Here is a 57,671-nt window from a genome sequence, read left to right as displayed (position 1 = left end):
ATTGCTTCGGTATCTCTCGGGGGTCGCGCTACATTCTGGACGGAACACGGCGCCGAGACGTTCGACGTGGAAGATTTTGTGAAGGATGGCATTCTCGAGTTCCGCTATGGCGATGTGTCGCGCATCGATTCCTGGATCAAGGGCGTCACTGGAGAACTTTGGCTTGATACGTGGTATGAGGACTGGTTCAAGTTCCGTGCGCTGGCTGGTTTCGAACGCATCGACGGGCCTTCGGAACGCTTCGAGGTGACTCCGGCGGAATACTTTGTCGCCTTTACCGGGGACTGGCTCATCCGCAAGAGCTTCCGGGTGTCGCATTCGCTTCGCTACAGGAGCGATGCCCAGTGGAACCTGCGCAGCCCCGACCCGCTAGTCGTGAAGGGAGACTGGTATTGGGATGCAACGTTCGAACAGCAGTTTCCGAGGCATGGATTGTACCTGACGGGAACCCTGATACATGTCCTTGCGGACGAGGTAATCCAGGTGCCGAACGGTGATTACGATAGGCTTCGATTTGTTTGTACAGTAAGGAAAACGTTCTAATGTGTTTTCGGACATTAAAAAATCATTGTTCTAAAAAGACGGTTGCCGTGTCGCATCCCATGGTTCGCATGCTTGCTCATCTGATTGCATGCTTTGTGGTTGTATTCGCCCTCTGTTGGTTCGGCTAGCCGAAAGCCTTCCTGAGAGCCTTGAGGCTGAAACTGTTGGCGAGCGCTGCTTGCGCCGTGCTGGCCTCTATCCATTTGAATTCGAGTTTTGGATGTGCCCTGCGCTGTTTGGCGAGATGCCTTGTGGCGTTTGTTGCCGTTGTGCCTAGCCTGATCAGCAGCACGTCGCACTCGATTTTGTGGACTGTGATGCCGTGGCGGAATGAATCGCGGGTTTCGACGGAAGAGATTTCGTCTGCGGCGATGTAATCTTCGGCTTCGGCGGGAATGCCCGCTGTCGCGCCTCGGGGAGATTCGAAATGAGGCAGCGTGAACTGGTTCCTGAAAAATTTCTGCCCGCCGTGGACGGCGAGAATCTTGTGGTCTGCGCTTTCTATGACGAGGACGGTGCCGTGCCAGTCCATTTGCGTGCGCTTTTTGGAAGGCGGATATTCGGCGGTGCGGTTTTCGAGCGCAGCTCGGCAAATGCTTTGGAGGGGGCAAAGGCAGCACTCGGGATTCTTGACCCTGCATACGGTGCGCCCGAGTTCCATGAGCGCCTCGTTGTGCATGTAGGCCTTGGGCGAGTCCGCGATTTCGCGCGCGTAGTTCCAGTAGGTTTCGGAACAGCTTTCGCCTTGACTGTTGCGCGGTTTCTGGGTGGGTGTCTTGTCTGTCGGCAGGAAATCGAGCAGGAATAGCCTTGAAAATATTCGAACAAGGTTCCCGTCGAGAATCGCTTCGCGCTGGTGATAGGCGAGACTCAAGATTGCCCCTGCGGTGTAGGCGCCGATTCCCGGCAGCGCTTCGAGCTCCTTACGGGTGCGCGGCATTTCGCACTTTGCCGCCCCCCGTGTTGGCCGGTTTACGCCGCAAATGGCCTGCGCCGTCTTCAGGATGTTCCTCGCGCGGCTGTAGTAGCCGAGTCCCTGCCAGTAGCGGAAAACTTCGTCTTCGGAAGCTGCCGCGAGCGTCTCGATATCCGGGAAACGCGTCATCCATTTCACGAAATAATCGCGGACCGTCGATACCTGCGTCTGCTGGAGCATGGTTTCGCTGATCCAGACCGCGTAGGGGTCGCGCGGGGCGTCCAGGTCGGCGGGCCTCCACGGCAGCTCTGCCGCATTCTTCTTGAACCATTCACGAAGCCGCTTTAGCGAAACATTATCCATAGCGGCATAAATTTAAGAAAACGGGGGAAGACTTTTGCTCTATAAACCACAACGGCACCCCGCGAGGAGATGCCGTTGTTGGTGTATGGGATGTTTGGTTTACATGTAGTAATGTAGATTCTGAAACGGGACTCGGGTAGTAGTTTGGACGAAATTCCATTGTAAAGGTTTACAACACCTACAACGCGAAATTGCGAAAAAGCATGCAAAAAAGGGCATTTTTTTGAGGGAAATGGGGCGCGAAGGGGGCTTTTTGAATTGTTTGTTGCAAAAGGTTTACAATACGGCGGGGAAATGCGGCGAAATTTCGCTCCTGTGGGGGCGCCTGCGATAAGAAATGTGGTGAGAAAGCAGTGAAAATAGGACTAAATGGCTCGTTTTGGGGCGTTTAGTCCTACCGCGCGCAGAATTGCCGGCTGTTTTGTGGCGCGAACTGCTTCCAGCATAGGACTAAACGGCATGTTTTGCGGTGTTTAGTCCTACCGCGCGCAGAATTGCCGGGGTTATGCGGGGTGCCTGCGACAAGAAATGCTGGCTGAACGCTTTGAAAATAGGACTAAATGGCTCGTTTTGCGGTGCTTAGTCCTACCGCGTGCAGGTTTGCCTGCTGTTTTGTGGCGCGAACCGCCTACAGCATAGGACTAAACGGGTTGTTTTATGGTGCTTAGTCCTACATTTGGCCCGTAAAGAGCCCCTATAAGACTTTGACATGGGATTGCAATTCCTTGGGTGAAATGGTATATTAGAGAGCGAGGTTAATCATGATCACGGTTGACAAAGAAACAAGCAAATTTGAATTTTACAAGGAAAATGAAGATGATAAAATCTGGTGGGTCGATTATTTTGACCAAACAGGTCTTCATGCAGTTTCTTTTGACAAAAAAACGATATTATTCCTTTTTGAAGATTATCCTCATAATTTTTCAAAAGAGCAAAAAGCTTTATTTGATAAAGAAAACCCTTATTGGGCAAATTTTTTCCGCAAAAGGAAATGGCTGTCGCGATGATTATCTTACACTTTTAGTGTTGAAAAAGCCCAATAGCTCCCTAAATTTTGGGGAGTCTTTGTTTTACCTCGGCTCATAAAGAGCCTCTATAAGATCACTTTCTGAATATACCTTTATTTATGCGGAATTAAACACCCGCGCGTCTTATTTTGAAAAAATGATGCTGAAAAATGCGACATTTTTTTTGCTTTTGATGGCGGGAGTTGCCGTTTTTGCGCTATTTGGGGCGTTTTTTTTGCCGAGCGAGGCCCTTGGCACGGGTTTTGCATCTAGAGAGCGGTAAAAATAAAAAGAAGGTTCATTTATGTCCGATTTTAGCAACGATGCAGAAAAAGTTTTGGCGAAGGCGCAGAGCCTGCGTGACCGTTGCTCGCATTCCTACTTGGGTGCGGCGCACTTGGCGGTGGGGCTTGTCGAAGGCCCGGATGCCACCTTGAAGAAACTGTATAAATCCAAAGGCGCGAAGACCAACGAACTCCGCGGCAAGCTGGAACCGTTCGTGCAGAAGATTCCGCGTATGGAAGGCGTGAACCCTGACGTGGAACCCGATAACGACTTGAACCGCATTTTGCGTGCCTCCGTGCAGGCGGCGCGTCAGGTGAACCGTATGGTGACCCCGGGCGATATGCTCGTGGCATTGATGAAGTTCTCAGGCGACCGTGGCCTTGCGAAGGTTTTTGAAGATGCGCTTGGTAGCGTCGAGGTCGTGGAAACTTGGCTGTCGGACCCGTTTGCGGGTGCCGCGAATGCCGAGGAACAGTCTCCGCTGAAACTCTATGGCCGTGAACTCGTAGAAATGGCCGCCGACGGCAAGCTTTCGCCGGTGATTGGCCGTGAAGAGGAAATCCGCCGTGTCATCTTGATTTTGAGCCGTAAGACGAAAAACAACCCGTGCCTGGTTGGTGAACCCGGCGTGGGTAAGACCGCCATTGTGGAAGGGCTCGCCGAGCGTATTTACCGCGGCGACGTGCCTGACGCATTGAAGGGCAAGAAGTTGTTCGCACTGGATTTGTCTGCCTTGATGGCGGGTGCAAAATACCGTGGCGATTTTGAGGAACGTTTGAAAGCCGTGCTGGACGCCCTTGAAGAAGACGGCAACACGCTTTTGTTTATCGACGAAATCCACACCATCGTGGGTGCGGGCAAGACGGAAGGCTCCATGGACTTGGGCAACATGCTGAAGCCGAAGCTGGCCCGTGGCGAACTGCACTGCATCGGTGCCACCACTACGCAGGAATACCGAAAGTACATCGAGAAGGATTCCGCACTGGAACGCCGTTTCCAGCCCGTGCAGGTTGACGAGCCCAGCGAAGAGGAATCGATTTCCATTCTCCGTGGCATCAAGGATGGCTTTGATGCGCACCACGGCGTGCGTCTGCACGACAACGCGCTCGTGGCGGCCGTGAAACTTTCGAACCGCTACATCAGTGACCGTTTCTTGCCGGACAAGGCCATTGACCTGATTGACGAGGCCGCAAGCCTTGTGAAGACGCAGATGGATACCGTGCCCGAAGCCTTGGATACCTTGCAGCGTAAGGAACTCCAAATGAAAATCGAGGAGCAGGCCTTGGCGAAGGAAACCGACGACACCAGCGTAAAACGCCTGAAAGAGTTGCGCGAAGAGTTGGCGACAACGGATGCGGCGGTCAAGCTGATGCAGGACCGCTGGCAGGAGAGGCGCGCGAAAAACGCCGAGTTGCAGGGGCTTAAGAAATCCTTGCAGCAAGCGAAGGACGAGATGGAGCAGGCCGAAGCCCGCTACGACTTGAACCGCGCCGCCGAACTCAAGTACAACAAGATCGTGAACCTCGAAAAGGAAATCGCCGCGAAGACGGAAGAAATCAAGAAGTCCGCCAGCGACGGCGACCTGAGTGAAGAGGTGACCGAAGAAACCATCGCTCTCGTGGTGAGCCGCTGGACCGGAATTCCGGTGACCAAGCTTTGCGAAGGCGAAAAGGCCAAGTTGTTGCACCTGGACGAACGCCTGCATGCCCGCGTGATAGGCCAGGACGAAGCCGTGGAAGCAGTTTCGGAAGCGATTCTGCGTAACCGTAGCGGCTTAAGCCGCGAGAATGCTCCGATTGGAAGCTTCTTGTTCCTGGGCCCCACGGGTGTGGGCAAGACGGAACTGGCGAAGGCGCTTGCCGTGGAACTGTTCGACGACGAGAACGCGCTGGTGCGTATCGACATGAGCGAATACATGGAAAAGCACAGCGTCAGCCGCTTGATCGGTGCGCCTCCGGGATACGTGGGCTACGAAGAAGGCGGCCAGCTGACCGAAGCCGTGCGTACGCATCCGTACTGCGTGATTCTGCTGGACGAAATCGAGAAGGCTCACCCCGACGTGTTCAACACGCTGTTGCAGGTGCTTGACGACGGTCGACTGACCGACGGCAAGGGCCGTACGGTGAACTTCAAGAACACCTTGATTCTCATGACGTCAAACCTGGGTGCTGCTCACTTCCAGAACCGCGCGGGTGATGCAAAGCCCGTGACCTTGAAGGAAATCGAGCCGGAGCTCCGCAGCTTCTTCAGGCCGGAATTCCTGAACAGGCTGGACGAAGTGCTGGTGTTCCAGAGCTTGACGAAGCCGCAGATTCGTGACATCGTAAGGCTCAAATTCAAGGGACTCGCCGAACGCGCCGCCCGTCAGGATTTGCAGCTGACCCTGACCGACGCCGCTCTGGACGCCATCGCCGATGGTGCTTACCAGCCGGAATTCGGCGCGCGGCCGATCCAGCGTTACCTGGAAAGGAACGTGGAACGCCCGCTGAGCCACGCCATTCTCGCCGGTACCGTGAGTGCCGCAAAGCCCGTGGTCATTGACTACGACGGCGAGAAATTCGTAGTCAAGTAAGTCTTCATGATCCCTCCATCCTAAACGAAAAGTCCGCTTTTATAAGCGGGCTTTTTGCTTCTGAAAATCTTGGTTTTTATAGTGCTGCTATCACGTAGAGCGCTATGGTCCCGTTGTCGTTGTTCTTTTCTTGCAAGATTCCGATGTCGAAGTCGAGGCGGAACCGGATGAATCCGAAGGTAAGTTCAAATTTCGGGATAATGTCGACCATGAAGTCGTCGGTCAGGTTGCCGATGCTTCCGGACATGTTGATTTCGATAAAGGTGCGGAAATACTTGTTGAAGTAGAGTGTCGGGGTCATTCCCGCGGCGAACTTGACGTATCCGTTTTCTCCGGTGACACCTTCTAGGACGCCTGCGCGGATTTCGTAGAAGTTGGCAAAATTCTTGGATATGAATTGCTCGTTTCCGTAGGTGAGCACGATGGCCGTGCTGTTGTTTCGGTTGAGCCCGAAGAAACCGTCGAGTTCGAGGAAGTTGTTCTCGTTTATCAGGTATCGCCCGCCAATGTCGAGCGTGACGATGACTTCGTCGAACTTGTCCTTGCTGCGGACATTCAGCTTGCCGCCGATGTTCCATTCCTTGGAGAGTGCCGTGGTCAGGTTTACGGGGAAGAGGATGTTCGAACTGTAGTTGCTCACGGCTCCGACGCCGATTCCCCATCTCGGAGATGGTCTCGTGTCTGGCCCGAGCGTGTAGCGGATATCCCACATGGGATCGACAGCGTAAGCGCTAGTTGCAAGAGCTACGGCGATGAGGGCGAGGAGTCGTTTCATACGCCCTAAATTTAATAATCCTGCGACGATTTTCTATATTTGGGGGCGAATCAAGAGGTAATTATGGTCGAACCGCGTCCAGAACTTTCGAAATTGTCCGATTACGTTCCCGGAAAATCTATCGAGGAAATCCGCGAACGCTACGGATTGAAGCGTATTGTCAAACTTGCGTCCAACGAGAACCCGTTGGGAGCCTCCCCGAAAGCGGTCGAGGCTTTTCATGAGATTGCGGACAGCCTGCACCTCTACCCGCGTGGCGATGCGCCCAAGCTTATCGACGCCATCGCAAAAAAATACGGTGTGAAAACGTCCCAGATTGTCATAGGGAACGGTTCCGACGAGATTATCGACATGGTGGGCAAGGCTTTTATCCGCCAGGGCGACAACTGCGTGGGCATTACGCCGACGTTCTCTGTGTACAAGTTCACGACGCTTTCGAATGGCGCCGACTTTATCGGTGTGGGCGAGGGCGAGGTGCGTACGTCGCTTGACGACCTTGCAAAGAAAATCGACGGCAAGACTCGCGTGGTGTTTATCTGCAACCCGAATAACCCGACGGGTGCGTACTACACGGAAAAAGAAATTTGCGACTTTATGGGCAAGGTGCCGCAGGATGTGCTCGTGTTTTTGGACGAGGCCTACGCCGAATTTGCGACCGCAAGCGATTATCCGAATATGGCCGCCGCCCTTGATAGATTCCCGAACCTGTTTGTCAACCGCACCTTCAGCAAGATCTACGGGCTTGCCGGGCTCCGCGTGGGCTATGCCATGGGAAGTGTCGAGGTTGTCCGCGCCCTCTGGAAAATCAAGCCCCCGTTCGACGTGAACCAGGCGGCGCAGGTGGCGGCGATTGCGGCTCTCGGTGATACCGCGCATGTCGAGGCGACTTGCAAGATGAACGCCGAGGGCGTGGAATTGCTTACCCGCGAATTCGAAGCACTCGGATTCAAGGTCCTCCCGACACAGGCGAACTTCATTTGCGTGCGCATTGGCGAACGCGCGAAGGAACTGGTCGCGTTTTTGGAAAGCAACGGCATGATTATTCGCGGGCTTACGAGCTTCGGCATGCCCGAGCACGTGCGCGTCACGGTTGGAAAACCCGAAGAAAACGCTTTCCTCCTCACGCTCGTGAAAAAATGGTGCGAGGCGTAATATGGTCCGGGAATATAACGACCTGCTGCAGATTGCGCTCAAGACAGCGGAAATGGCCCAGGAGAATATCCTGAAGTATTTCCAGTCCGGCGTTGGAGTCGAGTGGAAAAAGGACAACACGCCGGTGACGGTCGCCGACAAGAGTACGGAAGAACTGGCCCGTGAATTCTGGGCGAAGGAGACTCCTGGCTTTGGCGTGATTGGCGAGGAATACGGAATCGAGAGCCCCGATGCAGAATACCAGTGGGTCATCGACCCGATTGACGGTACGAAAGCATTCGTGCATGGGGTTCCGCTGTTCGGGACGCTCATCGCGCTCTACAAGAAGAATGTCCCGGTGTGTTCGGTTATCCGCATCCCGGCGATGAATACGGCCGTGTGGGCGGTGAACGGCGGTGGCGCCTTCCTGGATGGCCGTCCGGTGCGTGTTTCTGGCGTTTCGCAGTTGAACGAGGCGCTCGTGCTTTCGGGTACGGTGAACACGATGGAATCCCAGGGCTATGGCGAAGGTTTCGCGAAGCTCCGCCGCGGGGCAAGGCTCCACCGCGGGTGGGGCGACTGCTACGGATATTACCTTGTGGCGGCGGGACGTGCCGAAGTGATGGTAGACCCGGTCGTTTCTCTCTGGGATATCGCGCCGTATCCGCTCCTTTTTGCAGAAGCGGGCGGAAAGTTCAGCACCATCGATGGCAAGACGGAACTTTTCGGTGAAGACGGCAAACCTGTGGCCCCGATTTATGAAGGGTTCTCTAGTGTCGCGACGAACGGGGCCCTGCATGGCGTGAGCCTCGACTGCATGAACTCCTAGCATCTTGTTTGCGGATAGTCCGCCTTCATTTCAGCATCGGTTCGACAATTACAGTATCCGCGGAAAACGTCACGAAGACGGTTCCGCTTGTCGCCGTGTTCAGGTAGGGAATGTGCAGGGAGTCGAGCCTTTCGATGACCTGTTTGCTCGGATGCCTGAACCTGTTTTTTCTCCCGCTCGAAATCAGCGCGAGTTGCGGCGCAACGGCGTCCAGGAATGGCGCACTGCTCGAAGTCTTGCTTCCGTGGTGTCCGAGTTTTAGGATGTCGCTTCGGATGTTGGCATCGGATACGAGAATTTCCTTTTCGCCTGCGGCAGTCAGGTCGCCGGTGAGCATCGCCGAGTGCCCGAGCCCGTGCGCCCGAAGCGTGATGCTGCCCTGGTTTGCGTCGCTACATTTGAGTCCTGCTGTCGAATTCGGGTTGGGATGGACCGCCTGGATTTCGAAATGGTGTTCCCTCCATGTGAATCCGCGGCCTATGTCGCGGATGGGAATTTCCCTGTCGGCAGCGGTGGCGATTGTTTTTTGCCAATCTGCCTTCGCTTCCGTGCGCGAACATTCGTTTATCCACAGTTCCTTGACAGGAAAGGTACGCAGGATGCTGGAGGCTCCGCCGAAATGGTCTAGGTCGGGATGCGTGATGACGAGCGCGTCGAGTCTTTGGATTCCCGAGTGACGCAGGAAGGGGACGATGACGTCTTTTCCCATATCCCTCTTGCTTCTGTCTCCAGAATCGACGAGGATGTGCTTGCCGGAAGGCGTCGTGAGCAAAATGCTGTCGCCCTGGCCCACGTCGATAAGCGTGAGGTTCCAGGACGGATGCGAAATCCGCATGTAACCCTGGACGCAGAAGATGGCCGAAAACAGGAGCAGGCACAATAGTCCGAATTTCTTTGCAACCGCATTTTTGCGAATGGCGGGAAGGAGTGCAAAAAGGGCCCCCAGCAGCAGGAGGATGGCCGGGGAAAATGGACCGACGGTGATGGCGGCTCCCGACGAATCCGAAAGCAGGCGAGTGAGGAAACTTGCCATGCGCAAGAAGAATCCGGCTGCAGCGCAAAAGGTGTCGCACAGGGATTCGATTGGCGAAAGTAGCGCGAAAAGTCCGGCCTGCATGCCCCACGAGACGAGCGGTACGATGATGATGTTGCCGAGCCAAGCGAGCGGCGAAAGTGTCTTGAAATGGTGAATCAGGAACGGGGCGGTCGCAAGCGTCGCGCACAGGGTGACGTATGTCGGGGAGAGCACGTAGCCTTCGGTAAGTTTCCAGAGGCTGGATTTGCGGAGGCCTTCGGGGATGCTTTTGAAGGGGTTGCAGCTGTTGCCGAGCAGGATTCCCGCCGTGGCCGTTGCCGAAAGCTGGAATCCGGGGTTCCAGAGTTGCGACGGGTCGGGAAGCAGGATGAACAGTAGCGCGACGCCCAGGCTGTTGAACGTGTTGGCGGGCTTCCCGAACATGGTGCCGAGTTGCGGGATGGCGAACATCAGCACCGCGCGTTTGACGGCGGGGGAACCACCCGTGACAGGGACATAGACGAACAGTAGCGCGATGGCGATGAGGTTCGCCACCTTGTGCGGCAGCCGTGTCGCCTTTAAAAAGACGCTCAGGATGCCGGCGAGTAGCACGACGTGGAATCCGCTAATGGCGAGAACATGGACAAGTCCTGTTCGCTGGAAGTCGTTGCGGATGGCGTCGGGGATTCCGCTTCGGTCTCCGGCGAGGAGTCCGAGCAAAAGTCCGGTTTCGGCGGGGTCGAGGTGAGCTTCGAAACGGCGCTTTATCCATTGGCGGAAGGCGTAGAAGCTGCGTTCGGCGGTCCATTTGCCGCGCCAGGATGTCCAGTGCCTGAACTTGCCGTATGCGGCGAACCCTTGGCTTCTGAGCCATTCGCGGGTGTCGAACGCCCCGGGCACTGTCGGGGGCGTGACGGGGTACCACTGGGCCTCGAAACAGATGCTGTCTCCGGGTTCGGGGAGCGATTCGAACGCTCGTTTTTCGGTAATGCGCAATCGGTAGCCGCTGTCCGCCTTCACGATAAAGGCGGTCCCGCTAGGCCTCGGAAGGAGCGATTCGATGTTGCCGCAAGCTTTGGCCGGAATTTCGCTGGGTTCGTGGCCGGCATGCAGATGTTCGCGGTGGGCTTGCGCGGTATGGCTTACGCAACCGCAGATGAGCGTGAACAGGATGGCGCATTGGACACTCCTGTGGAATGTCCTGGCGACGACGGCTATGGGGATGAGCAGGAACGGCGCATAACCCGGAAAATCGAGGCTTGCGTATACGGCCATCAGGGTGAGTGCGCTGACGAGGGCCGGTTTTCCGGCCAATGGGGCGGCCAGTTCTTGCAGGCTGGCTAAAATAAGTGAAATTTTTCTTGTCTTTATGACCATCTTTTATCTACTTTTGGGTTAAAAGGATGTCTCTATCTATAAAAACGGTTGAAAACGGAAAATGAGCCAAAATCGATGAAAAAAATTTTCAGTTTGATTTTTCTCGTGAATTTGGTGATGTTGCTCGGGTGCTCCGAGGTCGACCCGGGCGAACCTGTCCTGCAACCGTCGTTCATGAGTCCATACGTCCTTTTCCCGAACGATCCTGCCATAAGCGATTCTGTGGCTGCATATCTGACTTCGGGGGCTGTCCTGAGCCTTCATCCGGGAGTCTCGTACACATTGTCTTTTGACAAGGATTCTTCGCTGGATGAAGCTCCTGTCTTGCAGCTTTTCAGGGTGGGGGGGGCGCTGGACGACCAGAGGTATTCCATAAGACATGTGAGGTCCTTGGATGCCGTCGAAAAGGATGGCCGCTACTACTATGATTTTGTCTGCGAGGAGAATGACAGGGCGAGATGGGTGACGACGCTAGCCCTGAATGGCGATTTTTATATGGGCAATGTGAAAAATGTGCGGCTCGACGCCGAAGGCCCGTATTCGAAAAACTTCTCCATAAACCTGATTGTCGTGGGTAAAGTGGTTTTCCCCGATTCCTCCATGACGGTTCAGGCTTTTGCCGATTCGATGCTCAAATCGTTCCGCAAGTTCTTCAAGGGAATCGGTATTGATACTTTGTATGTACGCTACGCCCATGAGCATCCGGATCTTGGAAAAAAATATCCGGCGGACGAACCCTGGCTTGCGGGAAGGTCGTCGGACGACCTGTTTGTTTCGGAACTCGGGGGCTGGCCCGAGAAAGAACTGAAAAAATCCCTGGACCTGGTCCTGGTGCACCGTATCGAGGCCGACCATGTGCTCGGGTACTCCTATTTGTATTCAGGAAACTTTGGCGGAGGAGATGGCAGCACGGTCGTCATTGGCACCCGCGAGAAGACTCCCTACGGAGAATCGGAAGTCACGGTCGGGGAAATCCTTGAAACGGCTGTCCACGAATCGGGACATTTTCTCGGGCTGCGCCACACGACTTCGACTCGCAGCGATATGAGCGAGACGATGGATTACTCGGTGCTTGAAGACGGATTTACGGATACGCCGTTCTGTCGCGACTTGCTTTTGAGCGGGCTTCTCAAGAAGAACTCTGTTGGGCATTCGGATTTTGCCGTGCCCGCCTACCGCTTGGATTTGGCTGCGGCCGCGGATTTCAGCGTGACGGACTGTCCGGACCACCGTAACCTCATGTTCCCCAGCGTGACGGGCGAGGAATTCGAGGGCTTTTCCGAACAGCAACTGGAACATGTCCGCAAGAACCTGACGGTGTTCCCTCATTAGGCCGGTCAGTTTTTTGCTTGCTTTTGTGGTGCTTGTATGGCAGAAAAAAAACAGTTTTCGGAAGATGTGCAGCTGATAGCCTTTGTGCTTCAGCAGGGTGCGGAATGGAATACGCGGGTAATCGAGATTCTGGAAGATGCCTGGGGCCCACTCCGTTACAGGGGCAAGCTCTTTGCATTCGACCAAACGGACTATTATGTGCCCGAAATGGGCGAAAATCTTTACCGTGGCGTGGTCTCGTTTGAAAAGTGCATCCCGCCGGAATCGATTGCCCTCGAAAAGGCCCGCAGCAATGCGCTGGAACTTGCGGCAGACGTCTCCTCGGCGTCTGGGGCGCGGCACGTGAACATCGACATCGGCTACATGGATTTGGACAAGGTCGTGCTCCCCAGCTACAAGCGCGGCCCCTACAAGCTCTATGCGGGGGAGGGGGTGTGGCTCGACATGCTATTGACCTATTCCAAGGGCGTTTTCCATCCGACAGCCTGGGCTTTTGAGGATTTTAGGCGCAATCCCTACCAGCACGACCTCCAGCTTATCCGTGAACGCTGGCGGAAAAGTGTCCGCGGATAACGGCGAATGCCGAAATCCGGTTCTGCATGTGTTTTTGATGCCGGAATCTTATTTTTCTATGTCAACGTATATATATTTGCAATATATGCGAGTATCCAATAGACTTCCCCTCATGTCGGCTGCCTTGTGTGCCGCCTTTTTCTGGGCTTGCAATGACGAGCCTGATCCCAAAACCATGGCAAAGACCGATGCCCCGGCCAAGGTCGAAACCGTGAAGCCGGAACATGCCAAGTTGAAAGCGAAGGTCCGCAAGTCACTGGGCGATGCGAACTTGCAGCGCAAGAGTGAAGGTGACTGGTCGCAACTGCGCATCGGGCAGTCGGTGATCGAGAAGGACCGCATCCGCACGGGAGCCGAATCCGAAGCGGTCTTGTCCGTGAGCGACGGTTCTTCGCTGTGGATTACGGAACTCTCCGAAGTGACGCTCGATGTGGAAATATTCGATTCCCTGAGCCGACAGGTCTCCATTGTAGTCAATAATGGTGGCGTGCACTTTGATGTGCAGAAACAGAAATCTGGAAATACGCTCATGTTCCGCACGGGAACGGCGACTGCAGCCATTCGCGGTACCGCCGGCTTTGTTGGCGGGTACAACGGTCAGATGGTGGCCTCCCTGAAGGAAGGCAAGGTCGATGTTACCGGCGCGAACGGTGCGTCCGAGAACATTGTCGAAAACCAGACCGTGCTTGTGGACCAAAACGGCAGGGTGAAGAAACTGCAGTTGAGAAGTTCCGGTACGAGGGCCCTTTCGACGCAGCTTTCCAACGTGAACATCTTTGGCGACGGGATGATCGATTCCCTCGAACAGACCTTGAACGATTTCGACAAGGATTACTCGAAACGCGCGGACGCCTTTGAGAAGAAACTTCGCTTCCAGGCCTCCCCGCTCTCGCCTCAGGTGTTCTTCCCCAACGTGACCCTGCAGGCCCGCGTTAACCCTGGTGTCGTGGTGACGGTCCTCGGCGAATCGGATACGGTGGGTGCAAACGGCGTCTATCAGCGCACGTTCGAATGGGATGACGATGCTTACGGGACCAAACGCTTCCTTGCGACCTGTAGCGAAGGCGATGTGGAAATCCAGTGCTACATGTGGGTGACGGAGTACGTAGCTCCGGCTCCGGTCGAGGAATCTGCCCCGGCAGAAGAACCCGCTGCCGATACGGCTGCCGCTGAACCCGCTCCGGCTCCGGTGAAGGAACAGCCCAAGGCGGAATCCAAGAAGGAAAAACCGAAGGCGGAATCCAAGAAGGAAAAACCGAAGGCCGAACTCAAGAAGGAAGAACCCAAGGTCGAACCAAAGAAGGAAGAGGCTCCTTCGGGCAGGGACCTCAAGAGCCTTACCTTGAAAATGGGCGCATCCGTCGAACGCAAGCATCTCGACTTGCCGAAGACGGAATACTCTACGGACCTGAAGTTCAGTCTCGGTGGCATCACCCGTTCGGACCTTTCCGAAATCAAGGAAATTGTCGTGACGCGCAAGGGCAAGGTTGTCAAGTCCTTCTCGGGTGCTGAACTCGATGGAATGGAATACGCCGTGCCCGTCACGATCGGTCTCAACAAGATTGCGAAGTTCGACGTGAAGGTTGTCCTCAAGAACGGCAAGAGCATGCGCAAGACCAAGACTTACGAAGTCTACTGCATGCGCGGAAACCACATGGGCAATGCTCGCAACTTCATCCAGTACAAGACTCCGGAAGAAGAATACGAGGCAGCCAAGGCTGGCCTTGAAAACGAATAGTAGGTTTAGGAACCTATAAAGGACAGATTATGAAGAGAAATGAAAATGGTGTGCTCGGTCTCCGTCTGGGCTCTGTTCTTGGTGCCTTTGCGGTTGCCTTTGTGCTGGCGGGTTGCGCATCGAATCCCCCTGCGAAGGATGACGGCTCCGCGGCCGCCTCTGCAAGGAGCAAGGAAAATAGGGCCCAGGGCGAACTCTCTGCGAAAACGGGAGAGGCTCCGGCTGCAAAAACGGCTGACGCTGCTGAGGCTGCCGACGACGATATCAAGGTTTCGACGGTGAGCTTCAAGGTCCGTCCTACGGTTCTTGTCGCTCCGGCGATGGGCGCAAAAATGGCAGGAAGCATTGACGTTATCCGCAAAAATCCGCTTGCGAAGACGGCGATGGAAGTCATCAATACCTATCTCACGAGCCGCGACTATACGGTCATGGGACTCGAAAGCCAGGCCCAGCTCGATGAAGTGGTGCAGCTCCAGTCCGATATTGCTGGCAACAACGAGGACCTTGCCTATGTGGCGGGCCTCTCTGTGGGAGCCGACATCAACATCACTTTTGCGGGTAGCATCCAGGAAGATTACATCGTGATTGACCTGAACGCAAGCGAAGCTTCTACGGCGAACCTCCTTGCTAGCGAATCCATGCGCCTCAAGGATAACGGCGAAAGCCAGCGCGTGCTTGTGCAGAAGGCCGTGCAGAGGGCTATCAAGAAACTCGAAAACAAGGTCCGCGACCGTCTCGCCGAAGAACTCGAGAAAGGTGTGCAGTACAAGGTGGTTGCGCATTTGACCGGGGACTTTACCGACGACCAAGCCGAAGAAATCTCGAACATCGTCTCCATCAAGATGAGGAAGAAATTCAACAAGATGCAGGTGATTTCGATGAGCAGAAACACCTATGACTTGCTAATCTATGTGGATCCGGACAAGTACGAAGATGCGCAGATGGTCTACGGCGAATTTGTCGAAAGCCTTGATGGACTCGCAAAGGTCCGCAAGCAGAACATTACGAAGAAACTGATTATCCTGGAAATCCAGTAATCCGGGAGCGGCATTATGAATAAACTATTTCTCGCCTCGCTGGTTGCTATGACGGCGTTCGCCTCGGCCGAGGTGCTGACATACACGGCGACTTCGAAAAAGTCGCAGAAGGAAGCTGACCAGCTTGCGTTGGAAGGACTTGCAAAGCAGCTGCGGACTAAGGTCTCCAGCGAATTTGAGACTACCGTGAAGGAAGATTCCAAGGGCAAGGTGACATCGACGGCCAAGGGCATGAAGAGCACCTCTACCAGCATGACGCTCAAAGGCGCGAAACTGACCCAGGGACCAAAGTCGAAGGGGGCGTTCCAGTCTACAGCGACCATCGATACCGACCTGATGGCATCGAAGATCCTCATGGACTTGAACTCCATCCGTGCTCAGATGAAGTCCAAGGACTCCATCATCCGCTTCGACATGGTGGACCGCGATTACCGCAAGATGGGCGTCGACATGGTCGCTCTCGAGAAACTTGCCGATTCCTATACCGAGCTCCTGGAAGACTTGAGCTGCGTGCAGAAGATTCCGAAGGAAATGAAGCTCGAGAGCACCCTTGGCGAACTGAAGGAATACCTTATCTCGGGCATGAGTAGCCTGAAGATTGAAACTGACCTCACAAGCGAAGCCCTGATGGTGACCGTGACGGATTTCGCGGGCCCAGTGAAGGGATTCCCCCTTGCATTGACCCAGGATAGCAGGGATATCGCGCACGAGAAAACGAACGATGAAGGCGAGGCCGTGTTCTCGCTTGCCCAAGTGAAGAAACTGCATCCGGCGGGCGAGGTGATGGTGCATGCCGACTTGAATTTCCGCTACGTCCGTGCTGCGGTCCTCCTTTCGCAGACTGTGCGCTACGATTCCGAGAAGGCCGCCTGCACCTACAGGCTAGTTTGCGACGGACCGGTGGAGGCTTGTGGCGCTCTCAAGAGTTTCTTGGCCGATGCGGGAATCACCCTCCTCGACAAGGAGTCGCTCCCGGCGCTCAATGCAAAGCTCCAGTTCACCGATAAGATGAATACGAGCAAGACCCTCTGCACGTCGCGCGGTACCGTGACGCTCGGTGCTTTTGAACAGCAGACGACTGAATCCGTCCAGGGTGTCGGCCGTGACGAGGGCATTGCGCAGGCGACCGCGGTGAAGAAACTCCCGGCGACCAAGCTGAACCAGATGTTCGGCAAGGCCTGTCAGAAAAAGTAGGCGTGAAGGAACGTATAGAGGAAGAGGCTGACGGCTGCGTCGGCTTCTTCTTTTTGTTGAGGTAAAAAAAGGGGGCCCGGCCATGCGGCCGGGTCCTTTTCAAATGCGGATTCCGCTAGGAATTACTGCTTTTCGATTTCGGCATCGAGTTCAGCGTAAGCCTTGGTGGCAGCAGCGCGGATCTTGTTGGCGACAGCGTCGTCATAGGAACCGGCGGCCTGGAGGCTCTTGATGAGTTCTTCGACAAGGTTGGCGTCGAGGGTCATGATGCCGTAGATCTTGAAGTGGCCGTTCTCGTCGGTTTCAACCTGCACGTCGGTGAGGGTAGCACCGCTCATGTGGGTGTTTACGACAGTCTTGGAAGTGCTCTGGAAGTGTTCGGCAACCTGGTCGTTCACGTCTTCCTTGAAGTTCTTGATGAGAGCCTTGGTCTGGGCGTCGATTTCCTTGGCGAGGTCGACACGGGCGTTCTGATCGGCCTTTTCCATGGCAATCTGTTCGTCGGTGGAAACACCGATACCCATACCGGCAGGCACGTGGTCCTTCAGGTATTTCTTCTTGAGCATCTGCATTTCGATGAGCTTGCTGGCAGACTTTTCCTGCGGGGTCGAGCTACAACCGATCATGAGGAATGCTGCGAGTGCGGCAACGATCAACTTCTTCATAGTAAACTCCTTGTTGTTGTTTTTCCCAAAATGGGATGATATGAAGTCTGTAAACAAAAATATCTTAAAGAAACAAGAAAGTCAAGTCAAATTCGGTATTTCTTACAAAAAAGTGATTTAATGTGATTTTTGAGGGACAAGAGGCTTTTTGGCATGGTTTTAGATGTGATAAATTAAACATCCAAGGGCGATTATGGCGGCAGTCCTTGCCCTGAGGCGGGTGTTTCCCAAATTCAGGAGGTGCGTCTTGCCCTGTTGGTAAGATTTGACGGCCCCGATTTCCCGGGGGGAAAATCCGCCTTCGGGACCTATGAGGAGTGTTGTCCTACGGTCTAGGACGGGTGCTTTGCGTTCGCCATCGATGTCGCAGAGGACGAGGTCCCCGCCTTCGCTTTCGAGCCAGCGGTCGAATTCGACTGGACCTTCGATGCGGGTCAGCCATGGTTTTTTCGACTGCTTGAGGCTGACCAGGCTCTTGAGTTCGGCGCGGCGGATTAGCTTGTGCAGGTCGGAGTTCTTCGGCTCCTGCGAAAAGTCGGTGCGCAAGAAATAGATAGTGTCAATTTCTGTTTGTGCCGCGTGAAATACGACTTCTTCTAGCGCGTCGTCCTTGAGGCATGCGATGGCAAGGTTCAACTTGGGACGCTCGACCGATACGGTTTCGAACCTGTCGATGCGGACTTCACAGGCCTTCGGATCGGCCTTGACGATTGTCGCATCGGCAAAATGCCCGAGCCCATCGCAGAGTTCGAGAGTGTCGCCGACGGTGGCGCGGCAAACGCGGACTGCGTGCCCGCTTTCGTTTTCGTCGAGGGTAAATTCGCCCACGTCAATTCGCGGACAGTAGAAACGGCTGTCGGGAGTCTTCATGGCGTAGAATATAAAACTTTTTGCGGGTGTTTGCTACATTTACCGCATCGTGGAACACAAACCGGTAAAGGCAGTCGTATTTGATCTGGATGGCACGCTCTACTTGAGCGGGCGTCCTTACCCAGGTGCTGTCGCGACGGTGAAACGCGTGGCAGCCCGCGTGCCGGTCTATTACCTGAGCAACAACACGAGCAAGTCGCCTGTATTTTACGAGAATCGCCTACATGTGATGGGACTTCCGCTGCGTGACGATTCCATCATCTCTGCGCTCTACCTCTCGCTCGAAGCGATTCACGAAAAGGGCATCAGGAACGTGTTCTTCTTTGCGAATCCCGAAGTGCATGAATGGTTCGCGGCGCAGGATCCGAGCCTGAATCTTTGCCCGTCGGTAAAAGAGACCGAACTCGTGCTCGTCGCCTATCACAACAGTTTTGACTACCGCGAACTCTGCGAACTCAGTTTCCGCGTCCAGCGCGGGATCCCGTTCTGGGTGACGCATACGGATTTCGTGTGCCCCGATGCAAACGGGCCCGTGCCCGATATCGGAAGCTTCATGGCGCTTCTCAAGACGGCCTATGGCGTGGAACCGGAACGCAGTTTCGGAAAGCCGAATCCTGCGATGCTTGCGGGCGTACTCAAAAAATACGAACCCGAAGAGATCCTCTTTGTGGGCGACCGCCTCTATACCGACTTCGAACTTGCGAAGCGCAGCGGATGCAGGTTCGTGCTTCCGCTCTGTGGCGAAACCAAGCGCGAAGATGTAGAAAAACTCGAGACCAAGCCCGAGTTTATAGTTGAAAGCGTCCGCGATATTGACTTCGACGCCTTTTTCGAAGGTCGTGCCTAGACTGGCCTTGGCTAGGTTTTTTTGCGACGGATAAGAACCAGCACCCCGATAGCGACGAGGAACAGCGCCGCGACCGCGCTCACCTTGATGCAGGCGTGCAACGGACGGCTCCGGTATTCCATGCGGACTTCGGATTTGCCCTTCGGAATTTCGACGGCGCGGAGCGTGCCGAAAGCCTTGTAGACTTTTGCGGGCTTGCCGTTCACGGTCGCGTTCCAGTAGGGATGGTAGTTGCCCGCGACAACCATGAATCCTGCACGGTCGCTTTCTACCTCGAATACCTGGGTGTCCATCTTGGGGCTTGCGATAAGCTTCGCGTGCCCGTTCGCGACTCCGCCTTCGCCTTCGTGTTCGGGCTTTTCGGAGAGGATGACCGTTTCGCGGTAGTAGAAGCTGTCATCTTCGGGTTCTGCTGCTGGAGAGACCTCCGCGGCAGCTTCTGCTGTCGTGGAATCGACTGTGGCTGTCGAGTCTGTTGCCTCGGCAGGGGCGCTCTCTTCGGCCTTGGGCTTACGGATGGCTGCTTTTTCGCGCAAGGTCTTGATGGCGCTTGCATCGTCCATCGTCACGGACTGGCCATAGATGTAGGCTTCGCCCATGGCCGTGGAAATCGGCATGTAGGTGGTGCCCTGGCGCGTGTCGAAGACGATTGCTCCCACGTTCATGAGGTCGAGAAACGGGTGTGCTGCATCGGGGTCGTTAATGTTCTGGAGGTAGTTGGCGTTCTGCTGGCCGCCGCGGAATTCGCGGTAGGAGGCAAGCTCGTTGTCGTGGAAGCCGTCGGCGTTACGCAGGTGGTATTGCGGGAATGCGTTTGCACCGAGCGACGGCTGGCGCGATAGCGAAAGCACGCGCGGTGTGTTGAGCGAATCGGCCTTGTAGGGAGCCTTGATGGCGGCGACCACGGCGTTGTTCGGCTGGAGGTACTGAGCCGCGGGAACGTTCTGGATGAAGGCTCCGTTGATGAAGAACAGCTCGATGGCGGCGACGACGGCGAAGATGCACGCCTTCGCGACGGTGGATCCCTTCCAGAAGAAGAGGAAGAGTGCAACGACGATGGTCGCGAGCGCGAGCACGAAGCTCGGGATGATCTTCGCGGCGGTCGCTTGCATGATAATTTCGTTCAGCGGCTTGAAGTAGGGCGCCGTGATCGGGTCTGCGAGCAGGTCCTGTCCGCTCATGAGGAATGCACCGATGGCGGTGAACCCGAGGACGAAACAAGCCTGTGCCACGCGGCTTGTGATGCTACCCTTGTCCTTGAAGGCAGTCTTGTAGGCGTCGATGAAACTTTCGAAGCTGAGCGCCTTGCCCTGGTCGTCTACCTTCATGATTCCGATGCAGACAAGCGCATAGGCGATGCAGGCGACAAGCCCGAACGGTCCGATGAAGAGCGTCCAGTTGTAGCGTGCGATGACGGTGAGCAAAAGCAGGACGACGAACATGGCGGCGCCGTGCTTGAGCGCGCGGAGGTTCCTTGCCGCATCTTCTCCCTTGTCGCTGATGGCGCGGAGCACGGGCCCTGCCATCATCACGAGCAGCAGCGGAAGCCAGAACAGTGCCATGCCGGGCGCGCGGAAGTTCTTGACGCCGGGGAGGATGGCGTACCAGAGCTTGAACAGCGGGGAGTGCGCTCCCATGCCGTAGCTGAGGGCGACGACCATGCCCATGGCCCAGAATGTTGCCCAGCGGCGCTTGCCGGGCAAGAAGAGGCAGAGGAATCCGAGGAAGGTGAGGAGAGTGCCCGCGCTGTTGTGGTCGAGCTTGAAGCTGTTGTGGCCCCAGTAGAACGGGGAGCCTCCGGGCATCTTCTGCAGTTCGCCCCTCGAATACGAGATGAAAGAGCTGCCGACGATATCGCCAGACTTGGGATCCTGTTCGTACACGTCCACGCCGATGAACCCGGGGAGAATCATCTGCGCGAGTTCTTCCTGGTGCAGGCTCCAGCTGACGGCGTGGCCCATGTTGGTATGGTCGCCTTCGCCGCGCACGGATTGCGTGGTGGTGTACAGGTAGGGCGGCACCAGCTGGAAGCAGGCGAGCGCAAGCCCGAAAGCAAGGCCTGCGGCGGCAAGCCCGATGCGCTTGCCGCGCGTCTTGAACGTGTTGCAGTGGAAGGCGGCCTCATAAAGCGTGTAGAACCCGGCTCCCCACAGGAAGAGGTAGGTGAGCTGCAGGTGGCTTCCGAGAATCATCCACGCGATGGCAAGCGCAAGCACGATAAGGTAGGGGAGGCTTCCGTTGCGGACAACCTTCCGGATGGCGAGGAGCGCGAGCGGGGCGATGGCGAAAACCATCATCTTTCCGTCGTGGCCGCCGTAGATGTAGGTGAAGTATTCCGGCGAGAAGGCGTAGAGGAACCCGAGGAGGGCGGCCCACCAGCGGTTGCCCGTGAGGTTCCAGGCCAAAAGCATGGCGCTCATGAAGGCGACCCACACGGTGAGGATGAACTTGAAGCCCACGGCGCGTGCCGGGTCCATCAGGAACTGCGTCCATACGAGCGGGTGGTAGGCGTCGGCGAACAGCGCATCGATGGTGGGAACCCCTCCCAGGCGGCTGTCGTCCCATTCGGTGACGATTGGGTTTTCGGCACGCAATATGCGGCTGCCGATGCCATTCAGCTGGTCGCTGTTGAGCATCAGCTGCGAGTCGTCAAAGACGAATCCGCGGAAAACGATAAAGAGAATGGCTATGAAGAGCGCGGCTGCTGTCGCAAAGAAAATGGGCTTTTTGTTCAAAAGATTCATGCTGGGAAATATAAAAATACCGCGGGCGAGTATGCCTTGCGGTATGGCGAAAAACGTCGAACCCGCGGTCCGACAGCGTTGTGCGCGTTTTGGCTAGTCGGCGGTGTTTTCGTCGACCTTGTTGTACTTGATGAGGCTGTAGATGCCGAACGCAGAAATCACGCATACGGCGACAAATACGACAATCTTGATGAGTTTTCCCATAGTGGCTTCCTGTTTTAAATTTTTTTTAAAATACCTTTTTTTCTGGAGAAAAGCAAGTTTTATTTTTGTGAAAGGGGCCGGATATTCAAAAATTGGGGATTGAGGATTGAAAATCCGCTGTTTTTAGAGGAACGGTGCCAGGAACTCCGCCAGTTCCCGATTGAGTCCGCTATTGAGCGCATCCGCTTCTTGCACGGTGTGGTGCTCGTCGCCTGCAAAGTCGCGGGCGCGTTCCCCGCAGATGTCTACGCCGATGATTTTGTGGCTTGTGGCGAGACCGGCGATGATTTCTTTGAGTGCTGCTACGTCCAGCGAACCCTGATCCCAGTTGGTGGCCGCGTAGGCGGGGGAGAGGGCGTCCTTGTCGATGGAGATGTAGATTCGGCCTTCTGTCATCCCCGACTCGGTCGGGGATCTTAAAGATTCTCGCATTCGCGAGAATGACGAGGGTGTGCGCGAGAATGACGTGGGTGAACCGGTTTCGCGTATTTCGCTTTCTTTGATGAAAGTTACTTTGTCTAAAGTACTGGTATCGCCCGCCTGCGAAAGTTCTTCGCGGATTTCTTCCACGAGGTGGTCAGCGACCCCGATAATGACAACGTTGCCTATGAACTTGTTTTCTTCCAAAACCTTCTTGACCCAGCCGCCGCAACTGAGAATGTTCCCGAATCGCGGGGCTTGCATGTCGGGATGGTGGTCAAAAACAACAAGCGAAAACGGTTCCTGGACCATGTCGGTCCAGATTTTGCTCATGTAGTGGTAATTGCCGTTGTCGAAGAAGTGGATGCCGTGCGCATTCGTGATGCCCGCATCGGCAATGCGCCTGCGGAGGGTCTCGACAGCTTCGTCATCGCAGTAGCAGTCCGTACCCGAAATGTCGGCGCAGTCTATGTAGAGGATTTCTGCGTTCGAAGTTGCGGAAACTAGACGCGAATTTCCTTTCAGACCTTGCATAAAGGGCTGAAAACTGTAAACACCCGTGAAATCGAGAATTGTCGTTTGCACATAGGAAAAATAAAAATATATATTGGAATCATGAAAGTCAAAAGCCTTCCTTTGTCGCTGATTCTTGGTCTTGGATTTGTTTTCCTGGGCTTGCAGCAGTCTTTTGCGCAATCTTCGACAATCCGCTATACGAATGTGGCCAGCGCACCCAAGGCGATGGGGAATGATACCCTTTCGGCCAATGAACGCGAAGCTGTGCAGCTGATTGCCAAGGGAAACGCTTACCACGACAATAGGATGTTCCGTGAGGCTATCAAGTGCTACAAGCAGGCCGATTCGCTCTCCCCGAAAAATGCGACGGTCAACTACGAACTGGGCTATTCTTACATGATGCTTAGACAGCTTGACAGTGCCGCCTTGTATGCAAAACGCTCCATTGAGATAGAACCGGCCGAGCTGGCGTTTTCGCTTGTTGGCGACATCTACGATTTTGAGGAAAAAATCGATTCTGCATTGAAGTATTATGATCTCGGCCTGTCATTTTATCCGAAATCCTACCACCTTCTGTACAACAAGGGAGTTGCGCTCTTTTTCCATAAGCGCGAGGATGAGGCCTACGAGGTGGCGAAACTTGCCGTAAAGTCGACACGCCAGCACGAAGGTTCCTATTTCCTGCTCGCGCAGATTTCGGCGAATAGGAGGATGTGGATTGATTTCTTTGTGAATGGTGTTTATGCGAATTTTGTAGGGGATACAAGGGATCGTGCTGCTTATGTGAGAAAGTATTTTGCAAAGTTGATGCTTATCTTTAAGGAAGTGCTGGAACGTTTCGAGGACCACCCGCTGCTCGATATCCACAGGGAATGGGCCAGGTCTACGGTGTATCGTTTTGCCGAGAGCGAATCGAAATTCGAAAAGTTGAACTTTGACCGCCTGGATTCACTGGATGGCAGCGAAAATGACTTTGAAACTCTGGTAGCGCTGGGAACATTCGCGATGCGTGAGTCCGTGATGCTGCCTTACGAATTTGACTTGAAACCGTTCTATAGACAGATTGTGGATGGTGGCTTCGAGGATGTTTTTATGCGGGTTGTTTTCAGGGGTGTGAACGATATTGCATTTGAAAGCTGGAAGATGATGAACAGGAAACGCTTCGAACAGTTCTACGAAAAGGTTGTGTATCCTTTCTGGGAAGGCGAAGCTAGCCTGAAGGCTCCGGTGCTTATCGATCGTCCGAACTAGGTGAAATTATTCCTACAGCCCTTCTTTGGTGCAGTTTTCACGTAGTTCTAATCCGATTTGGACGTAAAAGCGCCGTCATCGTATCCCGACGAATTTTCTGGAGCAATCGGTTCGGGCTCGGAATCACCCTTCAGGCAGCGGATGTTCCAAGCAGGAGTTGTATCGTAAGACTCAATATAGACGGAGTCGCTGCTCGTGAAGGAGAAATAATAAACTTTGCTTCCTCTGTCGATGCGGTTCCCGTAACTGTCGTATTCTGGACGGATGAAGGTGGTCGAAGTCCACAATTGGGCGTATTTGCCGACGCCGTAGACGCCGTCTTCCTTGTTCTGCGATTTTCCGCTAGCCTTGATGCCGAAACAGTACTTGTCGGTGCCGTTTCCGTCTTTGCCTTCTTCATCTTTATCCCAGCCGGAGGTCGCTTTTAAATTCTTTCCGGCCAAGCCGACTCCGCCCGTGTTTTCGCGAAGTTCGTCAATTTCGTCAAAGGTGGGCAGATGCCATCCATCTGGACAAGCTTTTTTTGCTCTCCCAAAGGTGTAAAAACGCCCGTAAATGGAACCATCCTTGTCGAGGCTGTCGTTTGTCCAGCTGCCTTCTACGTCATAGTTCAGGTTCTCGGCCATCCAGACTTGGTTGCCGATCTTGACGGTCTTATAAACCTTGCCGTCGCGGGGGTCGGTAAGCGGTTCGTCGGCGTTGGAACAGCTATTGGATTTTACGCTTGAATTGTTTTCTGAACTCGGGGAACTTGAACTGTCGTCGCATGCAACAAAAAGAACGGTGCATGCTGTCAATGCAAAGAACAACTTTTTCACGGTTCAATCTCCTTTCTATTTCTAGTAGGACATTATAGCAATTTGTTTGAATATTACTGCCTGAACCGCTTGCAGAAGGAACAATTTTGGCAGAACGGGTGGCGCAGTTCGTGCTTTTCGAAGCCTTCGCGTAAATTGCGGGCGGCAGGCGAGCCGAGAATTTCGGGCAGGCCCTGGTTGGCGATGTTCCCGAGGGTGATTTGCCCGCTGTAGTCGAGACAGCAGGCGACTACCCGGCCGTCGTGCAGGATGGCGGCATGCGTGTCGAGGGCATGGCACGTGCCTGCGGGGTATTTGCTGGCGGTCACTTCGGCGGGCTCACTTTGACCATGCTCAGCACTAGCAGTGACCTTGCTCGTTCCCGGCCATTCGAATCGTGAGTCTTCGTGCAGGTAGAGCCTCCCCGCGATAGGGAAACTCTTGTGCCTGCTGCAGAAATTTCCCGGAGCGACCTGCGTGTTGAACGTCTCGTTTATGCGAGAAATCGCAAACTCGTTCCAGTCTCCGGCGGTTGTTACACCGATGTTCCAGAGCCGCAGATTGATGTACATGTCGGGCCTTGCGGCCAAGGCCATTTTGCAGAAGTCGAGGACGTCCTGTAGATACCCGTGCGCATCGTCGGGCGGGAGTTCCGCATATGCGTGCGTCGAAAAGTTTACCTGGCGCACGGCGGGGCAGTTCAATATGTGGTGGGCGACTCGCCTGATGGTCGTGCCGTTCGTGGTGAGCGTCGCGGTGAGGCCCGCGGCCTTTATATCCTTGAGAAAGAGTGCAAATCCCGGGTGCAGCGTCGGTTCGCCCAGGACGTGCAGATATACGTTCTCGATGCCTGCTTCTACCGTTCCCGCGATACACTTCTCGAAAAGTGCGCTCGGCATGAACGAGCGCGATGCTCCCGAACCGGCCTCGTGCCCGCAATCACTGCTGGGGCAAAAGCTGCAATGCAAGTTGCAGGCGTTCGTGATTTCGATATAAACGCTATTCATGCTGGTTCTCGGGGAGCAATGTAGAAACTGCATCGGCGTATACGCTGAGCTTGCCTGCTTTCTTGATTCTCTTGAACGTCTTTTTGGGAATGCTCGGCTCCAGATAATCCCAGAAACTTTGCACGTGCGCAAGGATCTGGCTGTCACCCTGGAATGTTTGCCGCGCGTGTTCGAAAATAATCTGGTGTATTTGGAGAAGTTTGTCTGTAAATTCTTTTCCTGTTATGTTCGCTTTCCCTGCTTTGTATTCCGCTGCGAGGCTTGGCTGCGCAAGTAATCCGCGGCCGATCATCACTCCGGCGAGATTCGGGTAGCGGCGTTCCATTTCTTGAATTTGCGAAACGTCTGTGATGTTCCCGTTATATACAAGCGGGTGGCGGCATTCGCTGTAAAATTTCTCAAATGACTTGATATCAATTGCGCCCTTGTATTGCTGTTTGCCGAGGCGCGGGTGGAGCGTAATGTGCGTGAGCGGAGTATCGTTTAAAATCGGGAGGAGTGCGAACGCTTCATCGGGAGATTCCTGTCCGAGCCGCATCTTGACGGAAAACTTTGCGGTTCCCGCTGCGGATAGCCGCGCGATTTCGTTCATGATTTCCTGGACGGTTCGGGTGTCGTTCAGCAGGCCTGCGCCACGGTGACGGTTGACTTGCATGGGGAAGGGACATCCCATGTTGAAGTCGATTTCGGTGAAGCCTTTTTGCAGGATGGCGTCGGCGAGAACCTTGAATTCTTCGACGCTATTCGCGATGACCTGCGGAATGACCCGTGGAGAACCCGGCACGCCTGCTGGGGTTTCGAGGTCGCGCAGGTCCCTTTCGCGCGGGTGCCCGTTTTCAATCCGCAAGAATGGAGCGTAATATGCTTCGATGCCGCCAAAGATTTTTGCATGGGCTGCCCGATAGATGCCCGTCGTGTAACCTTGTAGCGGAGCGAATAGGACCTTCAACATGTTGCTGCTCTTGCAGAATCTAGACGGGGCGTGGCGCCATGGCGTCTGGCGGCTTCCTTATTTCCCGAGTGTTTTTTTCAGGGCGCGGATGGCGTTTCCGCGGTGGCTGATGGCCTTCTTCTCTTCAAGCTCCATCTGCGCGAAGGTGCGGGCTTCTCCGTCGGGGACGAATAACGGGTCGTAGCCGAATCCCATGTCGCCCACGGGAGCGTAGTTGATGCTGCCGCGACATTCGCCTTCAAAAATCTGCGGTTCGCTCACGACGAATTCGCCGTCGGCGTTGCGCGTGATTGTCTGGTAGGCGAGTGCGCAGAAGTAGCGCGCCTTGCGGTCGGTTATTCCCGCGAGGTTCTTGAGGAGAAGCGTGTTGTTGCTTTCGTCTGCGCCGTGGATGCCGCTGTAGCGTGCGCTGTAGATTCCGGGGGCTCCAGCGAGCGAGAAGACTTCGAGTCCCGAGTCATCGGCGAGGACGGTTGCCTCGATGCCGCGTTTGGCAAGCCAGCGGGCCGTAGTGCTCGACTTGATGATGGCGTTTTCGGCGAATGAATTGCCGTCCTCGACAATTTCTTCGTCGAAGCCGATGTCTTTCAGCGTCTTGAATTCGTAGTGGTCGGTGCCTAAAATGTGCGCGAAATCCCGGATTTTCCCGGCGCTTGCGGTTGCGATTACAAATAGGTTTTTCATGGTGCCCTTTTTTGCGGAACAAATCTAGAAAATATGCGGTGCGGCGGGCTTTAGACCACATGTGCTTTTTGTATATTCGGTAGCGTATGAATATTATCCCGTTTACTTGCAGGCGCATGGGGCTTGCTGCCGCATCTCTTTGCGTTTCGCTGGGCCTCTGCTCCTGTGCTTCCGGGACGCCGGATCCTGCCACGGATGTTTCGACTGCGTCTCCCGAAAAGCAACTTTCTGCGTCCAGGGCGCTTCCGCCCGCTCCTTCGACTCCGGTGACGGTGTTCGAATTACATGTCGAATCCAGGGACAAGCAGGTGCGCGTAATCGACAAGCCGACGCTCGCCGCGCTTGATTTTGCCGCCTATTACGACAATCCCATCCGCCTTGCAGGCAAGGACGAAAAGCCGGAGAATTACAAGGGGGGGATGGCAGGCGCGAAACTTGCCGAATATCCGTTCCCGATGCTCGATTCGCTTTCGGAATATGAGCCCTCCGTTGTGGCTGGCAGGCAACCATTGGCGTGGGAACCGCTTTCCAAGATTCTCTATGCGCAGACGGGCGATGATTCTCTTGCCCGGGTGCTCAGTGCCGTGGAGGCCGTCAAGTGGAGCGAACCCGATGTCTTCAGGGCGTTCCAGACGGTAGGCAGATTCTGGGGCGTGCCGATGAGCGACGGTTCCGTCGAGTGGTGGGCAGAAATTTTGCCGGCCACCTGGACGGGCCGTACCGTGTTTTTTGCGAAGTTGAAGTTCGCATCGCACGGTGAGACTGCCGAGGTGCTCAATCATTACATTACGGCAGAGTTGACGCTCGAAGATGCGATGAACTGGGCTCGGACGCTGTCTTCTTACTGGTATCCGACGCTCAATACAGACCTGGAACCCCATACGCCGGGAGGCTTCTGGCCCGAAGGCGCCAAGACGCAGCCCTTTGCCGTGATGCGCGGGAACCCGATGGGGAAACCCATGTGGGTCGCGTTCGATGTTCCTGCATTCCGCCTGTCCGAAGAACAGATTCGCGCACAGGCCGTTGCCGATTCGCTTGCTGCGGCGGGCGAGGTGGTGCCGGTGAACCGCGCACTCGACACGACCTCCGATGCGCGCCTGCAGACGCTTGCCTCGCTGGAAGGCTCTTGCCCCGCGAATGCGGAAACCGCGAAGTTCCGCGCTACGCTCGAAAAGACTCTCGCGAAACTCCCGAAGGAGCAGAACGCCTGGGCGACAGCGGGAGCGACACCCGCGGAAAGCTTCCTCTGGTTCCGCCGCAACGCGAACTACCTGCTTGCAGACAAGATAACCGGGCAGGATAGCCTGCACAACCCGCTCCCGCGCCTGCTGGAACTTAAACACTACCTGGATTCCATCGGGGTGCAACTGCTCGTGGTTCCCGTTCCCGTGAAGGAAGAAATTTACGCCGAGCGCCTTGTGGCAGGGACGCCTGCCGACCTCTGCGTGAACCCCGCGGGCCGCGAGTTTACCCGCGAGATGCTTGCCGCCGGGCTTGACGTGCTTGACATTTACCCGGCGCTCATGGCGGCCAAGGCGGGCGACGAACCCCCGCACTTTAGCTACCAGCGCTACGATACGCACTGGTCGCTCCCCGGCATGCTTGCCGCCATGGAACAGCTTGCCGCCCGCGTGACGCAGTACAGCTGGTACGGCGATGCCGGAGCGAAGCCGGGTTCGCTCAACATGCAGGAGACGACGACAATGCGCGAGGGCGACCTGGTGGCGCACCTGCCCGATGCGGAGAAGGCGAAGTACACTGCAGATACGTTGCCCGCGATGAAAATCTTCAAGGGTACAGAACCCTACAAGGGCGGCAAGAATGCGCCGATTCTCTTGATGGGCGATTCATTCACGGGTGTGTTTGAGTCTGTGGACCAGAAGAGCGGTGGCCCGGGATCGCTCCTTGCCTATGCGACAGGGCTCGACGTGCAGGTGCTCACCAGCTGGGGCGGCGGCCCGGGCGTTTACCATCGCATGATGAAGATGAAGAAGGATATGCAGAGCAAGAGGCTCGTGATTTACATGATGACGGCCCGCGACTTCTGGCAATCCCCGATGGAATGGGATGCCCTGAGATAAGATGCTTGCCTGCCTCTCCGCAATATTCTCGCGAGCGTTCTGGCCTCTGCTAGTCGTGCTGCTGGCGGTTTCGCTTGCACTCGTGCTGTGGACGGGCCGGCCCGAAAACGTACGGTATGCCGAGATGGCGTGTACCTTCGAGAACCGCGCTCCCGCCTGCATAGATTCTGTAGATGCCTGGCGCGAAGGTCTTGTCTTCTACGATAGTAGTTTGTCTGCAACGCGCGATACGCTCGCCTCTTTGAAATCGCTCCTGTGGGAATTCTGGAAAATCGAATTTGCGGGGGAGGGCGAGGCGTCCATAGCCCACGATGCGATTCTACCGCTGCGGGTGCTTGAAACCCGGAAATCGGGCTGCATGGGGCTTTCGTGGCTTGCGATGATGGTCGCCGAAGCCCGCGGAATTCCGCTTGATGTTATTCTCTTGCCGGGGCATGTGTATTTGCGGTACGGCAAGGATGACGGCCGCGCACAGGTGGGATTTGCGCCAAGGACGGTGAACCTCGAACCGAACCGTCTCGGCTATACCTACACCAATGAGGAATATCGCGAAAAGTACAAGGCGGGTCGCTGGACCGGCCTGGAATTCAAACCGCTTACTCCGGCACAGTTTGCGGGCCTTGCCGCATTCGACTTGGGCAATTTGTACCTGCAAACGGAACCTCCCCGCGCGCTTCGCTGGTACAGGCTTGCAGACGACCTTTTTCCCGAATATCCAGGCATCGATGCAAACAGGGAAATTGCTAAAAGCCGTCTGCCCGATCGCTAGCAGCCTTGTGAGCTAGGCAAAATTTCTATCTTTGCCGCCGATGCGATTGTTCCTTTACCTGTCGATGCTGGTTTTGTTTTGCGCCTGCTCTAATTCAGAAATGGCAATGCCGGAATATACTTCCGAAGATGATGAAAGTGTCGCTTTCTCAAAAATGATTTCGGTTTCGGCGGCGGGAGAAGAGGTTACCTTGGGTACCAATTCCAACAACGCCCGCACCAACGAACGCCCTGCGATGCAGGTAAAGTTCAGCTATGATTTTTCAATGTCGCGCAGCGAAGTGACATGCGGCGAATTCAACCGTCTGATGAAAAAGTCCTTTGGCTTGTCTCTGAATTGCCACGGCTATTATCCGGCGACAGACGTGACCTATTACGATGCAGTCCTGTTTGCCAATGAACGTAGCAAGAGGGAGGGGCGCGATACCGCCTATTCCTATAGCAAGGCTACGTTCGACAAGAATCATCACTGCACGAATCTGGAAGGATTCTTTTTCTCGACCGAAAGCGAAGGCTATCGTTTGCCGACGGAAGCGGAATGGCTTCTTGTGGCGGGTCGCAACTGGTCTTTTGACAAGGGATGGACGGCAGAAAATTCGAAACTTAAAATCCAGACGGTGTGTGGCAAGGCTAAAAAGGATGAATTTTGCGATTTGCTCGGGAATGTGATAGAATGGGTGAACGACTGGTTCGGTAATTTGAAGGATACGACCCTTTTGAACTATGTCGGGGCTCCTGACGGCGGCGCGTTGGGCCAGCGTGTCATAAAAGGAGGCTGCTACCGTAACGCAAATTCTTTCATTACTCTCTATAATCGCGGTGACATCTATACGGTCGTTTCTTCGACCCGTGCCGAATATGTCGGATTCCGTTTGGCAAAAGGGGCAATTCCCGAACCGACCTGGATGGGAGGCGATGGCAAGGCGGCTACGAGCCGTGTTGTTCCTTTGGCGAGTTCCAGTGCGCTGCATTCCTTGACGGGAACCCACAAGATGAAACTTGCGTTCAGGAACGATATCACGGGCAACTTGGCGTATATCGATTATTCCAGCGGCGTTCCGTCCGTGATAGAAATCGAGGATACGCTGAATGTCTACCATCCGGAAATTTCCCCCGATGGAAACCGCGTGGCCTTCTGCTCCCGGATTGAAGGTGTCTCGGGAAAGTCCGCCCTTTATGTGCGCGATTTGAACGCGGAGGGGACCAACCTTGTAAAGCTCGAAGTGGAATCGGCCGTAATTCCGCGCTGGCAGGTGCTTGAAAACGGGACCACGATTATAATCTACGTGACGGATGCGGGCAACAATAAGGACGAGACAAGCTTCAAGGAGACTTCTACCTGGCAGGTGAAGTTTGCAAACGGCAAGTTCGGCAAGCCGTCCAAAATTTTGGATGGTGCATACCATGGCGGAATCAGTGAAGACAAGTCGCTTGCTGTAACGGGAGCGCGTCTCTTGAGGGCTCGCGTCGCGAAACCGGGTTCGACGGTGTTCAAGGAGGCAAGCGACCTTGTCTGGTACGACAGCGCACAGGCATGCAATGTCTCTCTTTCTAAAGACAGGAGCAAGCGGACCCTGTTCCTTGATTTTGGAGCGGGCCCGGGACGTAAATTTGTCGGTGAAAGTTACGGAATGCATGAACGCCTGTTTGTGGCGGATAGTACCGGCAAGCTAATTCAGTCAGTCGCTGCGCCTGCGGGATATTCCTTCGACCATACCGAATGGGGGCAGGGAGGGGAAAATCTGGTGGTCGCTTCGCTTTCCAATTTGGATGGGGCGCACAAGAAGATTGTCCTTGTCGATATGTCCGATTCGAGCGTAGTCGAGCTTGTCGAAGGGGATGAACTGTGGCATCCGAGTTTCTGGGTGAAAGGGAAATCGGACGCTGATCGGGATGTGCTGCTTGATTTGGACAGCGCGGGCATGTATTTCGACTACAATCCCGCCAACCTGCTCCAGGGCTCTTCTGTGGAATTGGCCATGAGGATGCAGATGTTCTGGAAAAACTACCGGAACATTGAGTGCGTTACCCTGGGCAGTTCCATGTTGCTCGACGCCGTAATCGATACTTCGATAACCGCCTTTAAGACATTGAATATGGGCGTGACGCTCGCCGATCTGTTCCTGTTCAAGTATATTGCGTCGAGATACATTCTGCGCTATGCGGAAAAAATCAAGGTCCTTGTCGTAGAACTTTCCCCGGGGTTCCTGTTCCGGCAGGAAAACGACTATTTCTACTACGTGCGCCTGTTCTCGCCGGGACTTATCTACGACGAGCATCATTTGAGCCATGAAACCAAGGATGTTGTAGCCGCCCTGAGCCAGGAGTATTCTTACCCGAGATCCCTTTTCGCCCAGAACTACATGGATGATTCCTTCCTGTTACCTTCGGTTTCTTGGGGCGATACCTATGTCGATGCCGATGTTTCCAAGATGCCGTATAACAGTGTAAAATTGAGAAGAAACCGGGAAATGCTGGATTCCCTGCGGGCGGAGACGGAACGGCGTGGCGTCAAGCTGATTTTGGCCATCACTCCCCAGAATCCGGATTTCGCAAAGACGGAATCCTTCGGATCGTTCGGCCCCAAAATGGAAGTCGCGAAAAAGATTGTCAGTGCACTCGAGAAATCGGGCTACTATATTTTTGACGAGAATAAGTTTGGAGAACATGATTACACATCCGAAATGGCTTACAACAGCAACCACCTGAGCTATCTGGGGGCGCGCCAGTTTACAGCCCGACTCGATTCCCTATTGAAGACGTTGAGGTGAGTGATGCTGTATAAAGCGCTGCTTTTGCTGCTCTCCCTGTTCTTTTTCTCCTGCTCCAACTCCGTTGGCGGGGATTCGGGTCGTCCTTCGACGAAGGAGTTCGAAAAGGATTCCCTTGCCGGCATGATCCGTGTCCATACGGGCGAATCGTTGGTGGCTCTCGGGACGAACAAGACTTCGGCAAATATCAACGAACGCCCGGAAATGATGGTGGGGTTCGAATATGACTTCTCGATGTCCCGGAGCGAAGTGACGTGCGGAGAGTTCAACGGGCTGATGGAATCTGCGACGGGCCTTTCGCTGGATTGCGAAGATGGCGCTCTCCCGGCAACGAATGTTTCCTATTACGATGCCGTCCTGTTCGCCAATGAGCGCAGCAAGGCGGAAGGTTTCGATACGGTTTACAGCTATAGCATGGCCTCGTTTGACGAACAGCGCCATTGCGTGAAAATGGAAGGGTTCTCGGATCATGCCGATATTTTGGGCTACCGTTTGCCTACGGAGGCGGAATGGGTCTTTGTGGCGTCCCGCAACAGCAATGTGGAAAAGGCGTGGACTGCAGGTAATTCCGGTTACAAGCTGCATCCGGTTTGTGAAAAGGCCGCTGCGAATGAATTTTGCGACATGTTCGGTAACGCCATGGAATGGGTGAACGACTGGTTTGGAATCTTCCGCGATACGACTATTTTGAATTATGCCGGAGCTCCAGATGGGGGCGCCCTGGGACAGCGCGTCTTGAAAGGCGGAAGCTACCGCAACGACGCTTCCTCCATTTCTCTTTACGGCCGCGGTGATGTCTACACGGTCGTCTCGTCTACCCGTGCCGAATATGTCGGGTTCCGCCTGGCGTTTGGCGTCATTGTAAACCCTGTGTGGATGGGCGGAGACGGAATGGCGAATTCGAGTCGGATTGCCCCGATGGCAAGTTCTTCGTTTTTGCAGTCGCGGACGGGAACCCGCAAGATGAAACTCGCCTTCCGGAACGACGTTTCGGGCAACATTGCTTTTATCGATTACACTAGCGGCAGCTTATCGGTGGTGGAGATTGCGGATACGATAGGAGCGTATCATCCCGAAATTTCGCCTGACGGAAAAAGGGTGGCTTTCTGCACGGGCCTTGAGGGTGTGGCGGGCAAGTCGTCCCTGTATGTGCGCGACTTGAATGCGAATGGCTCGAATCTCGTGAAACTCAATGTGGAATCTGCCGCCATTCCGCGCTGGCGCGTGCTCGAAAATGGCGATACGGTAATCGTTTACGTGACCGACGCGGGCAACAACAAGGATGCCTCCGCATTCAAGGCGGCTTCGACTTGGCAGGTGAAATTTGCGGGCGGCAAGTTCGGAACGCCCGAGAAACTGTTCGACGGCGCCTACCACGGCGGCATCAGCGAAGACAATTCTATTGCGGTTTCGGGTGCAAGGCTTTTGCGCGCCCATGTGGCGGATTCCGGCTCGACGCTGATGGCGCATGCCCGCGATACCGTCTGGTACGATAGCGCGCAGGCGTGTAACGCGTCGCTTGCGAGGGATGGTTCTAAGCGCACTTTGTTCCTTGATTTCGGAAAGGGACCGGGTGTCGACTTTGTCGGAAAAAAATACGGCATGCACGAACGTCTGCTTGTCTCCGACAGCACGGGCAAACTGCTGCAGGCTGTAGCAGCCCCTGCGGGTTATTCGTTCGACCATAGCGAATGGTCTTTGGGCGGGGGAAATTTCGCCGTTGTGACTCTTTCCAATCTGGAGGGGGCCCATTCGAAGATTGCCCTTGTGTATCTGAAAGACGAAAGTGTCGTGGAAATCGCCGAAGGCGATGAACTTTGGCATCCGAATTTTTGGGTGGACGCCAAGGCTTCTGCACGGCCGAATCTGACGCTGAATGCCGATAGCGCTGGAGTGTATTACGATGAAGGCGTGTGGTACAATGCGTTGGAACTTCGCGTGAAAATGGAGAGGTTCTGGTATCGTCGCGAGGAGGTGACCGTCGTAGGCCTTGGAAGTTCGAGGATGATGTTCGGCATGTACGAGAAGAATGTGAAATCGGAAAACTTCTTGAACATGGCCTATTCCGCAGGCGACATGAGGGGCATGCACTACCTCTTCAAGAATTACATATTGCAGCACGTTCCCAACCTCAAGACGCTGGTGATTGAAATGTCTCCGGACCTGTTGTGGTACGACCGGTCGACATCATGGGGCCCGATTATAGACGGCGTTCCAGGATTCAAGTATGACGAGGATCATTCTTTCTGGAAAGACGGCGTGCCGGAAGGGTTCCTGAGCCTGGTCTCGGAGTGCCCCAAGCCAGAATCCGTATTGCAGCATCCCTACAACTTGGAAGACTTCCTGTTGCCGACCATGGGGTGGTACGGTATAGACGTATTCCGCGATACGACGGCCCTTTCGACTTTGGATGAAAACTACAAATACGATTTTTCGCTGTTTGAAGAAATTATCAAGATGGCGCGGGAGAGAAATTTGAACATTATATGCTTTATCGCGCCACAAAATCCTGGCTATAGGGAAACGGGCTCGTATGGTGTCTATGGCCCCAAGCGTTCCATCGCGGATTCCATTTTGAGCCGTGTAAAAGGGATGGGGCTCATCTGGATGGACGAAAATAAAATGGGGGACCACGACTATACGGAAAATATGGCCTATAACATGGACCACCTGAGCGCAGAGGGGGCGATGCAGCTGACTGCCCGTCTCGATTCCATACTGGAAACGCTCAAATAATCGGAAAAACGCTACAAAGTGTATCGTGTTGTCCCTTTTTCCGTGATGGGTCGCACAATGTCCACGCACGTAGCTTTTAACTAGTTTTGGATTTGTCGATATTAAGTTATTTTTTGAGAGTTGAATTCGCCCTATGGGCACAAGGAGTGTTTATGAATTGTTTGGTAAAAATGGGCCTCGCGGGCCTTATGGCTTTTGGACTTTCGCAGGCGGCGGTGAACTTCCCGTTCCCGCAAAACTCCAACTATGGTGGAAACGGCATTGTCCTTTCGAACCAGAGCGAGGCTGCGACTCAGCTGAAATCGGCTTTCGATTATTACATGAGGGACAAGTATAAAGAAAGCGGGAATTACGCCGCAATTGAAAAAGACCACGGCAGTAACACTTTTGTCTCTGAAGGGACCGGCTACGGCATGCTGATGATGGTCTATTTCAGCGACAATACGACGAGCTACCAGGCCCAGTTCGATAAGTTGTGGGCGTTCTACAAGGCGGGTGCCAACGATCATGGACTGATGAACTGGTCGTTTGGCGGTTTGAATCCGTACAATAACAATGCAAATGCGGCAACAGATGCAGAAATGGATGTGGCCGCGGCCTTGATCATGGCTTCGTACCAGTTTGGTGACGAAAAGTATCTTGATGAAGCTCGTACTCTCTTGAAGAACGTGAAGAAGTATGAGTTTGAAGAAAATGGCCTCCATAAGCCGGGCGATGCCTGGAACGACAAGAAGAATCCTTCCTATATCGCTCCGGCCTACTATAGGCTCTTTGCCGAGGTGGACACGGAAAATGCTGCATTCTGGAATACGACGGCGATGAATGCCAACTACGCCTTGCTGGAGACGAATTCTGCGGAATATTCCACGGGGCTTTTTGACAACTGGTCGGATGCGAGCGGAAAGGGGCTGGATAAGTACTATGGTTACGATGCCGCCCGTACTCCGTGGCGCCTGGCGCAGGATTTTTACTGGTTCGGCGAATCGAAGGCCAAGACGATGCTCGATAAGCTCGGAACATGGGTGAGCGGCTATGCGGCATCGGCGATGAAGGGGACGATTGAACGTAGTGGCAATACCATGTGGAACGACCACAATAGCACATTCGTGGCTACGCTCATGACATCGCTGGTTACAGATGCTTCCCGCCAGTCAAAGCTCGATGAATACTGGGCGGAAGCGGTCAAACTGGGCGATGAAGCCTATTTTGAACAGTCCATGAAAGTCCTTTGCGGGCTCTTGGTTTCGGGCAACATGCCGAACCTCATGACGGCGGGCTCGAATCCGCCGCCGCAGAGTTCCAGTAGCGCAGTCGTGCCCGGAAGTTCCAGCAGTGTGCCGGATTTGAATTCCAGTTCCGATGGAAGTGTCGCTATCCAAGCGGCTCGCTTGCCGGCCGCGGTGGGTATCTCCCAGCTGGGCCGCACCCTGCATGTGAACGCAGTGGGACACGTGCGCATGGACGTGTTCGGCGTGACGGGAACCGCGGTCAAGACTCTCTGGAATGGGATTGTTTCTGGCGGCATGGCGGTGAGCCTCGAGGGGATTCCTGCGGGTGTCTATGTACTCCGTGTCCAGACTGCGGGAGGCACGCAGTTGAAAAAAATCCGCCTGGAGTAGAATCCAGCTTGGGAATTTTATCGATTCCAAAGACAAAAACGCGCTTGCCGGATAGGCGGGCGCTTTTTTTTCGTATTTTTAGGGCATGAAAAAGTTTGTGAAGATTTGCGCTTGTGCGGCATTAGCCGTGACTTCTGTTTTTGCCCAGCAGGGAGCTCCGACGGGTGCCGCTGTTGATCCGACTGCCGACGAGCAGAAGGCACTTTCTGCCCTCAAGGGCAAGCTCGAAGGGGCCATTGTCTGGGCGACGAGTCGCGCGAATTCGCATCACGATATCTGGATCATGAACGCCGACGGCAGCAATGCCCGTGCTCTCACGAGCGGCGACAATGTGGACTGGTTCCCGAGGATTTCTCCCGATGGCGCCACGGTGCTTTTTAATCGCAGCAAGGGCGGCTGGGTTCCTGAAAACGACGCGAACTATCCCGAAAAGTGGGACCTGTGGATGGTCGATATCTCGGGCGAGAACGCGCGCAAGGTGGTGGACAACGCCACATGGGGCACCTGGAGACCCGACGGCAAGTCGATTGTATTTAGCCGCGCAGGGAAGGTGTTTACGATGGACCTCGCGAGCAAGGCCGAAACGCTCGTGCTCGATGGCGAAAAGGCCTTCAACAAGTCCGGCGTGATTCTGCAGGAACCGAACATGAGCCCCGACGGCAAGCATTTGGCGATTACGCTCCGCGGCTCCATGCGCGAGACGGGCGTGTGGGACCTCTCGAAGAATGTCTGGACCAAGTCCGGCGACGGTTGCCAGATTGACTGGAACTTCGACGGCTCCAAGCTCTACCGTGTGAACCCCACGGGTAATGGCGGTACTGCAGCCCCGAGCGAAATCCTGTGGTTTTCTGCCAAGGACGGCAAGCAGATTGAGAAGGTCGGCTTCTTCGGCATCCCGAAGAACGTGAAGCTGATGGACCTGCCGGGCCGTCGCAGTCATGAATACTTCCCACGCCTCTCGCCCGATGGCAAGTGGCTTGTGTGGGGTGCGACCGACAAGGGCCACGACCACGACCTGTTCGACTACGAGCTCTACATCTGGAAGATTGGCGAACCGGTGGAAACTGCGACCCGCATTACCTATCACAGCGGCAACGACCGCTGGCCGGATATCTGGCTCGGCAAGGTCCCGGTGAACGCTTCGGCAGGCTCAGCGACTGGAGCGACAAAGGCTGTTGAGACTGCGGCCCAGGCTGCGGTCGGTGCCGCCGTTGCCGGTGGTGTAAGCGATGCCAAGATGGACGAACTCATCCAGGCAATCGACCGCCTGACCGAAGCGGTGAAGGCTCTTTCTGCCGAAAAGAAAGAGTAGCTATTTGACCATCTGAAAAACCTTCTCGTCCTTGCGGCTCATGCCGTAACGGGTGCGGAGGATTTCTTCTTTGTAGAGGGAGTCGTTCTGGAGTCTCTCGATGATGAGCTTGCGCTCTTCGATGACGGTGTTGAGCGAATCGATTTGCTTTTGCTTTAATTCGATTTGTTGAATCAGCATCTGCTGCTCGAAAATGTTCCCCTTGCTGAACAGGAGCTGGGATACAACGATAGCGATAAAGAAAATGACGACCACAATGGCGATGTAGATTTTCTTGTGCATTATGCCGATCCGTTGAAGTGGAACATGAAGTTGTCTTCGGTGTGGGCGAGACCCGCAATTTCGAGCTCTGTCAATATAGCTAAAAGTTCGCCGATATTAAAGCCCGATTCTGCCTGGAGCTCGGGAAATGTTTTGCGGTAGCCGTTGACTTTTGCAAAAAGTGCTTTCGCGTTTTTTCCGAGCGTGCAGCCCGCGCTTTCGAAGGCCGTGATGCTCTGACCTCCTCGCCGGGGGAGTCCGAGAACCGAAACCAGACTTTCGGGCCGAAAGACTGGTTTCGCAAGCTCCCGGTCGAGTAGGTCGTTCGTGCCCCCGGCCACTTCGCTGTCGAAGTCGCCGGGGATGGCGTAGAGCGGCTTTCCCTCCTTGCGGGTGAATTCGGCGGTGATGAGCGCTCCGCCCTTCGCCTTGCTCTGCACGATGACAGTCGCTCGCGACATGCCGCTGATGATGCGGTTCCTTGCCGGGAAATTCCCCTTGTAGGCAGGCATGTCGGGTTCGAATTCCGAGACGATGGCGCCGCCGTGTTCGAGGATGCGCCTTGCAAGGTTTCCGCGGCTGCCTTCGATTTTGGTGCCGAGCCCCTGCGCGAGCACGGCGATTGTCGGGATTCCCGCATCGAGCGCGGCTTCGTGACACAGGCTGTCGATTCCCTGCGCGAGTCCCGAGACGACGATGGCTTGTGTCCCGCATAGTGCGCCCACGAGCCTCCGGCAGAGTTCCTGGGCGCTGTTTCCCGGCCTTCGCGTGCCGACCATCGCGATTCCCACGGGGAGGTTTGCGTTGCGAGCTTTCGCGCTGTCGAGGGCGTGAACTGGCGGCGGGAGCGTCCCCATGGCATAGAGCTGTTTTGGCTTGTAGATGGATTCCCCGAGCAAGAGCGGATACTCTTCTGGCTTTACGGTGTAGATGTCTTTCATTGCTTCCCTTTGGGCGTTGTTGTTTGCCCGTGCCTAAAAATACAGAATTCGAGTGTCAAAAACAAGGGGGAGAACCTGCGTGCGTGCGACTTTCTATCTTTGGGCCATGAAGTACAAGTTTGAAGATTTGGTCGATATCCTGTCGAAGCTCCGTGCCGAAGACGGTTGCCCGTGGGACCGCGCCCAGGACACGCATACGCTCTTGCCCTACCTGGTCGAAGAGAGCAGTGAATTCATCGATGCCGCGATGGAAGGCGACAAGGCTCACATGTGCGAGGAACTGGGCGACGTGCTGCTGCAGGTGGTTTTCCATGCGCAGGTCATGAAGGAGAGTGGCGACTTCAATATCGATGATGTTGTTCAGGGAATCTGCGAGAAGATGATTCGCAGGCATCCGCACGTTTTTGGCGATGCGCAGGTGGATACGGCTTCCGAAGTGAGCCGTCGCTGGGAAAAAATCAAGGCCCAGGAGACGCTGCACCAGAAGGATGCCGAAAAGTCTATCATGGACAAAGTAAGCAAGAGCATGCCGACCTTGGCTCGCAGCCAGGATATTATCCGCCGGGTCGCGAAAGTCGGATTCGATTGGGGAGAGGCCGCACCCGTGTTCGACAAGGCTCAGGAAGAATTTGCGGAATTCCGTGCCGAGATGGAGAAGGTCACGCCGGAGAACGCGAACACCGACCGCCTGGAAGACGAGTTCGGCGATATCATGTTCTGCCTCGTGAACGTGGCGCGCCATAGCGGGTTCAATGCCGACGTGGCACTCCGCCGCGCAAACGCGAAGTTCGAGAAGCGATTCCGCGAGGTGGAACGCCTTGCCCGCGAGCAGGGGAAGGCCCTGCCCGAATTTGGTCTGGAAGGCCTGCAGCAGCTATGGAAGCAGGCTAAGGTTTCCGCTCGATAGTAATCGAATCCTGCAGGTCTATGTGCAGAAGCCCGTCGCTTGCGGCGACATAGAACTTGTCGAAGTTGCATGAGCTCTCTTCGGCGCCGGTGGCGTCGAATTCCAGAACGTCCTTGAAGGTTCTCTTTCCGACTTTCATCGAATCCAGCATACGCACGGTGTAGCCGTCGTTGTTTGTCATCTTGTTCCCGTCGAGGTCCTTGAATACGATGTCCGGGCCATAGGGCCAATTGACGTCGCGAAGATTCCTGAGACATGAAACGGTCATCTTGCCACCGTTTTCGTCGCATTCAACCCTCACGCCGATGGTAATTTCGTTGAGGAAACCATGTGCCTCGAATTCAAAATACTCGGGCTTGTGGCTGTAGATGCGTTCTCTGTAGGAATCCTCAATGCCCCAATTGTCGATGACCTTGACTGTATCGCCCCATTCCTGTTCCTTCTGCACCAGTTTTGCGAAATCGCCGCCGACATACGGATCGTCTACGTCGAACATCCCGCACGAAGTGAGCGTCAAGGTGAGTGCGACTAGCGTCGTTGCTGTCGAAAACTTATTCATTGTCGCCCCTTTCCTTGATGGTGAAAGAAGCTCCGTCGGTGGTTTCGAGCCTCAGGATTCCCGCAGTCTTGGAAAAGTAGAGAAAAGCGGTGTCGCTTTCGATTTGTTTATGGTAGTTGAGAGCGTCGTAGTGAGCCATGTCCATGATGGCGAAAACGCTGTCGTAAGTGACTCCGTTGAAAGTGATTGTATCGAGCAATCTGACCGTCCCCTCGATGCCCTTTTCTTCCGGAGTTCCGGTGGAATCAAGTTCGACAAAGAAGCCCGTGTTTTTGTGGCTTATGTGCATCGGCATGGTGTGGCTTATGACAAGATTGTTCTTGTTTTCTTCCTCGCTGACGTTAATGCCGCCATAGAAGTTGACTTCGACGCTCATGATGGGGTAGGTGGACGTGAGGAGTACAGAGCGGTCCTCTTCCTTTGCCACCACGCAGAAATCGCTCCAGTCCTCCATGAAGGTAGAATCCTGGCTCACGGTCAGGTCAAATTCGAACCCTTCGGAATGCTCGTAATGAACAGTGTTTCCCTTCTTGAATACTTTGGTGGATTTCTGGCAGTCGGCAAGCTTGTATATCGGATGGTAGACCCCGTCGCAGGTGTCGGTACAGCCGCAGGCCGTGAAGGCTACGATGCAGATGGCAATCGTTAGCCCGATTGTCAAGGCCGATAATGCTCTTTTTGGCATGATTTTCTCCTTTTTCCCTTTTGCATAAAATAGCAAAGACTTTGTCTGAAATCATGCCGGGAACCCTATTCCACATTGGAATGTTCCTTACGGGAATGGTGCTTTGTGAAAAATTTTGTTCACGTCCGGAGGATGCGAAGTATATTGAGGGTGTACTTCCAGTCAGTCCTGGTTCTGGAGAAGGGATGCCGGATCGAACCGCGGGGTAGGACTCATTGGGTGTACACTTTCTATTCCAAAGTCACTCGGCCTTCATGGCCGGGTGATTTTGTTTTATCCCTTCCCGCAATATGCAAGAAGGTCCGGGGCATGAGCCACCGGACCTTGAATCTTGCTTGAAGTCGCTTGGGCTTAGGCGCGAGCCTTGGCCTTGTCGCCGTACTTCTTGATGAGCTCTTCCTGGATGTTCTTCGGCACCGGAGCGTACTTCGCGAATTCCATGGTGAACTCGGCCTTACCCTGAGTCATGGAGCGGAGGTCGGTGGCGTAACCGAACATTTCGGAAAGCGGGACTTCGGCGGTGATAGTCGTCGTGCCCATTTCTTCGCTCGTTCCGGTGATGGAACCGCGGCGCTGGGAGACGTTACCCACGACGTTGCCCTGGAACTCGGTCGGAGTGGCGATTTCGACCTTCATGATCGGTTCGAGGATCTGGGCGCCGGCCTTGGCGAAAGCTTCGCGGAAAGCCATGCGGGCACAAATCTGGAACGCCATGTCAGAGGAGTCGACCGGGTGGAACGCACCATCCTGGACTTCCATTTCGATACCCACGACCGGGAACCCGATGAGGGAACCGGCTTCCATGCAGCTCTGGAAACCCTTGTCGCAAGACGGGATGTATTCCTTGGGAATACGGCCGCCGACGACGGAGTTCACGAAGTTGTAGACCTTGTCGGAGTCGCCTTCGACAGGCATCGGGCGCATCACGCCGGACATCTTGGCGAACTGACCCGAACCACCGGTCTGCTTCTTGTGGGTGTATTCGAACTTGGCTTCGCGAGTGATGGTTTCGCGGTAGGCCACCTGCGGGGCACCGGTCTGCACGTCCACCTTGTATTCGCGGCGCATACGTTCGATGTACACGTCGAGGTGAAGTTCGCCCATGCCCTTGATGATGGTTTCGCCGGATTCCTTGTTGACTTCGACCTGGAAGGTCGGGTCTTCCTTCGTGAAGCGGTTGAGGGCCTTCGACATGTTGTCGAGGTCGTCGCGGTTCTTGGCTTCAATCACGAGCTCGATCACGGGGTTCGGCACGTGCATGGAAGTCATGTTGTAGTGGTTCTTGCCGTCGGTGAAGGTCGTACCGGAAGCGCAGTCGATACCGAACAGGGCAACGATGTCGCCGGCACCGGCTTCGGTGATGTCCACCATTTCGTCGGCGTGCATACGCACGAGACGGCCCACGGACACCTTCTTGGTGGTGGCCATGTTGGTGATCATGTCGCCCTTCTTGAGGGTACCCTGGTACACGCGGACGTAGGTGAGCTGGCCGTAGCGGTCGTTCACGAGCTTGAACGCGTAGCAGACGAGCGGTGCGTTGTCTTCGCTCTTGAGGATGACTTCGGCTTCGTTGTTGTCGAGGTCGAGGGCCTTGTTTTCAACGTCGGTCGGGCAGGGGAGGTAGTCGATGACACCGTCGAGGAGCTTCTGCACGCCAATGTTCTTGTGGGCGGAACCCATGAACACCGGGGTGATGTCGAGGCGGATGGTGGCTTCGCGGATGGTCTTCTTGATGAGGGCCTTGTCGATTTCGTCGACGCCGTACTGGCCTTCCATGGCCTTTTCCATGATTTCGTCAGAGTAGTCGGCGCAGCAGTCAACGAGCCTGGTGCGGTATTCGTTGGCCTGGTCGACGAGTTCGGCCGGGATTTCCTTTTCGATCATGTCGTCGCCGTTGGCGCCTTCGAAGTAGTAGGCCTTCATTTCGACGAGGTCGACCACGCCCTTCAGTTGGTCTTCGAGACCGATAGGAATCTGCATCACGCAGGGCTTGTGGTTGAGCTTTTCCTTGAGCATTTCGGCAACGCGGAGCGGGTTTGCGCCGGAGCGGTCGCACTTGTTGACGAACACCACGCGCGGCACATGGTAGCGCTTCATCTGGCGGTCAACGGTAATAGACTGGGACTGGACGCCTTCGACGCCGGTGAGCACGAGGATAGCACCGTCGAGCACGCGGAGGGAACGTTCCACTTCGATCGTGAAGTCCACGTGCCCCGGGGTATCGATGATGTTGATGGAGTCCTGTTCACCGCTCTTGGTGTGGGTCCAGTTTGCAAACGTGGCGGCAGACTGAATCGTGATGCCGCGTTCGCGTTCAAGTTCCATGGAGTCCATCGTGGCGCCGACGCCGTCTTTACCACGAACTTCGTGGATAGCGTGGATACGCTTTGTGAAGTAGAGGATGCGTTCGGTAAGGGTAGTCTTGCCCGAGTCGATGTGGGCAGAAATACCGATGTTTCTGTGATTTTGGATGTTTTTCATTTTTTATTCCACAAATGGAGTTGATGTTTTGAAGTTTGCGCCCAAAGATAGAAAATTTCGGGGGGTATTCAAGGGCTATTTGCCGCTTTGGGGGCGTTTGGAGCGCTTGAAAACTTCGTTTGTGCCGATAAGGGCGGCTATGGCAACCGCAATCCAGTCCCGATAGCTGCTTCCGGTCATCCAGGGGCCGTAATTCATGAAATGGCGCTGTGCTTCCGGGGTGAGGAATTTGCCCGCCTCGAGGCTCTCGGAAAAAACATCCACGTTGATGGGAATGTAAAAATGCGAAAGCACAAGCTGCAAAATAACGGTGAAAATGGCAAATTTGGGTGCAGGGTCCGCCTTGTCGAGGGCATGGCCCAGCGGCACCAGCAGGAGCGGCAGGAACGGAGCGATGTGCCTCGATTCGCTGTCGAGGGCAAAAAAGAGGAAGGCGAGAAGCACTAGCGTATGCCCGGGCGACCTTGCTGTGGAATCCTTTACGAAATCCCTCGCGAACAAGACCAGGAAGGCGGGAAGGGCACCCCAGTAGACGACGTGCCCCGCCAGGGTGACGAGGGGGTACTTTAAGGGACGGATGAGGACCTGGAGCAGGAACACCTTGCCGTCGAAGAAGTAGTCGTTGTTCGTGTGCATGCGGAGGAGCAGGGATACGGCTGCGATGCAGAGCACGATGCCGATGAAGACCCTGGGGCGGAAAGACCGGGCGAAATCCACTGCGGAATAGGGAATGCCGGGGACTTTTCGGAGCAAGGCGATAACCCAGGCGCAGCCCGAGAATGCAATAAGGCAGAAGATGATGTGCCCGGTGCCGAAGTTTCCCATCAGGAGGTTGTCGAGGATTTCCTGCTTGTGCATGACATGGAACAGGATGACGAGAGTCCCGGCGGCAAGCCCGTAGACAAACGGGAGAACCAGGAAAAACTTGGGAACCGGTTTTTCGAAAAGTTCCGGGAGCGCGCCTGCGGACTTGCTCACGCCTGGTCGGAGCGGGAACAAAAGAAGCAGCGTCATCACGTAGGTGAGGGTGGGCCAGGTGACAAGCCCGAGGAGCGAGAGCGCGAATCCCGAGGCCTCCCTGCCCTTGAGGATCGCGTAGTAGGAGGCGAGCGCGACAGTCACGGCGAAGGCGTCCGTCTGGAACGGAACGTAGCCGCAGTTTTTCAGGGTTGCGTAATTGAAGAAGAATAGCGAAAAGAGGACGACCGTTGTGGCGGGTTTCCATCCCTGCAACCGTGCCAGCTTGAAGAACAGCAGGAGCTGGAGGGCGAGGTTTACAAAATGGAGCACGTACATCCCGGCCATCATGTGCGCATTGTCGAGCGGAATGCCGGCCAGATTGTAGACAACGTTCATCAGGCAGAACGGGAAGATGCGCTGGATGCGGAAGCTGTCATAGCCGGTGGCGAAGAAATCTGCGGAAAAGTTGCGGAAGACCTCGCGGTAGAATTCCCCGTCGAATCCCGCGCCTTCGTTCACGGGAATGGTCTCGCCACAGACAGATAGGGCGAATAGGGCGAGGAGGATTGCTGACAGGAGCCCGTAGACGGTGCGGACTGCCAAATGCTTATGCGTGGAGTCGTTCACTTCGCTTCGGAGCTGGAATCTTCTTTGTTGCTAGGTCCGGCGCCTTCCGCGTCTACGATCTCGGCGTCGGTCACAGCCTTGCCGTCCTGGTCGGCGAGCGCCTTGAAGTAGGCCGTTGCCGTCTTGCCGACTTCGAACGTGTCGTAGTAGGTGTAGGCTCCGTTGCCCACTGCCCCCACGACCGGAATGGCGCGGAGCAGCGACTTGCTCAGGAACTTCGAGGAAATCTTGATGCCGATTTTCTGGATGAGCGCCTTGAGCGCGGTGGTGGAGAGCTTCTGTACCACGATGCGGCTGCCGGTGCGCACGGCGATGTCGCGGATGAGCTGGGCCGCGCTATGGCGGAACAGGCACCAGACCATGGCCTCGCGGCTTAGTAGGGCGAGCTTGCCGTAGCTTGCCGCGATGTCGGCGACGAGCTGCGCCTGGATGCGCCAGATGGCGGCGATGTCCGGGATGGCGGTGAGGATGCCCGTGATTCCTGCAGGGATAGAGAGCGTGGCGCTTATGGTGGCCGCCTTGAACGCCGCCTGCTGGATAAGCTGGTTCGCCCTCTTTTCCGGTTCCCGGTTTTCGGCGTACAGGGAGTCGGGAATATTCGTGATGAGGTCGAAAAGGATGTTGGTCGCCTTTTCCTTGAGCTTTTTCTTGGTATTCTCGGTTTCTTCGGTCATTCGGGACTCCTGTAATGATGAGACTATTTTAATAAATCCTGCGGGGGGTGGCAGGGGATGTTTGGTAAATGTCCCTTGACAGCGTGTCGGTATTGCCGAAGATTGCATTTAGGTAAAAAAATGTTTATTTTTTGGTTGCGAAATGAGACTGTTCCGTTCTTTCATATTCCTGGTTTCCGTGGTCGCGGTTCTCGCTGTGCCGTCTCTTGCGAAAAACGTATTCGTGGCGGTTCTCGAGACGGTCACCATGGGAAGTTCCGTGTCCAGGGCCGAGAAGGTGTTCCTGACGGACAAGCTCCGGTCCCAGGCGGTGGAAGTCCTGCCCTCGTATAAGGACTTTGTCGTCATGACGCGTGAAAACATCCTCGCATTTTTGCCGCCCGACAAGTCGCTGGAGGAATGTGAAGGCGGATGTCTCGTGCAGACGGGCAAGAATATCGCGGCGGACTACGTGGCGCAGGCCCGCGTGGGGCAGTTCGGTTCGGACTTGACCCTCACGGTCGAACTCTACGAGACGGCGAGCGGCAGGATGCTTTCCAGCTATACGAGCCGGAATTCTTCCGTGGATGAACTCCTCTCCGAAATCGAGAGCCGCTCGGCGATGCTGTTCGGGACCATTCCGGGAGCCATTACGATAAATGCGGAAAAAGACGGCGGTGGTCATGGCGGATTCACAAGCGTGTCGATGGGAAGTCACTGGTCGTCGTCCAGAATAAAAAAACGGCTGATAGAAGTCTCCTCAAATCCTGTGGGTGCGTTGCTAAGCGTGGATGGTCGTCCGCAGTCGAACTGCCAGAGTACGCCCTGCAATGTGGAACTTACTGAAGGAAACCATAAGTTTACATTCGTGTTGGACCGTTACTTCGACCTTGATACGCTCGTGAACGTGAATGGCAATACTACTAGTCTCGGTGTGCGGATGAAACCGAATTTTGGAACGCTTGTCATTGACCCGAAATTTCCCGATCGTCTAGGGAGCGCGGATGGACTCTCGGTACAAGTTGATAACGAAGACGGAAGTCTGGAAAATACGCTTTCGCCGGGATGGTATCGCGTCGAACTGAAACACGCGTGCTACGAGGATGTGCTCTTTAATGTAAATATAGCCCGAGGTCAGGAATTCCGGTTCGATAAGAAACTTGTTCCCAAGAATGGGCATGTGTCGATTCGCGCCCGTCAGGGAGACTCTCCCCAGAGGGTGCCTGTGTATGTCAACGGCAAGAAGGCCGGGATGACGCCCTTTGACGAGGATGTCTCTGTCTGCGCTACCGTTACGGTGGGCGATGAACAGGCGGGATTCCCCTATGCAATCCAGGCGCATGCGGAAACGGAATGGGTCTACGAAATTCCCGAGGAAGAGGAAGAAAATGAAGAGGAATCTTACGACAGTTACGAATATTCCAGTTCCAGCGAATATACATTCAATCTGTCCGGGTTCTATAGCAGCTCCTCGCGTAGGCGCTCCGAAAGTTCAAGTTCTTATTCCATCAATGAAGTGGTTTCTTCTTCGGACAGCGAGGGACCCGTTAGATTCATTATTCAGGGCTTGATGGGATTTGGGTTCGAAGCTCTTCGCGAGGATGGCGTTGAAGATGAAGAAGTTCTGGCGTTCTATGATAATATGAATGGCGGCTGTAGTTACTGGGATGATTATTATGACCGATGCTCAGGCTATTCCGATACAGCTAGTATTGATGGCTTATATGGATATATTGATTTGTTCCTTGGACTGGAATTCGCCCGCTTCCTCACAATTGGAGCGGGAGCAGGAATCGGTGTCTACACGTTGTCCTCGACGGACGACAAAAATCTTGATGAAGATCTCCCCGGTGCGAATTTTGCTCCGAACATATTCTTCGAGGTCTCCTTGGGGACGGAATATACGTTTGGTGCCCGCTACATGTACGTCTTTGAACCCCGTTGGCCGAGTACTAGGATGTCGGGCTTTTTTGAATGGCTGAATGTGTTCGGAATTGAATTGGGTGGAACGAATACAGAAGGCCTGGGAACGAATTTCTTCATTTCAGTTTATCTCAGGGCCCCTACGCGAGGGAACCTCACTGAATTGCTTAAAGATACAAAGAAAAAGAACTAGAACAGGATTTTCGCGATCCCGCCGGCGATACCCGCGAGCTTGTCACCGCTGTAGTCTGCAATCGCGAAACGCAGCGTGCGGCCTTCCATCGCCATCGCGAGCGCTTCGTTTATCCATGTCCTTTCGCAGGTGATCTTGTCGACGGTGAGCTCGGTGCCCTTGTCGCCGTCGTCAAAGCCGTAGTAGCCGCGGAACATCGTGGGCTCGGTTTCGCCACGCAATATAATGCGGACCTCGGCAATCCTCGCTTCGGAGTCGATGGAAACTTCCTGGATTTCGCCGAAGCGGAGAACCGTCTCGTTCTTGCGGATGATGGACTCGACGGCCCTGTCCCGGAGGTTCCCTAGAAACGACATCGTGCTTTACTCCCGGAGTCCTGCCTTAGCGGGGCAGAGTGAGAATCTCGATTCCGTTCTTCGTCTTGACGATGGTGTGTTCCCACTGGGCGCTGAGGCTTCCGTCTCGGGTCACGGCCGTCCATCCATCGCTGAGCGTCTTGGTGCCCGGGCGGCCGACGTTGATCATCGGTTCCACGGTGAACACGTTGCCGACCTCGATGAAGGGCGTGCGTTCGGAGTTGCGGAAGTGGAGCACGGTCGGTTCCTCGTGGAATCCGCGGCCGATGCCGTGTCCGCAGTAGTCTTCCACTACGCTGAATCCGTGTTCGTCGGCGATGTCCTGGATGGCGCATCCGATATCCGAGAAGCGGGCGCACGGTTCTCCGGCGGCGCGGATGCCTTCTTCCATGCAGAACTTTGCGGTATCGACCAGTTCCTGCGCGAGGCTAGAAACCTTGCCGACGCAGAACATGGCAGATGTGTCTCCGTGGTAGCCCGAAAGGATAGTCGTGATGTCGATGTTCACGATGTCGCCATCCTTGAGAATGGTGTCGGCACGCGGAATGCCGTGGCACACGACCTCGTTGATGCTGATGCAGGCGTAACGCGGGTAGCCGTGGTAGCCCATGCAGGCGGAGATTCCCTTGTGGGCGCGCGTGTAGTCGCCGATGAATTCGTCAATTTCGAGTGTCGAGACTCCCGGCTTGCACATTTCGCCTGCGCGGATGAGCGTCTCGGCGGCGAGCGCTCCGGCATCACGGATGAGTTCGATTTCCTTTGCGGATTTTACCTTTATCTTTGCCATTTTGCTTACCTAAAACCAGTCTAACTTAATTTTTCCAAATGTAGCGGTCGACGAGGTAGGCTAGAAGCATCTGGTCTTCGACGGGGCCGTTTGCCAAATCTTTCACGAGCGGGAGCATGCGGCTGATGCGTTCGGTCGCCTTCTGGCCGCCGAAGTGCCTGCGTTCCTGTTCCAGCGAGGTGCGCGCGCGGTCGCTGACGCGCCTTGCAATGTCTTCGTTGGACGGGATTTCTTTCTTGATGAAGTTGATGCCGAAGTCCGCCGCGGTCTGCCGGATTTCGATTTCTTCGACAGGCGTGATGAGCGAGATGCAGAGGCCACTCCTGCCCGCACGGGCGGTGCGCCCGCTACGGTGCACGTAGACTTCGTGGTCGGCCGGGTGGTCGTAGACAATCACGTGGGTCACGTGGTCCACGTCGATGCCGCGGGCGGCAACGTCGGTGCAGATGAGGATGCGGAGCTTCTTTTCGCGGAAAGCGTTGAGCGTCTTCTCGCGCATGGCCTGTGCCACGTCGCCGCTGAGAGCCCCCACCTTGAATCCATAGCCCGAAAGCACCTGTTCGAGGTAGCTTACGTCGCTCTTCTTGTTGCAGAAAATCATGCAACTGTCGGGATTGTAGTATTCGAGCACCTTGATGGTCATGGAATCCTTGTCCATCACGTCGCAGGGGTACCAGTAGTGCTCGAGGTTGTTCGCGATGACTTTGTCGTAGCTGAGCGAGAGAAAGTCGGCACTCGGACGCTGGAATTCGCGGGCGAGGCTCTTCACCGTCTGCGGAATCGTCGCGCTGAACATGGTGCACGAGATTGCCTTGGGCAGGTAGCGGCGGATTTTCTGCATGTCGGGGTAGAATCCCATCGAGAGCATTTCGTCCGCTTCGTCGAGAATCAGGTCGCGGATATCGAGGAAATCGACGTTGCCGCGCTGCACGTGGTCCATGAGGCGTCCCGGAGTCGCGACGATGATGTGGACCCCGTTCCTGAGAGCTTTCAGCTGCGGTTCGTAGCTGACGCCGCCGAAAATGGCGACCGAGCGGATGCCCGTGCCTTCGGAAAGTTTCTCGATTTCGTCTTCCACCTGGATGCAGAGTTCGCGGGTGGGCACGAGGATCAGCGCCTGCGGGTAGATGTGGTCACGGACGATGACCTGCAGGAGCGGGAGCACGTAGGCGCCGGTCTTGCCCGAACCGGTCTTGGACTGCACCAGCATGTCGCGGGCGGCAAGCATGTAGGGGATGGTCTTCTTTTGGACGGGCATGAGCTGCGTCCAGCCGTGCTTCGCCAGAACTTTTTTCTGTTCGTCGGGAAGCATGTCGAATGTGTAGTCGGGGAGCTTGTTCTTGGGCTCGATGATATTGACCGGCGTAAGGAACGGATTTACTTCTTCTTTCTTTTCTTCTTGTATTTCTTCGCTCATAGTGGGCACAAAGATAGAAAAATTCTACATGGGACGTTCACCGCTTGCGCGTGCGTAAGCGCGAGGCGAACTATGTTCGCCGAAGTTTGTATCGTTACAGACTCCAGTGGTATTCGAGTCCGAGGCCGACGAACCAGTCGATGGTGGAGCCTCCGATAATTGTGGGCGCCGCCGCCGCTTCGGGGGTCGGATCCACGTACATGTCGCGTCCGCGTGTCGAAATCCCGGTGCGGATTCCTATGCCATAGTGCTTCTTGAAAACGAACTGGGCTGCTCCGCCGATGACGCCTCCCTTGTAGGCTTCCTCGAAGCGGATACGGACCTTGTAGGCGCGCGAGGGTTCCTTCACGTCGTCGTTGAGCGCGATATCCTCGACAAAGAAGCTGTACTGGAATCCGAGAATGAGGAGGAGGCTGATGTCGAGCCAGCTCTTGATATTGTAGGTCCTAGAGAACAGCGCGTTGAGGCCGATTTCGTGCTGGTAAAAGTCCCAGTGATCGAGCTCGTCGTAGACGGGATCGTCGTCATCGGTCTTGACCCTGTGCTTCGCGAAACGGTACTGGAGTTCGAGGCCGATGAACCCGTACCAGATGCCGCCGAGATAGGCGTTGAGCAACGGGTCGGAATCATCGATAAAATTCCAGAGGCTTACCGAATCCTTCGTGATGCGGTAGTTGCGCACTTCGCTTTCAACGTGGCTCTTGTACCAGGTGTAGGGCGTAAGCGGGATATGTGCCTGCGAATATCCGAACGCTACTCCGGCCCAGGCCCGGAACTTGGGAACTTCCTGGTAAAGGTCGTCGGGCTCGTCCTGCAATTTTTGGCGCTCTTCCTTCGAGAGCCTTCGTTTGGTCTTTCCCGAAAAGAATGTGCTTGCGATTTTGTCGGCGAGTGCTACCTTGTCTGCATTCTTGGCAATCGACCCCGCGACTTTCGGGTTTGTCGAAGTCTCGTCGAAAATGGCGACGTTGATGTTGTCCCCGCTTTCGGCTAGATAGAGCACGATATTGTCTTCGAGACTTTGCACCTTGGCCATGAGGGCGGGGTGGCGGATGTGCAGGTATTCCTCGCCGAGGGCGGGATCCATGTTCTTTTGTAACCATCGAGCGTAGTGCATGGCGACGGAGTCTCGTTCCCATTCCCCGAAAAGCCTGCACTTGGGTTCGCCTGCGCCGGAGTTGTTGCGCTTGAGCGAGAGGCAGAGTTCTCGGGGGTCGACAGGGCTCTGCGCATCGGGAGTCCAGATGAGAATGTCCGCGTTTTCCCACAGCACCGGGTGCTTGTTGAAGTACACGTCCTTCGCGAGGCTCGTGGCGGCGATGGCAAGGAGTGCTAGGATGAATGCCATGGCCCGCTTCATTTCTGCACCCCCTCGTAGAGGCTTATGCGAATCTTGCGTGCTGCGGTGGCGATGAGTGATTTCATGTCGTCCATCGAGAGCTTTACGATGGGCTGCTGGATTTCTTCAACGGCGCTAAACAGCGGACGCTGCCTTTCGTTGTCCCAGAGCGTGTACGAGAATATGGCGCTCAGGTTCTTGGAGGTCGGTTTCTCCTCGTTTTCCTTGTGGATGAGGTCGTAGTCGTAGTAGAGTTCGCGCTTCAGGTCGGTTCCGATGATGAACTCGTGGATGATGAGTACAAGGGCCGGGGTCGAACCGTCGGCATTCTTGACGGCGATGCCCTGTTCCGGGAAGTGTCCCTTGATGAAGATACGGTCGTCGAGCTTCTGGCTCTCTTCGGGGAATGCGTTTATGGTCGCGTCGGGAACGTCCTTGAGCGCCGGGTATGCCCTGCGCATTTCATCGAGGAAGGCGCGTTCGCAGAACGATGTCACCTGCACCTGCGCACTCTCGGGAGCGATTTCCAGTTTCTTGGCGAACCACTTGGACCGCGTCAGCACGAATGCGTTCTGCGTGCCGCTGATGGAAAGCGCGCTGTAGGGGGGCTGCTTGTATAGCGGATGCGACTTGCTCCAATGGTACGACGGGCCGCACCCGACAAGGGCGCACACGGCGATGCACAGTGTGGCAAGCTTCCTAAACACGTCACTCCCTCAATGGAAGGCTGGCCCTAGTTGGCGCCCCACTTTTCGCGGTAGGCGTAAACCTTTTCGAGGATTCCTTCGGGGGCGTTGATCGCCTTGCGGTTCTCTTCGCTTTCGAGGAATGCGATGATATCGTTGATGTTCACGATAGAGTGGGCCTCGATTCCGTATTCGTCCTGCACCGTCTGGAGCGCGGACTTGCCGTTGTCGAGCTTTTCCTTGCGGTCGACGGAAATGAGAAGCCCGATGACATTCGCGTTCTCGATTTTTGAGAGCGCCTGCATCGTCTCGTTCACGCTGGTGCCTGCGGTAATCACGTCCTCGATAATCACGACGTTCGTCTTCTCGGTGTACTTGTAGCCGACGAGCATGCCGCCTTCGCCGTGGTCCTTCGCCTCCTTGCGGTTGTAGGTGAAGGTGAGGTTCTGGGCGTACACGTCGCTGAGTTTCATCGCGGTAGCGGCGCAGAGCGGAATTCCCTTGTAGGCCGGGCCGTAGAGGTTCTGGGCCTTGCCGTCGAAGTGGACCATGTAGGTGCTTGCGTAGTATTCGGCAAGCTTCGAAAGTGTAGCTCCGGTGCGGAACTCCCCGGTGTTGATGAAATACGGGGTTTCGCGGCCGCTCTTGGTGACGAAGTTTCCGAACTTGAGCGCGCCCGCTTCAACGAGAAAATGGACAAACTGGTCTTTGATGTTCATAGGAAAATCCTTATGCGGCACCGCCCAGGAGGAGGGCTGCAATGCTGGAGAATACGGCGACCTTCTCGGTCAGGACTTCGATGGCGATGAGGATGGCGAACACCACCACGCAGAGCCCGATGTAGAAGTAGAAAGACTTCTTGAATCCCTTGATCTTGAGCTTGAAGATGAGCCAGAGGACAAAGCTCAGGATGGCGCTGAATATCCAGGCGGCTGCTCCCGGCAGGGGGACGAGTCTGCTCACACCGAAGGTAAGGGCAATGCCCGGGATGAAGAAGAAGGCGATGCACAGCACGCAGAGGAGGGCGAATCCCACGTAGTGCGCGAACCCGCGTTCCTTCTGGATGATAATCTGCGGTTCCTCGCTTTCCGGCTTCGGGGCTTCGGCGACGGTTTCCTGTTGGGCAGCTTCTTCCGGGGCTGCTTCGGCAGCTGTCGTATCGTTTGTTGCGGGGGCAGCGTTCGTGGCTTCGGCGGCTTCGACTGCGGGAGCCTCGGTGGTTTCCTTGTTCTCGTTCAGGTTTTCTTCGTTCATGTTAACTCCTACAGGATAAAGGTTCTTCCGGCGTAGACGAAAACGCGGTGCTCAAGCCAGAGTTTGAGGGCGGCAGAAAGCGTCCGCTTCTCGATGTCCTTTCCAAGTTCCACCAGTTCGTCGATGCTTGCCGTTTCGGGCACGCGCTGGATATCCTGGCAGATGATGGGCCCCTGGTCCAAGTCTTCGGTGGCGAAATGCGCCGTGGCGCCGATAATCTTCACGCCCTTGTGCCATGCCTGGTGGTAGGGCTTTGCCCCCTTGAATGCGGGGAGGAACCCGTGGTGGATGTTGATAATCCTGTACTTGAATTCCTCGGTAAAAGCCTCGCTCAGAATCTGCATGTAGCGGGCGAGCACGATGGTGTCGGTCTTCGTCTCCTCGATGATTTCGCGGAAACGGTTCTCGGGAATGCTCTTGTCCGGGTTCGACGGCACGTAGTAGAACGGGACTCCGAAAGTGCCGCCCACGGGACCTAAGTCGGGGTGGTTCCCGACGATGCAGCTGAATTCGCAGGGGAGGTCTCCGTCGCGTCTCTTGAGCAAGAGGTCGTAGAGGCAGTGGTCCGTCTTCGAAACGAAAATGGCCACGCGTTCGGTCTTGGAGGTGTCGAACAGCTTCCAGTTCAGCTGGAGGTGCGGGGCGAGCGTTTCGAGGTGCTTGTTGACTTCGCTGATGTCGCCAGCTTCCAGTTCAAAAACGGCTCGGAGGAAAAAGGTCTCGATATCTTTCGCCGTATGCTGCTGCAGGTCGATGATATTGGCGCCTGCTTTGGCGAGAACCTGGGTGGTCCCGGCGATAAGCCCCTTTTGGTCGGGGCAGTGAATTTGCAAAATGTAACGGGTCATAGCCATATGTAAAATGTAGTTAATTGTAAAAAGGGCGCCTTGTGGATTTCCGCAAAAAAAGCTAACATTCAATACGTTGTGCAACATAAGCAAAGAAGGCAGGAAATGTTCTGTTCCAAATCGAGATTTGTCATCATTGCATCCGCTCTTTGCCTCTGGACTCTCTCCGAGGCTGTTCCCCCGAAAACGTGGGATTCGATTTTCAATGCGGAGGGCGAAGGCGATTACACTTCGGTAAAAATTGAAGGGAATATCCGTCTGGGCAAGTACACCCACTATAAAGAAGTCCAGCCGGTATCCTTTAAGGTAAACGACGGAAAATTCGCCTTTTCTGTTTCGGGAAACATGACGGTCCCGGCCGAAAAGATCGAGAAAGAAAACTTCTACAACAAGTGCAATATGTCGAAAGAGGCTTGGATCTCGTACTTCAACAAGCCCATGACATTCGGCAAGGAAGAACAGATTGTGAATATCGCCGGCGTGGACCTCGCCTGTGGCGACGACACTTACGCTGTCGGGGACTTGCGAATAAAGTTCACGAACCCGAAGGCGCAGGAATACTGGGCGGCAAACCTTGAAGGCCGCGAAAAGTACAAGCGCGAACGCCTTGCAGAATTCCGCAAGGCGGAACAGCAGCACCATGCCGACATCCGCAGCGTATCCAGCGCCTTTACCGATCCGCGCGATGGCCAGGTGTACCGCACCATCAAGGTGGAAGGCCGTGAATGGTTCGCCCAGAACGTGAACTACAACGTCGAAGGGCATTCCTGGTGCTACGAGGACAAGGATAACTATTGCTTGCGCAGCGGTCGTCTCTACGATTTGGAAGGAGCCCGGAAGGCTTGTCCTGAAGGCTGGCATTTGCCGCGTGACCGCGAATGGATGGACATGCTCGTTGGGCTTACCAAGTGCTACGAAGGTGTAGACAAATGTGGCAAGTTCGCCGAGAAGATGAAGGCTACTACTGGCTGGCACGGTGGTGGTGGCACGGACGAATACGGCTTCTCCGTCTATTCTTCGGGCTACCGCAAGGTGCTTGGCAAGACCATGGTCCGCTACGAGGAAATGGGCGAGTATGCCGGATTCTGGTCCGCACAAAACGGCAGGAACGAAACCATCTGGCTCTGGTCCATGGGCCGCATGAGCGATCAGATGGTGCGACAGCTCGTGCCGAACAACGCAAAGAACAACGCCTACTCCGTTCGCTGCATCAACGGAAATTGATTGATGATTGATAATGTATAATTGATAATTATTAATTCTCAATCATCAATTCTCAATTGAAAAAAACACAAGCCCGAAGGGCTTGCGTTTTTTTTTACATCTGGCGGATCGGGAAGAGTCCCAGCAGGTCGAGCACGTTCTCGAGCACAATCTGTGTTGCCTGAACCAGGAACAGGCGGGACTTTTCTTCGGCGGAGCCAAGCACGCGGTCTTCGTGGATGAACTTGTGGGCGGCTTCTGCGATTTCCAAGGCGTACTGGGCGAGCACGCTCGGTTCGTCACCGGCGACAGCATCCAGAATCTTCTTGCCCTTCTTCGACAGGATGTTGATGAGGCTGTAGGCCGCATCGTCGCTGAGTTCGGCGAAGTTCACGTCCTTGATTGCGGCGGCGAGGTCCGCGCGTTCAATGCCGGCCTTGCGCATGATGCTGCACAGGCGCACGTGGGCGTTCTGCACATACGGACCCGTATCGCCTTCGAAGCTCATCACGGCGTCCCAGTCAAAGCGCACATCCTTCAGGCGGCTGTTCTTGAGGTCGTTGAAGGTAAGGGCGCTAATGCCGATCTGGCGGGCAATCAGTTCCTTATTCTCGAGGCCCGGATTCTTCTCGTCAATGAATTCGAGAATCTTCTTCTGGG

Annotated in this window: 49 protein-coding genes (1 of these 49 running past the window's edge); 22 read left to right on the top strand and 27 right to left on the bottom strand. The window is 55.2% G+C overall.

Going from position 1 to position 57,671, the window contains the following annotated elements; translation table 11 throughout:
- Positions 1 to 543, top strand: partial view of a hypothetical protein gene (locus B2310_RS09525; protein ID WP_290730894.1) — the end only. Its footprint begins 1,170 nt before the window's first position; 543 of the gene's 1,713 nt are visible here — the last part of the coding sequence; its start codon lies off the left edge, out of view; it ends in the stop codon at positions 541 to 543.
- 124 nt (positions 544 to 667) lie between these two features.
- Here the strand turns inward: B2310_RS09525 and B2310_RS09520 are convergent, their stop codons facing one another.
- On the bottom strand, positions 668 to 1,822 hold the full coding sequence (locus tag B2310_RS09520; RefSeq protein WP_290730893.1) for an A/G-specific adenine glycosylase: 1,155 nt from the start codon (positions 1,820 to 1,822) through the stop codon (positions 668 to 670).
- Positions 1,823 to 2,583: 761 nt separating this feature from the next.
- Between B2310_RS09520 and B2310_RS09515 the strand changes: the two genes are divergently transcribed.
- The 3 genes from B2310_RS09515 to B2310_RS09505 all read left to right on the top strand — a co-directional run bounded on the left by B2310_RS09515 (position 2,584) and on the right by B2310_RS09505 (position 5,686).
- Positions 2,584 to 2,829, top strand: a complete 246-nt coding sequence (locus B2310_RS09515; protein WP_290730891.1) for a DUF7675 family protein — start codon at positions 2,584 to 2,586, stop codon at positions 2,827 to 2,829.
- Between the two features lie 157 nt (positions 2,830 to 2,986).
- Positions 2,987 to 3,112 carry a hypothetical protein gene (locus B2310_RS09510; protein WP_290724373.1) on the top strand — a complete coding sequence of 42 codons (126 nt, stop codon included), beginning with the start codon at positions 2,987 to 2,989 and terminating at the stop codon, positions 3,110 to 3,112.
- Between the two features lie 21 nt (positions 3,113 to 3,133).
- Positions 3,134 to 5,686, top strand: coding sequence for an ATP-dependent Clp protease ATP-binding subunit (locus tag B2310_RS09505; RefSeq protein ID WP_290730889.1), 2,553 nt, complete (start codon positions 3,134 to 3,136; stop codon positions 5,684 to 5,686).
- A 76-nt stretch (positions 5,687 to 5,762) separates the two neighbouring features.
- On the opposite strand, the gene B2310_RS09500 is transcribed toward B2310_RS09505, so the two are convergent.
- Complete coding sequence (locus B2310_RS09500) at positions 5,763 to 6,461, bottom strand: hypothetical protein (protein WP_173381556.1); 699 nt, start codon at positions 6,459 to 6,461, stop codon at positions 5,763 to 5,765.
- Between the two features lie 63 nt (positions 6,462 to 6,524).
- Here B2310_RS09500 and hisC point away from each other — a divergent pair, with 63 nt between their 5' ends.
- Both hisC and hisN read left to right on the top strand, forming a co-directional pair.
- Complete coding sequence (gene hisC / locus B2310_RS09495; RefSeq protein WP_173381557.1) at positions 6,525 to 7,613, top strand: histidinol-phosphate transaminase; 1,089 nt, start codon at positions 6,525 to 6,527, stop codon at positions 7,611 to 7,613.
- A gap of 1 nt (position 7,614) precedes the next feature.
- Complete coding sequence (hisN, locus tag B2310_RS09490; RefSeq protein WP_173381558.1) at positions 7,615 to 8,421, top strand: histidinol-phosphatase; 807 nt, start codon at positions 7,615 to 7,617, stop codon at positions 8,419 to 8,421.
- A gap of 25 nt (positions 8,422 to 8,446) precedes the next feature.
- On the opposite strand, the gene B2310_RS09485 is transcribed toward hisN, so the two are convergent.
- Positions 8,447 to 10,750 (bottom strand): DNA internalization-related competence protein ComEC/Rec2, encoded by a 2,304-nt coding sequence (locus B2310_RS09485; protein ID WP_290730886.1) that lies wholly within the window; start codon positions 10,748 to 10,750, stop codon positions 8,447 to 8,449.
- A 138-nt stretch (positions 10,751 to 10,888) separates the two neighbouring features.
- Here B2310_RS09485 and B2310_RS09480 point away from each other — a divergent pair, with 138 nt between their 5' ends.
- The 5 genes from B2310_RS09480 (at position 10,889) to B2310_RS09460 (ending at position 16,687) form a co-directional block, all read left to right on the top strand.
- On the top strand, positions 10,889 to 12,145 hold the full coding sequence (locus tag B2310_RS09480; protein WP_290730884.1) for a hypothetical protein: 1,257 nt from the start codon (positions 10,889 to 10,891) through the stop codon (positions 12,143 to 12,145).
- A gap of 36 nt (positions 12,146 to 12,181) precedes the next feature.
- Positions 12,182 to 12,718, top strand: a complete 537-nt coding sequence (locus tag B2310_RS09475; RefSeq protein WP_290730882.1) for a DUF4416 family protein — start codon at positions 12,182 to 12,184, stop codon at positions 12,716 to 12,718.
- A gap of 85 nt (positions 12,719 to 12,803) precedes the next feature.
- Positions 12,804 to 14,456, top strand: coding sequence for a FecR domain-containing protein (locus B2310_RS09470; protein ID WP_290730880.1), 1,653 nt, complete (start codon positions 12,804 to 12,806; stop codon positions 14,454 to 14,456).
- A gap of 29 nt (positions 14,457 to 14,485) precedes the next feature.
- Entirely contained in the window at positions 14,486 to 15,493 is a 1,008-nt protein-coding gene (locus B2310_RS09465) for a DUF6175 family protein (RefSeq protein WP_290730878.1), read from the top strand.
- 15 nt (positions 15,494 to 15,508) lie between these two features.
- Positions 15,509 to 16,687, top strand: coding sequence for a hypothetical protein (locus B2310_RS09460; RefSeq protein WP_290730876.1), 1,179 nt, complete (start codon positions 15,509 to 15,511; stop codon positions 16,685 to 16,687).
- 122 nt (positions 16,688 to 16,809) lie between these two features.
- Here the strand turns inward: B2310_RS09460 and B2310_RS09455 are convergent, their stop codons facing one another.
- A complete protein-coding gene (locus tag B2310_RS09455) occupies positions 16,810 to 17,352 on the bottom strand; it encodes an LPP20 family lipoprotein (RefSeq protein ID WP_173365842.1) in 543 nt (180 codons plus the stop codon).
- Positions 17,353 to 17,511: 159 nt separating this feature from the next.
- Positions 17,512 to 18,222 (bottom strand): RsmE family RNA methyltransferase, encoded by a 711-nt coding sequence (locus B2310_RS09450; RefSeq protein ID WP_290730874.1) that lies wholly within the window; start codon positions 18,220 to 18,222, stop codon positions 17,512 to 17,514.
- Positions 18,223 to 18,271: 49 nt separating this feature from the next.
- Here B2310_RS09450 and B2310_RS09445 point away from each other — a divergent pair, with 49 nt between their 5' ends.
- Positions 18,272 to 19,069 (top strand): HAD-IIA family hydrolase, encoded by a 798-nt coding sequence (locus B2310_RS09445; RefSeq protein ID WP_290730872.1) that lies wholly within the window; start codon positions 18,272 to 18,274, stop codon positions 19,067 to 19,069.
- An 11-nt stretch (positions 19,070 to 19,080) separates the two neighbouring features.
- On the opposite strand, the gene B2310_RS09440 is transcribed toward B2310_RS09445, so the two are convergent.
- Both B2310_RS09440 and B2310_RS09435 read right to left on the bottom strand, forming a co-directional pair.
- A complete protein-coding gene (locus tag B2310_RS09440) occupies positions 19,081 to 21,813 on the bottom strand; it encodes a hypothetical protein (RefSeq protein WP_290730870.1) in 2,733 nt (910 codons plus the stop codon).
- Positions 21,814 to 22,140: 327 nt separating this feature from the next.
- A complete protein-coding gene (locus tag B2310_RS09435; RefSeq protein ID WP_290730868.1) occupies positions 22,141 to 22,971 on the bottom strand; it encodes an arginase family protein in 831 nt (276 codons plus the stop codon).
- Positions 22,972 to 23,052: 81 nt separating this feature from the next.
- Between B2310_RS09435 and B2310_RS09430 the strand changes: the two genes are divergently transcribed.
- Positions 23,053 to 24,204 (top strand): tetratricopeptide repeat protein, encoded by a 1,152-nt coding sequence (locus B2310_RS09430; protein WP_290724347.1) that lies wholly within the window; start codon positions 23,053 to 23,055, stop codon positions 24,202 to 24,204.
- A gap of 47 nt (positions 24,205 to 24,251) precedes the next feature.
- On the opposite strand, the gene B2310_RS09425 is transcribed toward B2310_RS09430, so the two are convergent.
- The 4 genes from B2310_RS09425 to rdgB are packed head-to-tail and all read right to left on the bottom strand — an operon-like array spanning position 24,252 to position 27,644.
- Positions 24,252 to 25,022, bottom strand: a complete 771-nt coding sequence (locus B2310_RS09425) for an FISUMP domain-containing protein (RefSeq protein ID WP_290730864.1) — start codon at positions 25,020 to 25,022, stop codon at positions 24,252 to 24,254.
- A 53-nt stretch (positions 25,023 to 25,075) separates the two neighbouring features.
- Positions 25,076 to 26,008, bottom strand: a complete 933-nt coding sequence (locus B2310_RS09420) for a radical SAM/SPASM domain-containing protein (protein WP_290730858.1) — start codon at positions 26,006 to 26,008, stop codon at positions 25,076 to 25,078.
- Positions 26,001 to 26,960, bottom strand: coding sequence for a tRNA-dihydrouridine synthase family protein (locus B2310_RS09415; RefSeq protein ID WP_290730855.1), 960 nt, complete (start codon positions 26,958 to 26,960; stop codon positions 26,001 to 26,003). The genes B2310_RS09420 and B2310_RS09415 overlap by 8 nt, the downstream gene beginning before the upstream one ends.
- A 57-nt stretch (positions 26,961 to 27,017) precedes the next feature.
- On the bottom strand, positions 27,018 to 27,644 hold the full coding sequence (gene rdgB, locus B2310_RS09410) for an RdgB/HAM1 family non-canonical purine NTP pyrophosphatase (RefSeq protein ID WP_290730852.1): 627 nt from the start codon (positions 27,642 to 27,644) through the stop codon (positions 27,018 to 27,020).
- A gap of 86 nt (positions 27,645 to 27,730) precedes the next feature.
- On the opposite strand from rdgB, the gene B2310_RS09405 reads away from it, so the two are divergent.
- The 6 genes from B2310_RS09405 (at position 27,731) to B2310_RS09380 (ending at position 38,931) form a co-directional block, all read left to right on the top strand.
- The gene (locus B2310_RS09405) at positions 27,731 to 29,725 is read left to right on the top strand and encodes an alginate O-acetyltransferase AlgX-related protein (RefSeq protein ID WP_290730849.1); all 1,995 of its coding nucleotides are present in this window, start codon (positions 27,731 to 27,733) and stop codon (positions 29,723 to 29,725) included.
- 1 nt (position 29,726) lies between these two features.
- Positions 29,727 to 30,494 (top strand): transglutaminase family protein, encoded by a 768-nt coding sequence (locus B2310_RS09400; RefSeq protein ID WP_290730846.1) that lies wholly within the window; start codon positions 29,727 to 29,729, stop codon positions 30,492 to 30,494.
- 40 nt (positions 30,495 to 30,534) lie between these two features.
- Complete coding sequence (locus tag B2310_RS09395; RefSeq protein ID WP_290730843.1) at positions 30,535 to 33,264, top strand: TIGR02171 family lipoprotein; 2,730 nt, start codon at positions 30,535 to 30,537, stop codon at positions 33,262 to 33,264.
- Between the two features lie 3 nt (positions 33,265 to 33,267).
- Positions 33,268 to 36,000, top strand: coding sequence for a TIGR02171 family lipoprotein (locus B2310_RS09390; RefSeq protein WP_290730840.1), 2,733 nt, complete (start codon positions 33,268 to 33,270; stop codon positions 35,998 to 36,000).
- A gap of 152 nt (positions 36,001 to 36,152) precedes the next feature.
- On the top strand, positions 36,153 to 37,619 hold the full coding sequence (locus B2310_RS09385) for a glycosyl hydrolase family 8 (protein WP_290730837.1): 1,467 nt from the start codon (positions 36,153 to 36,155) through the stop codon (positions 37,617 to 37,619).
- Positions 37,620 to 37,704: 85 nt separating this feature from the next.
- A complete protein-coding gene (locus tag B2310_RS09380) occupies positions 37,705 to 38,931 on the top strand; it encodes a hypothetical protein (RefSeq protein ID WP_290730834.1) in 1,227 nt (408 codons plus the stop codon).
- Here B2310_RS09380 and B2310_RS09375 read toward each other — a convergent pair whose 3' ends face one another.
- Together B2310_RS09375 and B2310_RS09370 are read right to left on the bottom strand one after the other, a co-directional pair.
- Entirely contained in the window at positions 38,932 to 39,213 is a 282-nt protein-coding gene (locus B2310_RS09375) for an FtsB family cell division protein (protein WP_173365959.1), read from the bottom strand.
- Positions 39,213 to 40,133: a DNA-processing protein DprA gene (locus tag B2310_RS09370; RefSeq protein ID WP_290724320.1), complete on the bottom strand. Its 921-nt coding sequence runs from the start codon at positions 40,131 to 40,133 to the stop codon at positions 39,213 to 39,215. Before B2310_RS09370 ends, B2310_RS09375 begins: the two co-directional genes overlap by 1 nt.
- A 106-nt stretch (positions 40,134 to 40,239) precedes the next feature.
- Here B2310_RS09370 and mazG point away from each other — a divergent pair, with 106 nt between their 5' ends.
- Positions 40,240 to 41,040: a nucleoside triphosphate pyrophosphohydrolase gene (gene mazG / locus B2310_RS09365; RefSeq protein ID WP_290730831.1), complete on the top strand. Its 801-nt coding sequence runs from the start codon at positions 40,240 to 40,242 to the stop codon at positions 41,038 to 41,040.
- On the opposite strand, the gene B2310_RS09360 is transcribed toward mazG, so the two are convergent.
- From B2310_RS09360 to B2310_RS09340, 5 genes are all read right to left on the bottom strand, one after another.
- Positions 41,021 to 41,599, bottom strand: a complete 579-nt coding sequence (locus B2310_RS09360; protein ID WP_290730828.1) for a hypothetical protein — start codon at positions 41,597 to 41,599, stop codon at positions 41,021 to 41,023. The two genes, mazG and B2310_RS09360, sit on opposite strands and share 20 nt — an antisense overlap.
- The gene (locus B2310_RS09355) at positions 41,592 to 42,284 is read right to left on the bottom strand and encodes a hypothetical protein (RefSeq protein WP_290730825.1); all 693 of its coding nucleotides are present in this window, start codon (positions 42,282 to 42,284) and stop codon (positions 41,592 to 41,594) included. Before B2310_RS09355 ends, B2310_RS09360 begins: the two co-directional genes overlap by 8 nt.
- A gap of 351 nt (positions 42,285 to 42,635) precedes the next feature.
- Positions 42,636 to 44,765 (bottom strand): elongation factor G, encoded by a 2,130-nt coding sequence (gene fusA / locus B2310_RS09350; protein ID WP_290724310.1) that lies wholly within the window; start codon positions 44,763 to 44,765, stop codon positions 42,636 to 42,638.
- 75 nt (positions 44,766 to 44,840) lie between these two features.
- Complete coding sequence (locus B2310_RS09345) at positions 44,841 to 46,352, bottom strand: hypothetical protein (RefSeq protein WP_290730823.1); 1,512 nt, start codon at positions 46,350 to 46,352, stop codon at positions 44,841 to 44,843.
- Positions 46,349 to 47,026, bottom strand: a complete 678-nt coding sequence (locus tag B2310_RS09340) for an EcsC family protein (RefSeq protein WP_173380890.1) — start codon at positions 47,024 to 47,026, stop codon at positions 46,349 to 46,351. Before B2310_RS09340 ends, B2310_RS09345 begins: the two co-directional genes overlap by 4 nt.
- A 142-nt stretch (positions 47,027 to 47,168) precedes the next feature.
- Here B2310_RS09340 and B2310_RS09335 point away from each other — a divergent pair, with 142 nt between their 5' ends.
- Complete coding sequence (locus B2310_RS09335; RefSeq protein WP_290730820.1) at positions 47,169 to 49,121, top strand: PEGA domain-containing protein; 1,953 nt, start codon at positions 47,169 to 47,171, stop codon at positions 49,119 to 49,121.
- Here the strand turns inward: B2310_RS09335 and B2310_RS09330 are convergent.
- The 8 genes from B2310_RS09330 to purU all read right to left on the bottom strand — a co-directional run bounded on the left by B2310_RS09330 (position 49,118) and on the right by purU (position 55,814).
- Positions 49,118 to 49,477: a hypothetical protein gene (locus B2310_RS09330; protein WP_290724305.1), complete on the bottom strand. Its 360-nt coding sequence runs from the start codon at positions 49,475 to 49,477 to the stop codon at positions 49,118 to 49,120. The genes B2310_RS09335 and B2310_RS09330 overlap by 4 nt on opposite strands.
- A 25-nt stretch (positions 49,478 to 49,502) precedes the next feature.
- Positions 49,503 to 50,264, bottom strand: coding sequence for a type I methionyl aminopeptidase (gene map / locus B2310_RS09325; RefSeq protein WP_173380893.1), 762 nt, complete (start codon positions 50,262 to 50,264; stop codon positions 49,503 to 49,505).
- 25 nt (positions 50,265 to 50,289) lie between these two features.
- Positions 50,290 to 51,681 carry a DEAD/DEAH box helicase gene (locus B2310_RS09320; RefSeq protein ID WP_290730817.1) on the bottom strand — a complete coding sequence of 464 codons (1,392 nt, stop codon included), beginning with the start codon at positions 51,679 to 51,681 and terminating at the stop codon, positions 50,290 to 50,292.
- Positions 51,682 to 51,775: 94 nt separating this feature from the next.
- Positions 51,776 to 53,029: a hypothetical protein gene (locus B2310_RS09315; RefSeq protein WP_290730814.1), complete on the bottom strand. Its 1,254-nt coding sequence runs from the start codon at positions 53,027 to 53,029 to the stop codon at positions 51,776 to 51,778.
- 8 nt (positions 53,030 to 53,037) lie between these two features.
- On the bottom strand, positions 53,038 to 53,727 hold the full coding sequence (locus B2310_RS09310) for a hypothetical protein (protein WP_290724300.1): 690 nt from the start codon (positions 53,725 to 53,727) through the stop codon (positions 53,038 to 53,040).
- Between the two features lie 26 nt (positions 53,728 to 53,753).
- On the bottom strand, positions 53,754 to 54,425 hold the full coding sequence (gene pyrE, locus B2310_RS09305) for an orotate phosphoribosyltransferase (RefSeq protein ID WP_173365944.1): 672 nt from the start codon (positions 54,423 to 54,425) through the stop codon (positions 53,754 to 53,756).
- A gap of 10 nt (positions 54,426 to 54,435) precedes the next feature.
- Positions 54,436 to 54,960, bottom strand: coding sequence for a hypothetical protein (locus tag B2310_RS09300; protein ID WP_173380898.1), 525 nt, complete (start codon positions 54,958 to 54,960; stop codon positions 54,436 to 54,438).
- An 8-nt stretch (positions 54,961 to 54,968) separates the two neighbouring features.
- On the bottom strand, positions 54,969 to 55,814 hold the full coding sequence (gene purU / locus B2310_RS09295) for a formyltetrahydrofolate deformylase (protein WP_173365942.1): 846 nt from the start codon (positions 55,812 to 55,814) through the stop codon (positions 54,969 to 54,971).
- Positions 55,815 to 55,913: 99 nt separating this feature from the next.
- On the opposite strand from purU, the gene B2310_RS09290 reads away from it, so the two are divergent.
- Positions 55,914 to 57,032, top strand: a complete 1,119-nt coding sequence (locus B2310_RS09290) for a fibrobacter succinogenes major paralogous domain-containing protein (RefSeq protein ID WP_173380899.1) — start codon at positions 55,914 to 55,916, stop codon at positions 57,030 to 57,032.
- A 94-nt stretch (positions 57,033 to 57,126) separates the two neighbouring features.
- Here the strand turns inward: B2310_RS09290 and B2310_RS09285 are convergent.
- The coding region (locus tag B2310_RS09285) for a DALR anticodon-binding domain-containing protein (protein WP_290730810.1) at positions 57,127 to 57,671 on the bottom strand (545 nt) is incomplete at its 5' end.

Source organism: Fibrobacter sp. UBA3629 (assembly GCF_002374005.1).
Classification (GTDB): domain Bacteria; phylum Fibrobacterota; class Fibrobacteria; order Fibrobacterales; family Fibrobacteraceae; genus Fibrobacter.
This window is presented reverse-complemented; position numbering and strand designations above follow the sequence as displayed.

Excerpts from the sequence above, each read along its gene's own strand:
- B2310_RS09440 (WP_290730870.1), bottom strand. The coding sequence starts at position 21,813 with ATGAATCTTTTGAACAAAAAGCCCATTTTCTTTGCGACAGCAGCCGCG.
- B2310_RS09520 (WP_290730893.1), bottom strand. The coding sequence starts at position 1,822 with ATGGATAATGTTTCGCTAAAGCGGCTTCGTGAATGGTTCAAGAAGAAT.
- B2310_RS09430 (WP_290724347.1), top strand. The coding sequence starts at position 23,053 with ATGAAAGTCAAAAGCCTTCCTTTGTCGCTGATTCTTGGTCTTGGATTT.
- B2310_RS09470 (WP_290730880.1), top strand. The coding sequence starts at position 12,804 with ATGCGAGTATCCAATAGACTTCCCCTCATGTCGGCTGCCTTGTGTGCC.
- B2310_RS09415 (WP_290730855.1), bottom strand. The coding sequence starts at position 26,960 with ATGTTGAAGGTCCTATTCGCTCCGCTACAAGGTTACACGACGGGCATC.
- B2310_RS09315 (WP_290730814.1), bottom strand. The coding sequence starts at position 53,029 with ATGGCATTCATCCTAGCACTCCTTGCCATCGCCGCCACGAGCCTCGCG.
- B2310_RS09420 (WP_290730858.1), bottom strand. The coding sequence starts at position 26,008 with ATGAATAGCGTTTATATCGAAATCACGAACGCCTGCAACTTGCATTGC.
- B2310_RS09330 (WP_290724305.1), bottom strand. The coding sequence starts at position 49,477 with ATGTCGTTTCTAGGGAACCTCCGGGACAGGGCCGTCGAGTCCATCATC.
- purU (WP_173365942.1), bottom strand. The coding sequence starts at position 55,814 with ATGGCTATGACCCGTTACATTTTGCAAATTCACTGCCCCGACCAAAAG.
- B2310_RS09405 (WP_290730849.1), top strand. The coding sequence starts at position 27,731 with ATGAATATTATCCCGTTTACTTGCAGGCGCATGGGGCTTGCTGCCGCA.
- B2310_RS09505 (WP_290730889.1), top strand. The coding sequence starts at position 3,134 with ATGTCCGATTTTAGCAACGATGCAGAAAAAGTTTTGGCGAAGGCGCAG.
- B2310_RS09335 (WP_290730820.1), top strand. The coding sequence starts at position 47,169 with ATGAGACTGTTCCGTTCTTTCATATTCCTGGTTTCCGTGGTCGCGGTT.
- hisC (WP_173381557.1), top strand. The coding sequence starts at position 6,525 with ATGGTCGAACCGCGTCCAGAACTTTCGAAATTGTCCGATTACGTTCCC.
- B2310_RS09465 (WP_290730878.1), top strand. The coding sequence starts at position 14,486 with ATGAAGAGAAATGAAAATGGTGTGCTCGGTCTCCGTCTGGGCTCTGTT.
- B2310_RS09395 (WP_290730843.1), top strand. The coding sequence starts at position 30,535 with ATGCGATTGTTCCTTTACCTGTCGATGCTGGTTTTGTTTTGCGCCTGC.
- B2310_RS09390 (WP_290730840.1), top strand. The coding sequence starts at position 33,268 with ATGCTGTATAAAGCGCTGCTTTTGCTGCTCTCCCTGTTCTTTTTCTCC.
- rdgB (WP_290730852.1), bottom strand. The coding sequence starts at position 27,644 with ATGAAAAACCTATTTGTAATCGCAACCGCAAGCGCCGGGAAAATCCGG.
- B2310_RS09375 (WP_173365959.1), bottom strand. The coding sequence starts at position 39,213 with ATGCACAAGAAAATCTACATCGCCATTGTGGTCGTCATTTTCTTTATC.
- B2310_RS09450 (WP_290730874.1), bottom strand. The coding sequence starts at position 18,222 with ATGAAGACTCCCGACAGCCGTTTCTACTGTCCGCGAATTGACGTGGGC.
- B2310_RS09355 (WP_290730825.1), bottom strand. The coding sequence starts at position 42,284 with ATGCCAAAAAGAGCATTATCGGCCTTGACAATCGGGCTAACGATTGCC.
- B2310_RS09400 (WP_290730846.1), top strand. The coding sequence starts at position 29,727 with ATGCTTGCCTGCCTCTCCGCAATATTCTCGCGAGCGTTCTGGCCTCTG.
- mazG (WP_290730831.1), top strand. The coding sequence starts at position 40,240 with ATGAAGTACAAGTTTGAAGATTTGGTCGATATCCTGTCGAAGCTCCGT.
- B2310_RS09460 (WP_290730876.1), top strand. The coding sequence starts at position 15,509 with ATGAATAAACTATTTCTCGCCTCGCTGGTTGCTATGACGGCGTTCGCC.
- B2310_RS09300 (WP_173380898.1), bottom strand. The coding sequence starts at position 54,960 with ATGAACGAAGAAAACCTGAACGAGAACAAGGAAACCACCGAGGCTCCC.
- B2310_RS09290 (WP_173380899.1), top strand. The coding sequence starts at position 55,914 with ATGTTCTGTTCCAAATCGAGATTTGTCATCATTGCATCCGCTCTTTGC.
- hisN (WP_173381558.1), top strand. The coding sequence starts at position 7,615 with ATGGTCCGGGAATATAACGACCTGCTGCAGATTGCGCTCAAGACAGCG.
- B2310_RS09380 (WP_290730834.1), top strand. The coding sequence starts at position 37,705 with ATGAAAAAGTTTGTGAAGATTTGCGCTTGTGCGGCATTAGCCGTGACT.
- B2310_RS09360 (WP_290730828.1), bottom strand. The coding sequence starts at position 41,599 with ATGAATAAGTTTTCGACAGCAACGACGCTAGTCGCACTCACCTTGACG.
- B2310_RS09435 (WP_290730868.1), bottom strand. The coding sequence starts at position 22,971 with ATGCAAGGTCTGAAAGGAAATTCGCGTCTAGTTTCCGCAACTTCGAAC.
- B2310_RS09510 (WP_290724373.1), top strand. The coding sequence starts at position 2,987 with ATGATGCTGAAAAATGCGACATTTTTTTTGCTTTTGATGGCGGGAGTT.
- B2310_RS09480 (WP_290730884.1), top strand. The coding sequence starts at position 10,889 with ATGAAAAAAATTTTCAGTTTGATTTTTCTCGTGAATTTGGTGATGTTG.
- B2310_RS09320 (WP_290730817.1), bottom strand. The coding sequence starts at position 51,681 with ATGAGCGAAGAAATACAAGAAGAAAAGAAAGAAGAAGTAAATCCGTTC.
- B2310_RS09385 (WP_290730837.1), top strand. The coding sequence starts at position 36,153 with ATGAATTGTTTGGTAAAAATGGGCCTCGCGGGCCTTATGGCTTTTGGA.
- map (WP_173380893.1), bottom strand. The coding sequence starts at position 50,264 with ATGGCAAAGATAAAGGTAAAATCCGCAAAGGAAATCGAACTCATCCGT.
- B2310_RS09340 (WP_173380890.1), bottom strand. The coding sequence starts at position 47,026 with ATGACCGAAGAAACCGAGAATACCAAGAAAAAGCTCAAGGAAAAGGCG.
- B2310_RS09370 (WP_290724320.1), bottom strand. The coding sequence starts at position 40,133 with ATGAAAGACATCTACACCGTAAAGCCAGAAGAGTATCCGCTCTTGCTC.
- B2310_RS09455 (WP_173365842.1), bottom strand. The coding sequence starts at position 17,352 with ATGAAGAAGTTGATCGTTGCCGCACTCGCAGCATTCCTCATGATCGGT.
- B2310_RS09475 (WP_290730882.1), top strand. The coding sequence starts at position 12,182 with ATGGCAGAAAAAAAACAGTTTTCGGAAGATGTGCAGCTGATAGCCTTT.
- pyrE (WP_173365944.1), bottom strand. The coding sequence starts at position 54,425 with ATGAACATCAAAGACCAGTTTGTCCATTTTCTCGTTGAAGCGGGCGCG.
- B2310_RS09500 (WP_173381556.1), bottom strand. The coding sequence starts at position 6,461 with ATGAAACGACTCCTCGCCCTCATCGCCGTAGCTCTTGCAACTAGCGCT.
- B2310_RS09515 (WP_290730891.1), top strand. The coding sequence starts at position 2,584 with ATGATCACGGTTGACAAAGAAACAAGCAAATTTGAATTTTACAAGGAA.
- fusA (WP_290724310.1), bottom strand. The coding sequence starts at position 44,765 with ATGAAAAACATCCAAAATCACAGAAACATCGGTATTTCTGCCCACATC.